Annotated in this window: 35 protein-coding genes and 2 pseudogenes (1 of these 37 only partly in view); 12 read left to right on the plus strand and 25 right to left on the minus strand. The window is 33.3% G+C overall.

Annotated features, from left to right (window positions below):
• The 19 genes from KA894_RS11000 to KA894_RS11105 form a co-directional block, all read right to left on the minus strand.
• Positions 1–809: the 5' portion of a sodium:solute symporter family protein gene (locus KA894_RS11000; protein ID WP_119488168.1), read on the minus strand. Its footprint begins 610 nt before the window's first position; 809 of the gene's 1,419 nt are visible here — the first part of the coding sequence; its start codon is at positions 807–809; the stop codon falls past the left edge of the window.
• A gap of 407 nt (positions 810–1,216) precedes the next feature.
• Positions 1,217–1,606: a tautomerase family protein gene (locus KA894_RS11005; protein ID WP_119488232.1), complete on the minus strand. Its 390-nt coding sequence runs from the start codon at positions 1,604–1,606 to the stop codon at positions 1,217–1,219.
• 128 nt (positions 1,607–1,734) lie between these two features.
• Positions 1,735–3,234 (minus strand): sodium:solute symporter family transporter, encoded by a 1,500-nt coding sequence (locus KA894_RS11010; protein ID WP_119488231.1) that lies wholly within the window; start codon positions 3,232–3,234, stop codon positions 1,735–1,737.
• A gap of 17 nt (positions 3,235–3,251) precedes the next feature.
• Positions 3,252–4,628, minus strand: a complete 1,377-nt coding sequence (locus KA894_RS11015) for an LLM class flavin-dependent oxidoreductase (protein ID WP_119488230.1) — start codon at positions 4,626–4,628, stop codon at positions 3,252–3,254.
• A gap of 508 nt (positions 4,629–5,136) precedes the next feature.
• Positions 5,137–6,624 (minus strand): aldehyde dehydrogenase family protein, encoded by a 1,488-nt coding sequence (locus KA894_RS11020; RefSeq protein ID WP_096808077.1) that lies wholly within the window; start codon positions 6,622–6,624, stop codon positions 5,137–5,139.
• 117 nt (positions 6,625–6,741) lie between these two features.
• The gene (locus KA894_RS11025) at positions 6,742–8,388 is read right to left on the minus strand and encodes an alpha-keto acid decarboxylase family protein (protein ID WP_210133968.1); all 1,647 of its coding nucleotides are present in this window, start codon (positions 8,386–8,388) and stop codon (positions 6,742–6,744) included.
• A gap of 153 nt (positions 8,389–8,541) precedes the next feature.
• Entirely contained in the window at positions 8,542–8,997 is a 456-nt protein-coding gene (locus KA894_RS11030) for a MarR family winged helix-turn-helix transcriptional regulator (RefSeq protein ID WP_096808075.1), read from the minus strand.
• Positions 8,998–9,611: 614 nt separating this feature from the next.
• Complete coding sequence (locus KA894_RS11035; RefSeq protein WP_119488190.1) at positions 9,612–10,793, minus strand: NAD(P)-dependent malic enzyme; 1,182 nt, start codon at positions 10,791–10,793, stop codon at positions 9,612–9,614.
• Between the two features lie 29 nt (positions 10,794–10,822).
• Positions 10,823–12,175, minus strand: a complete 1,353-nt coding sequence (locus KA894_RS11040) for a 2-hydroxycarboxylate transporter family protein (RefSeq protein WP_210133970.1) — start codon at positions 12,173–12,175, stop codon at positions 10,823–10,825.
• A gap of 140 nt (positions 12,176–12,315) precedes the next feature.
• A complete protein-coding gene (locus tag KA894_RS11045) occupies positions 12,316–13,029 on the minus strand; it encodes a response regulator (protein WP_096808072.1) in 714 nt (237 codons plus the stop codon).
• Complete coding sequence (dcuS, locus tag KA894_RS11050; protein WP_119488188.1) at positions 13,023–14,630, minus strand: DcuS/MalK family sensor histidine kinase; 1,608 nt, start codon at positions 14,628–14,630, stop codon at positions 13,023–13,025. Before dcuS ends, KA894_RS11045 begins: the two co-directional genes overlap by 7 nt.
• A gap of 488 nt (positions 14,631–15,118) precedes the next feature.
• Positions 15,119–18,814, minus strand: a complete 3,696-nt coding sequence (locus KA894_RS14755) for a Rib/alpha-like domain-containing protein (protein WP_245337212.1) — start codon at positions 18,812–18,814, stop codon at positions 15,119–15,121.
• A 212-nt stretch (positions 18,815–19,026) separates the two neighbouring features.
• Entirely contained in the window at positions 19,027–19,257 is a 231-nt protein-coding gene (locus tag KA894_RS11075) for an HTH domain-containing protein (protein ID WP_096808069.1), read from the minus strand.
• Between the two features lie 438 nt (positions 19,258–19,695).
• On the minus strand, positions 19,696–21,126 hold the full coding sequence (gene aldA / locus KA894_RS11080) for an aldehyde dehydrogenase (protein ID WP_210133972.1): 1,431 nt from the start codon (positions 21,124–21,126) through the stop codon (positions 19,696–19,698).
• Between the two features lie 3 nt (positions 21,127–21,129).
• On the minus strand, positions 21,130–22,467 hold the full coding sequence (locus KA894_RS11085) for an MFS transporter (protein WP_115341762.1): 1,338 nt from the start codon (positions 22,465–22,467) through the stop codon (positions 21,130–21,132).
• A gap of 17 nt (positions 22,468–22,484) precedes the next feature.
• Positions 22,485–22,799 carry an L-rhamnose mutarotase gene (gene rhaM / locus KA894_RS11090; protein WP_107644404.1) on the minus strand — a complete coding sequence of 105 codons (315 nt, stop codon included), beginning with the start codon at positions 22,797–22,799 and terminating at the stop codon, positions 22,485–22,487.
• Positions 22,799–23,629 (minus strand): rhamnulose-1-phosphate aldolase, encoded by an 831-nt coding sequence (gene rhaD / locus KA894_RS11095; protein ID WP_119488132.1) that lies wholly within the window; start codon positions 23,627–23,629, stop codon positions 22,799–22,801. The genes rhaM and rhaD overlap by 1 nt, the downstream gene beginning before the upstream one ends.
• Entirely contained in the window at positions 23,630–24,889 is a 1,260-nt protein-coding gene (gene rhaA / locus KA894_RS11100) for an L-rhamnose isomerase (RefSeq protein ID WP_103372678.1), read from the minus strand.
• Positions 24,873–26,342 (minus strand): rhamnulokinase, encoded by a 1,470-nt coding sequence (locus tag KA894_RS11105; RefSeq protein WP_119488133.1) that lies wholly within the window; start codon positions 26,340–26,342, stop codon positions 24,873–24,875. The genes rhaA and KA894_RS11105 overlap by 17 nt, the downstream gene beginning before the upstream one ends.
• Before the next feature lie 157 nt (positions 26,343–26,499).
• Between KA894_RS11105 and KA894_RS11110 the strand changes: the two genes are divergently transcribed.
• The 3 genes from KA894_RS11110 (at position 26,500) to KA894_RS11120 (ending at position 28,748) form a co-directional block, all read left to right on the plus strand.
• A complete protein-coding gene (locus KA894_RS11110) occupies positions 26,500–27,249 on the plus strand; it encodes a DeoR/GlpR family DNA-binding transcription regulator (RefSeq protein ID WP_096808063.1) in 750 nt (249 codons plus the stop codon).
• Positions 27,250–27,757: 508 nt separating this feature from the next.
• On the plus strand, positions 27,758–27,850 hold the full coding sequence (locus KA894_RS11115) for a type I toxin-antitoxin system Fst family toxin (RefSeq protein ID WP_108909077.1): 93 nt from the start codon (positions 27,758–27,760) through the stop codon (positions 27,848–27,850).
• 685 nt (positions 27,851–28,535) lie between these two features.
• Positions 28,536–28,748 (plus strand): hypothetical protein, encoded by a 213-nt coding sequence (locus tag KA894_RS11120; protein ID WP_115341757.1) that lies wholly within the window; start codon positions 28,536–28,538, stop codon positions 28,746–28,748.
• 232 nt (positions 28,749–28,980) lie between these two features.
• Here KA894_RS11120 and KA894_RS11125 read toward each other — a convergent pair whose 3' ends face one another.
• A complete protein-coding gene (locus KA894_RS11125) occupies positions 28,981–29,532 on the minus strand; it encodes a recombinase family protein (RefSeq protein WP_115341756.1) in 552 nt (183 codons plus the stop codon).
• A gap of 517 nt (positions 29,533–30,049) precedes the next feature.
• Between KA894_RS11125 and dfrG the strand changes: the two genes are divergently transcribed.
• Entirely contained in the window at positions 30,050–30,547 is a 498-nt protein-coding gene (gene dfrG, locus KA894_RS11130) for a trimethoprim-resistant dihydrofolate reductase DfrG (protein WP_000868795.1), read from the plus strand.
• A 71-nt stretch (positions 30,548–30,618) separates the two neighbouring features.
• On the opposite strand, the gene KA894_RS11135 is transcribed toward dfrG, so the two are convergent.
• From KA894_RS11135 to KA894_RS11145, 3 genes are all read right to left on the minus strand, one after another.
• Entirely contained in the window at positions 30,619–32,571 is a 1,953-nt protein-coding gene (locus KA894_RS11135) for a hypothetical protein (protein ID WP_000163792.1), read from the minus strand.
• Positions 32,572–32,577: 6 nt separating this feature from the next.
• Complete coding sequence (locus KA894_RS11140; protein ID WP_001159903.1) at positions 32,578–32,814, minus strand: hypothetical protein; 237 nt, start codon at positions 32,812–32,814, stop codon at positions 32,578–32,580.
• Between the two features lie 474 nt (positions 32,815–33,288).
• Positions 33,289–34,134, minus strand: a complete 846-nt coding sequence (locus KA894_RS11145) for a BlaZ family penicillin-hydrolyzing class A beta-lactamase PC1 (RefSeq protein ID WP_000733283.1) — start codon at positions 34,132–34,134, stop codon at positions 33,289–33,291.
• Positions 34,135–34,240: 106 nt separating this feature from the next.
• On the opposite strand from KA894_RS11145, the gene blaR1 reads away from it, so the two are divergent.
• From blaR1 to KA894_RS11180, 7 genes are all read left to right on the plus strand, one after another.
• Positions 34,241–35,998 carry a beta-lactam sensor/signal transducer BlaR1 gene (blaR1, locus tag KA894_RS11150; protein ID WP_001096374.1) on the plus strand — a complete coding sequence of 586 codons (1,758 nt, stop codon included), beginning with the start codon at positions 34,241–34,243 and terminating at the stop codon, positions 35,996–35,998.
• The gene (gene blaI / locus KA894_RS11155; RefSeq protein ID WP_001284656.1) at positions 35,988–36,368 is read left to right on the plus strand and encodes a penicillinase repressor BlaI; all 381 of its coding nucleotides are present in this window, start codon (positions 35,988–35,990) and stop codon (positions 36,366–36,368) included. Before blaR1 ends, blaI begins: the two co-directional genes overlap by 11 nt.
• Before the next feature lie 263 nt (positions 36,369–36,631).
• Entirely contained in the window at positions 36,632–37,225 is a 594-nt protein-coding gene (locus tag KA894_RS11160) for a recombinase family protein (protein ID WP_000690636.1), read from the plus strand.
• Positions 37,197–38,639, plus strand: coding sequence for a Mu transposase C-terminal domain-containing protein (locus tag KA894_RS11165; RefSeq protein WP_000790709.1), 1,443 nt, complete (start codon positions 37,197–37,199; stop codon positions 38,637–38,639). The genes KA894_RS11160 and KA894_RS11165 overlap by 29 nt, the downstream gene beginning before the upstream one ends.
• Positions 38,632–39,447, plus strand: coding sequence for an AAA family ATPase (locus tag KA894_RS11170; protein ID WP_000160701.1), 816 nt, complete (start codon positions 38,632–38,634; stop codon positions 39,445–39,447). The genes KA894_RS11165 and KA894_RS11170 overlap by 8 nt, the downstream gene beginning before the upstream one ends.
• A 407-nt stretch (positions 39,448–39,854) precedes the next feature.
• Positions 39,855–40,241, plus strand: a complete 387-nt coding sequence (locus KA894_RS11175; RefSeq protein ID WP_229719077.1) for a hypothetical protein — start codon at positions 39,855–39,857, stop codon at positions 40,239–40,241.
• 21 nt (positions 40,242–40,262) lie between these two features.
• The gene (locus tag KA894_RS11180; protein WP_107644515.1) at positions 40,263–40,460 is read left to right on the plus strand and encodes a hypothetical protein; all 198 of its coding nucleotides are present in this window, start codon (positions 40,263–40,265) and stop codon (positions 40,458–40,460) included.
• Between the two features lie 126 nt (positions 40,461–40,586).
• Here KA894_RS11180 and KA894_RS14940 read toward each other — a convergent pair.
• Together KA894_RS14940 and KA894_RS11185 are read right to left on the minus strand one after the other, a co-directional pair.
• Positions 40,587–40,708 (minus strand): annotated as a pseudogene (locus tag KA894_RS14940) (protein rep); the annotation flags it as partial.
• Positions 40,709–40,727: 19 nt separating this feature from the next.
• Positions 40,728–41,207, minus strand: a pseudogene (locus KA894_RS11185) (replication initiator protein A); the annotation flags it as partial.
• 96 nt (positions 41,208–41,303) lie between these two features.
• On the opposite strand from KA894_RS11185, the gene KA894_RS11190 reads away from it, so the two are divergent.
• Positions 41,304–41,534 carry a hypothetical protein gene (locus KA894_RS11190; protein ID WP_119488134.1) on the plus strand — a complete coding sequence of 77 codons (231 nt, stop codon included), beginning with the start codon at positions 41,304–41,306 and terminating at the stop codon, positions 41,532–41,534.
• Positions 41,535–42,146: the final 612 nt, after the last annotated feature.

Consider the following 42,146-nt stretch of genomic DNA (forward strand, 5'->3'; position numbering starts at 1 on the left):
CCATTTCTTGCCGTTTTCAAATTTTTGGCCACCCAAATACGTTGCCAAACATCTTGTCTTATAAATTGATAAAACGCTAATGTTAAAAGATAGATTAAAATTTCATTAGGCGTAATATTAAGAAAATCTAACATTTGATTTTGGTTACTATTTTGAGCGTTGGCTTGAATACTACTCCAACTTCCTGAATAATAAATCACCACAAAAAATAAAACTACAATACCAACCGTAAGTATGAGACCTTGAACAACATCTTGCCAAACGACCGCTTTTAAGCCGCCCAAATACGTTTTTATCGTTAGCAAAATCCATCCTATTATAATTCCAGTTGTCATATTTAGTCCCGTCGTTAAATTTAAAATAGAAGCAATCGCAACAAACTGCATGCCTGTCATCGCACAATAAGCAAAAAGGAAACTAAGCACCGTAGGGATACGTGCTGATTCCCCGTAGCGAAGTGCCGTATAGTCACCGATTGTTACCATATTATGTTGTTCTCCTAATAGCCTGATGCGTTTCAAGAAAAATACAGCAAGGACAATAACCGCACTTATCATAGTGATATGAATCCACTGTTGTCCCATACCTAATGTATATCCATTTTCCATATAGCCTAATAACGTAGCTCCTCCGACGCCCGTGCTAACGAATGTTAAAATCAATGGAATAATGGAGACAGTCCTGCTCGCCATATTATAGTCATCATACGTTTTAATTTTTCTTTTTATGTATAAAGACATGAGCATTAAAAAAATAAAATAAACCGTGATAATTAAACCTAAAGTAAATTGTTCATTACTATTAAACACTACAATTTCACCTCATAAATATATTACAATAGTTAAACCTATTGTTACTTTTACTTAAATTAAACTTTACTTAAATCTGTATGATTAAAGTCGCCTTTATACTATTGAACTTTTCTTTAAAAAAGTCAATATCATGTATTCTAAATTTTAAAAATACTCTAATTTTATTTATTAATAATTTAATATTCACAGATATTATATTGAGTAGAAATACCTTTACTAATGTTAATTTATGAAAATATGCATACAAAATTTTAACCGCCAACAATGTAATTTTAATTGTTGGCGGCTTGTTGTATAAGGTTCTTTTCCTAGCTTACTACACGTTGAATTAATTTTTGAAAGGCTTACATCGCACGATATAGTTAATTAACGCTTCACCTATATTGAAATTAAGTTTTCTCATATTATAAATCGCCTGTAAGGAATTGGGCTTTACCATTGAAAAAACTCCAGTCTTCATCCGTATTTTCAACGAGACTAATCATTATATCTTCTTTACGTATATTTAATGATTCATTTAATGCTTCTGCTAACTTTTTATAAAACTCAATTTTTTGATTCTTTGTTCTAGGCCTTGTAATTATAGTAAATACAATCACAAGTTCCGTCCTAGAAACACCTAAACCTGTATCTAATATTTGCATTTCATAATCCTCATGTTGGTTAACAATCTGATATCTGTCACCAATTGGCGCTTGAAATGCGTCTAACATTACATCATAAGTGATATCTAAAATACGTTTAATTTCTTCCTTTTCTCTACCTTTAATCATATCTAATTTTATTAGTGGCATATGCATTCTCCTTTAAAATAATTCGTCTATCTATTTATCTGTATATGCAATTTTCAATACAATGATTACTGCAATAAACATTCCTATAAATCCGTACAACCATATTGTTAGCATTTCATTAACAAACATTAATTATTACCTTCTTCTATAGCATATTTTTTATTATCTTTAACCTTAATTACAAATGAAGCAATTGTAATCGTTGCTATACCTATAAATGTTGCTACTGCACCTGCTGACATAGTACTTGGGATAATCCCTCCAAAATAAATAATTAAGTACGAACTTAAGCCTACAAACATAGACATTTCTGCAGCTCTAGCTGGCGCTTTATGCTTGGCATAAATAGCATGTAAAATAGGCCCTAAAGTTCCGGCAGCAATACCCGATATACCGATCCACATAATATCACTCATGTGTTTTGGAGGTTGTAATACTAATAAAAATGATAACAAACCGACAACAGGCACACTGATTTTACTAATTTGAAATGCAATTTTATTGGCTTTTGCCTCACTAACGTTAACAATTTTTCTTTTAACCAAAAATTTCAAAAAGATATCGTTCGCGAAAACTGTGGAAATAGATACAAATAAGCCATCTGTTGTTGACATAGCTGCTGCCAATATAACCACGCCAAAAAGTGCTACAATCACTGCTGGGAAAGCCCAAATAATATATTCAAGAAGCGCTAAATCTGAAGTTTCAATACTATTACCAAGTGCTACACGACTGAATACGCCCCCGAACAATACTAATAAGCAAAGACCGGTCACAATAACATACGTATTGATCATTTTTCCTAAGTCTTTTTCATTTTTAAGACCTAATATCTTATTAAATAAATGAGGCGCAGAAGCAAACGCCCATTGTATGATGATAGCACCTAAAACCATGCTAAAAGAGTTAAAATGTACAGAGTCTGGATTAAACACTTTAACTAAATTTTCATTTTGATTACCTAGATTATGAACGATACCAGAGAACGTACTTGTAATACTTCCTTTCCAAAAGATGACAACACCAGAAACAAAGACCACTACACCTGCAATTGCCATAATGATAACTTGTATAGCATCCGTATAAATATCAGCAAGCGCGCCTCCAACGTAAACGTACAATACAACGATAACTGCGATAAAAACAAGTCCACCAAAGTATGACATACCCAGTAAATATTGAAAAATCCTTGCGCCTGCAACAAACTGACTAGCGATATAGAAAATATTAAATAGTAAGATAATACCCGTACCTACACGTAAAATATCACTATTATAGAAGTCCCCCAACCAATCTGGAAGCGATAAAGATTTTTGCTTTGTATTCAATTTTCGTACTTTTTTAGCGACCATTAACACACCTGTGGGTCCACCGATAAACATGGCTAAAAATAGCCATAAGTTATTTAGTCCCCATTCATAAGACCAACCAGGATAACCTAAAAAAGTTGCTGCGCTTAAATAAGTTGCTGCAAATGATAATCCGAGTACTCTAGGGCCAATAGCGCCGCCCCCAGTTGCAAAGTCAGCGATATTTTTCATTTTACGAGCGCTCACATAACCAACAGCAACCATGACTACCATAAATAATATAAAACCTATCCATGTGTAAAGAGAAATTGCATCCATTCGCTTTTACTCCTTTTTTAATTTATATGTGCATTTTTATTATTTTTTGCTGGATGATTTTCTTTTATTGTTTTATGACCTTTGCCAAACATATGCTCACGAAGTGTGCTTCCTTCATACTCTGTTCTATATAAACCTCTCTTTTGTAATTCAGGAATAACCTCATCAACAAACTCTTCAAATGTGCCCGGAGAATAACTCTGAGCGATATTAAAGCCAGCCGCTCCACCCTCAATCGCCCATGTTTCAAATTGATTTGCTACTTGTTCTTTCGTTCCTATAAATTTAACCGTGCCATTTCCAAGTCCGTGGTTTTTCACAGCTTCTCTTAAGGTCCATTTATAGTTTGGGTCTTTAGTATAAATATTAAGATTACCTTGCATGGCTTCGGTCTCAATGTCTTCTATATACTGGTCTGGGTCATATTCAGAAAAATCAATGCCTGTGTGGCCACTTAATAATGAAGCTGAGCCTTCGTAACTGATGTGTTCTGTTAATGCTCTATATTTTTGATAGGCTTTTTCTTCAGTTTCTCCAATAATAGGAAGCACCATAGGAAAAACCAAAAGATCTTCCTTATTTCTTCCGTATTTTTCTGCTCTTGTGTGTATATCATTGACATAGTTTTTTAATGATTCTAATGAAGTATGTTTTGTAAAAACCGCTTCTGCATGTTTAGCTGCAAACGTTTTACCTTTTTCTGAAGCGCCTGCTTGAAATAATACGGGCGTTCTTTGTGGAGACGGTTCAACCAAATGAGGCCCAGGAACACTAAAAAATTCACCTCCATGGTTAATTTTATGTACCTTGTTAGCATCTGCATATATATCACTTTCTTTATCATTAACAACTGAGCCATCTTCCCAACTATCTTCCCAAAGTTTATAAACAACCTGGAGGAATTCATCTGCTCTATTGTACCTTAAGTCTTTTGGCAACCTTTCTTTAAGACCTAAATTAATGGCTTCACTTTCTAAGTAAGAAGTTACAACATTCCAACCTAATCGCCCATTTGTTAAGTGGTCTAATGTAGATAATTGTCTAGCTAAACTATAAGGTTTCGCATATGTGGTAGATATTGTTGGCGCAAATCCAATATGTTTTGTAACGGCAGCCATAGCAGAAATAATAGGTATCGGATCATGCGCAGGCAGCTGAACTGCATGTCTAATTGCAGCATCACTCGATCCATTATAAACACTATACGTTCCTAATACGTCTGCAATAAATATAGAATCAAATTTGCCTCTTTCTAATGTTTGTGCAATATCTGTCCAATAACCTAATTGATTATGATTTGCGCCTTGATCTTTTTCATGTTTCCATAATCCAGATGAATGTGGAGACGGAGAGTTTTGCACGAATCCGTTAAAATGTATCTGCTTGTTTGGCATATATTATTCCTCCTATATTGTAGTTGTTTTTATCATTTATACTCATTGTTGAGGGGATATAAAGATCAGGAATGACTTTATTCATTTTCTATAACAAATTTTTAATAAATAGAATTTTCTGAAAATATCTATGCTAGTTAATATAGCTAAAATTATATACGACGTCAATATTAAAATTATAATTTCTATAAGAATAGTCGGGTTTTATGGTATATGACTTTTATTTTAATAACAGATAATGAAAGTTAATAAACGCATCATACTTACTGAAGCGATGCCTATTACAGGAAGTGATTCCTTGGTTGATAGCAACCATATATAAACATTAAAATTCGTGAAAATAAATTTTTAATTTGAAATGATGAGCGCTCGCTTTTATAAAAATTTTTAGCTATTAAAAAGGAGGGACCGCAATACGGCCCCCCTCCTTTTAATTGTATTTATCACAATAAACCCCCATATTAAATTTATCTAGATATACATATGTGTGGTATAAGTTTTGGTCATTTTAATATAAGCCTTTAAGTTCATTGCTTGTATCAATAAATATATTTTTAACTTGTTGATAATTACTCAATGCTTCTTTATATGTTTCACGCCCGATTCCTGATTTTTTATAACCACCAAATGGTGCACCTTCAGGCACTTGGTTATACGTATTAATCCAGATTCGACCTGTTTTTACAGCTTTCGCAATATTTAATGCACGGTTAATATTTTGTGAAAACACGCCTCCTGCTAGACCGTATTCAGAATCGTTAGCGATTTTAATTGCTTCTTGGTCGTCTTTCACTTTGATAATCGTTAACACTGGTCCAAATATTTCTTCTTGTGCCAATTTATGATCATTATCATTAACTGCTATTAATGTCGGTTCTAAGAAATAACCTTTATCTAAACCATTACGCGTTATACGTTTACCGCCAGTTAAAATGTCAGCGTTAGATTTTTCTGCATAGTCAATATAAGACTGGATTTTTTCCAATTGCTCTTGGCTCGTTTGACTGCCCATTTGCGTATTTTCATCTAATGGGTCGCCAACCTTAATATTTGAAAATGCTTCTTTCAGTCTTGAAATTAATTCATCATAGATGCCTTCTTGGACGAGTAAGCGTGATCCAGCACTACATACTTCTCCTTGGTTAAATAAAATGCCTAGTTGTATACCTTCAACCGCTAAATCTAAGTTTGCGTCATCCAGAATCATGTTGGCACTCTTACCACCAAGTTCTAACGTTGCAGGAACAATACGTTTTGCCCCAGCTTCAGCTACTTGATATCCCACATTGGTTGAACCAGTAAATGATAATTTATCCACACCTTCATGGTTGAAAATGGCATTTCCTGATTCTGAACCTTTACCCGTTACGATATTAACGACGCCTTTAGGTAAAATCTCTTGGAAAATCTTACCTACCGCTAATAAGCTTAAAGGTGTAGAGGAAGACGGTTGAATCACAATTGTATTACCTGCTGCAATAGCTGGCGCAATCTTCCACGCTGCTAATAACATTGGGAAGTTCCAAGCTACAACGGCACCTACCACACCTATAGGTTCATGACGTACAATACTCATTGTATCTTTATCAATATCATTAACTGAACCTTCATGTGTCTCGATAACGCTTGCAAAGTAATTAAAATGTTTTGCAGCATACGGTATATCAATGCCTGCCGTTTCACGAATCGGTTTACCGTTATTTAACGTTTCAATCGTAGCAATTTTGTCTTTGTTTTCCATTATTTTATCGCTAATTTTTCTTAATAAATTAGCGCGTTCTGTTTTAGATGTTAAACGCCAAGATTCAAATGCTTCCTGTGCTGCTGCCACAGCTTTATCTATGTCTGCATCATTAGCTTTTGCAATACTTGATAGTGTTTCCCCTGTGGCTGGATTTACAACTTCCAACGTTTCACCACTGTCACTATTAACAAACTCGCCATTTATAAATAAACCATAAGTCTCATCAATATAATCTTTACTATTTACTGTCATTAAAATCTCTCCTTTGTTTAAATGCTTTTTGCAGTAATACTTATTTAGATTACTATGATACTAATGATGTCATATTATTATAACTTAAAAGAAAGCGCTTATTAAATTTTTAAATTCTTAATTATTTTGGTTTGCAAAAGCTTTAGCAATTTCATTGAGTTTTGCTGGTGCATCGTGTATATCCATATGAACTTCTACAAAGTGCATAATATTCGGAGTGTCATCAATATCTTTTAATGTTTTTTCTAATTCAATACTTGTTGTTACATTGTGTATTTTGACATCATCTTCTTTCATACCAAATACAAATGGTAACATTTTATAATCCCACATATTTATATCATTGTATGATGCTGTTTCGCCATGAATTTTACGCTCAACGGTGTAACCATCATTATTCACTACAAATATAACTGGTTTTAAGCCTTCACGAATCATTGTTGATAACGCTTGAACCGTTAATTGTAACGAGCCATCACCAATTAACAACAAATTTCGGCGTTGTTTATCTGCAATTTGTGTACCGAGCGTTGCAGGCATTGTGTAACCAATTGATCCCCACAACGGTTGACCAATAAATTTATTTTCTTTATACAAGGCTAAATCATACGCACCAAAGAAAGATGTACCTTGCTCTGCAAGAATGATGTCCTTGGGTTTTATAAAACTTTGCATTAATTTGAAATAAGTTGATTGTGTTAATGGATGATCAATTAATTCAATTTCTTTATGTTCGGAAACGTGATAATGTGGATAATTTACATCACTGACATAATCCATTTCTAACAACCCTTCTAAGAGGTCTGTCAGTCTCACCTCTTCTGCATGTAATGCATCCACTTTGAAATTGTGATGGTTAATCATAATCACATCATCTAAATTAAATTGATATGAGAAACCTGCCGTTGCAGAGTCTGTGAGTTTAGCGCCAATATTTAAAATAACATCACTACCATTTACATATGATTTGATTGGCCCGTCTGAAATCTCACCATCATATATGCCCATATAGTAATCATTTTGTTCGTTAAACGCACCTTTACCAAGGGATAATTGTGCGACTGGAATGTGCGTTTGATTAACAAATTGTTCAAGTGCTTCATGTAAATCAAAACTATTAATTTCATGTCCTGCAATAATTAATGGCTGTTTTGCAGTTTTCAATTTATCTTCTATTCTTTTAATATAGCTAGAAACATCTTGTTTTTCCGGCGTTACATAACAGTACGGCTTTTCTACTTCAATCTTTTGGGCTGCAACATCAATAGGTAGATGCATATGAACCGGGCGTTTTTCATTTAATGCTGCATCAATTAATCGTGGTATTTCAACTTGTGCATTTTCAGGTGTAATATATCCTTGGGCTGTTGTAATGTGTTTGTACATTTTACGATAATCGTCGAAAGTGCCTTCACCCAATGAATGGTGCACATATTTACCAGCTTTTTCGACTTCGCGAGTCGGTGCACCTGTAATTGCTATGACAGGCACACGCTCCGCATAAGCTCCTGCTATACCATTTACAGCGCTGAGTTCACCTACACCAAATGTTGTAACCATAGCGCTAATACCTTTCATTCTTGCGTAACCGTCTGCAGCATAACTCGCATTTAATTCATTTGTATTACCTACCCAATCCATGTCATCACGATGGATAATGTCATCTAAAAAGGTAAGGTTAAAATCTCCAGGTACTCCAAAAACTTTATCAACGCCTACAGCACTAATCGCGTCCATTAAATATTGTCCTACGCGTTTTTGCATTAATCATTTCCCCTTTTTCTCTTTATTTCTTACATTGCAAATATAACGCGATTAATAATAAAGGTCAATAACGTTGACTTAATTATCGTGAATTTTCCTTTTCAAATAAAAAAACATAGTGACGCCCCACTATGTTTTAAAAATTAATTTTATTTATTTTTTTACATCATCTTTTAGATATTTTACTTCCTGAAATCCTGTACGATAAGAAGCAAATGCTTCCATAATTGCATACCAATCATTACCAACTTTTTTTTGAATATCTCTAAACAAATCGTTTTGTGCTTTATTTAATTCATGAACTAATTTCGTACCTTTTTCTGTAGGATAGAGTGCTTTAACACGCTTATCCGCTTCGGTTTGTTTTTCGATAATAAATGCTTCATCCTTCAATTTTTTCAATGTTGCATGGCTACCTTGTTTAGAAATTTCCATACTTTTCAAGAGATCTTTAATTGTAATACCCGGCGCTTTTTCGATAAAAAATAAAAATCTATGGTGTTGTCTATTCAAACCATATTCTTCGATTATTTCATCTGCTGTATTTACAAAGGTTTTATATGCAAAGTAAAACAACAAATTTTCATAATCGTTATTATTTTCTTCCATAATTCACATTCCTTTTTGATTGTTATTTATCTTTTAGTTATTTAAATCATAACGTAATAACTATGATTAAATGCACACGTACGATATGCGTCGCTCAGCTAATAATAGCCAAATGTGCTGATACGCTAAGATATAGCCTATAACTGTTACTGTTTTGGTCGATAAAATGATAACTGTCTATTTAGTATATGCTTAATTTTATCATAACTTATATTAACTGATAATAACTTTAAACAATCGTACATGTACGTTCAGACATCACGCCCAATCATTATACACGGCTATGATATGCTTTTTTAAATTTGAATTTCACTTATTTAGAAGGTGATTACAACTTGGATACGGCTCCCTCATTTATAAGTGACATCTTTTATAAGTTATTTCAATATCATCCGACCAATGATACTATGCTTTTGCATATCATATGAGTGTTTTTACGATTAAATATAAAAGGTTAAGTGAACCATTATTTCTCTTAAAAAATTGTATGGAAGTTGAACAATTATAAAAGGAATGACTCATACTTAATTTCAGTAGCAGCCATCCTTTCTTTGTGCAATTGTGGTGATTTATAAAAAGCAACCAACTCTAGCGTTTTTCATATCAACTTTACGTTATATCAATACTTTCTCTCCATTTTTCGCATGATGCTTAACCGCTCCTGCTACCTCATGAGCAACATGTGGATTTAATGCATGTGGAATGACAAAATCCGGTGTTAGTTGCTCCTCCTCTATGGTGTCAGCAATTGCCTTAGCCGCCGCTATTTTCATATCTGTGGTGATTTCATTTGCATGTGCGTCTAACACACCTCTAAAAATACCAGGAAAAGCTAATAAATTATTGATTTGGTTCGGGTAATCTGAACGCCCTGTACCAACAATAGCCGCACCAGCTCCAACTGCTTCTTCTGGGTATATTTCTGGCGTTGGATTTGCTAATGCAAAAATAATCGGATCATCGTTCATCGATCTTACATGTGCTTCCGTTAAAGCTTTTGGACCTGACACACCAATAAATACATCTGCATTTTGTATAACATCATCCAATGTCCCCTTTTGGTCATCGGGGTTTGTACAACTTGCAATATTTTGTTGCGCTTTGTTCATCCATGTTTCTGCTTTGTTCAAGACGCCCTCTAGACTAACCAGCGTAATGTCTTTATACCCAGCTTCTAACAATAACTTAGCAATTGCGATACCCGCTGAACCTGCACCATTAATAATAATTTTTGCATAATCACTTTCTTTTTGAACAACTTTCAGTGCATTAATTAACGCTGCAAGTACAACGATAGCTGTGCCATGTTGATCATCATGAAACACTGGAATATCCAGCTCATCAATCAATCTTTTTTCAATTTCAAAACAACGTGGCGCAGCTATGTCTTCTAGATTAATCCCTGCAAAATTAGGCTGTAATGCTTTTATAATAGATATAATTGCTTCAGTATCTTTTGTATCTAAAGATATAGGAAATGCGTCTACATTTGCGAGTTGTTTAAATAAAATACTTTTACCTTCCATAACTGGTATAGCTGCTTTCGGACCAATGTCTCCTAATCCAAGTACAGCCGTGCCATCCGTAATTACGGCAATCATATTACCTCGTGCGGTCAATGTATTTGCTTTTGTTTCATCTTTGGTAATGGCTTTACATACTTCAGATACCCCTGGCGTATATACGACACTCAAATCTTGTTCAGTGTTAACCTCTACGCTACTTGTAATCTCTATTTTACCTGAATGTTCATGATGTAAAGTGATTGAATCTATATTTTCATTTCTCTCTGACATGTTAGTGACCCCTTATATATTATTATGATTTAACTTAAAATTTTCAATAAAAATGTTGCTATGATAACCGTTGAAACGCCACCTATCCTTGTCGCAACTTGTGCAAATGGCATGAGCGCCATACGTTTAGACGCTGATAATATGGCTACATCCCCGGTACCGCCTAGACCACTATGACAACCTGTGACAATAGCAGCATCTACCGGGTACATTTTCATCAATTCACCTACAAAATAACCTGAAATAATCATCGTTAATACAACTGAAGCACATATCACCACGTATGCTGGCGTTACAATTTTAACAACGTCTTCTAAAGGTATGTACAACATCCCAAGACCTACCATTAATGGCCACGTCAAACTTGTAGAGACAAATTTATATAAATTATGTGCGCCATTCTCCATTTTATGAGGCATGACTTTCAAACATTTAATCAACGTTGCAAATAGAATCATAATAACTGGGCCCGGTATACCAATGAATTTTTGACCAAGTGTGCCAACAATAAAGAAACTACAAGCAATCAGCAACCCTGCTCCCATAAGTGAGAAATCAATTACTTTATCTTTTTCTTTTTTATTGTCTATACTTTCCTCAGTGCTTTCAGATTTTACTAGTTTTCCATTTCCAGAAAGTTTTGTATATTTTTCTCCTACGCGCATCATAACGCCTGCAGTAACAACTGCGAATATATTACCAATTACGGCTGCTGGAATCATTTGAGAAACGAATGATTCAGCTGAGTCTCCTAATATAGATGAATACGCAATGGATAAGGGTAGAATCCCTTCACCGATACCACCACCAATAATAGGAACAACGATATAAAATAATGTGTGTTTTATATCATAACCTAACAATAAACCAACAAATAAACCTGCAGTAACTGCTAGAACTGTTCCCACTAGCAAAGGCACAAACATACGCGTAAATCCTTGAATTAATACTTTGCTATTCATACCTAAAATACTTCCAACTACTAAACAAGAAATATAGAAATATAAGAAGTTAGACGTCTTCATCAACGTCGTAACCGCTTCCATAGAAGTCGAATGAATCACATCCAAAAAGACTAAAATAGATGGGACAAGCAAGGCCAAAATAGCTGGCCCACCGATATCTTTTAAAATCGGTATTTTTTGGCCAAGGTCTCCTAGTAAAATACCTAAAATCATGATTACAGCAAATCCTCCAATCATGTCTGCAGGTAATGTATTATATATAGAAGCAACGAATATAATTGCAGCTAAAATTAAATAAAGTGGTAATGGCAATACACCTACTTTAATATTAATTAACTTTTTTGCTATACTTTTAAACTTATTATTTAGCGGCACTTCCTGATTAGTAAGCGCTTTCAAATTTGTTTTCGTGTCCATGACTACCCCCCTCATTATCGATAAACCCATTCTATTCATAAGAGGAGCAAATTTATAGTTTATGAAATTTTAATTATCTTTTTGTAATTAAAAAAACCGAATTAAGTGTATACCCCTTTTAATTCGGCAATTTTTTCACATCAATCCATATACGCTTTTAAATACTTCAAATGGTCCTGCTTTAATTTATACGAATAAATCGGACGACCGATACCATAATTTAAAGATTCCTCTAAGACTTCTATTTCCGTTAAAAATTTTAAATATTTTCTTACAGATACTCTCGAAATATCAACATGCTTTGAGATTTCGTCTGTAGAAAATTCATTGCCTTTAAAATCATTCATTTTCTTAACAATTACTTGTAATGTTTCTTTCGTGACACCTTTTGGTAATTTAAGCTCTGATTCATTCCCAGCGATTGTTTTATTAAGCAATTCACCATCAATATCAGATTGGTTGATATTCTCCGTTTTATTAAAAAATGTCTGCCCTTTTTTATAACGTAACAATGATTGCTTAAAGCGCTCAAATTCAAAGGGCTTGATTAAGTAATCAACAGCACCGTATCGAAATGCAGTTTGGATTTGCTCAACATCTGAAGCTGCTGTAATGAGTATAGCATCTATTTTATAACCTTGTTCTCTTATATATTTAAGAAATGTTAACCCATTTTCTTCAGGCATGTATATGTCTAATAATAATAAATCAACCACTTTATTTTCTATGATACTCATAGCTTCTTTAACATTTTTTGCGATATCTACTGAAGTTTGATTATTTATTTTTTCAATAAATTGCAGATTAATTTGTGCAACCATCGGATCATCTTCAACAATTAATATATTCACCATTTATGATCTTCCTTTTCTGAATAGCTTATAACGACTGAAAACGTCACGTTGCCTTCCACATTAGAAGCTATATTAATATCTCCATTGAGTTTCTCTACACTTTGTTGAACAAGGTATAGTCCATATCCTCTATGCTCGCCTTTAGAAGAATAGCCCTTTTCAAATATTTGATGAGCCAGCTCACTTTTTAAACCTAAGCCTGAATCTACGATATCTATAGTTAATGTACCGTTTGTATATTTCAAATGGACATCAATCGTTTTCTGTTTAATAGCAGATACCACTAAAGAATCTATACTATTATCTATTAAATTACCTATAATCGTAATCATTTCATGCGTGATATGCGAATGTTCCGGTTCAGGGATGGTGGTATGACTCACAATAGATAATTTAACATGCTCTTCTCGCGCTAAACTTAATTTGCCTATTAAAAAACCAGCCAATGCAGCATCTTTGATTTTCGAAGTAATATGACCATGCTCTTGGCTACCTAATTCAACAATATCATATATATATTGTTTTAAATCCTCATAATGTTCCATTTGCAACATGCCAGAAATCACATGCAATCTATTACTGAACTCATGCGATTGTGCGCGTAAAGTATCTGCATATGTCTGCACACCTACTAATTGTTCGGAAAGCTTGTTTACCTCTGTCTTGTCCCTAAATGTTGAAATCGCACCAACAATTTCTTTATTTACAATAAGTGGCACTCTATTGACCAAAATCTTTACACCATTAATATTCTGCTCCTCATCTCGTTCCGGTTCACCTAATTCAAGTACTTTCGGTAGCTGTGTAGACGCCATATAATCGTCAATCTTCATACCGATAGGGTTACCTTTCAGATTTGCTTGTTTAAATATATCCATCGCTGATTTGTTCACTAAATTAATCTTACCTTCCTTATCAACAGCCACGACACCTTCATGAACAGATTGTAACATCGTATTTCTTTCTCCAAGTATCTTAGCAATCGTCGACGGTTCTAAACCCAGTAAAATTTTCTTAATATACCTAGAAAGCATGTATGCACCAATAGCTCCGACAATCAACCCAATGATTGAACCAACGATAATCTTCTTATTGCCATCTGCAAGGGCTTCATAAACACTTTTCATTGGCACACCAACAGCCACGACGCCAACCTGTTTTCCATTCGCATAAACAGGCGTAAATGACCTCAATGATTCACCCAGCGTTCCTTTAGAAATAGAAGCACTCACTTTACCATGAAGTGCTTCTTTTTCATCGCCACCTTTGAAATGTTTACCAATTAACTTTTCATTAGGGTGCGACTTTCGGATCCCCTTCATATCCATCACAACGATAAAACGCACATCCGTTGATTGTTGTATGTCAGATACGTAAGCTTGTATACTGTTATCATTGTTTTTCTTTTTCAAAGTAGATTGCACCACTTGAGACTGTGCCACCGTCTTGCCAATAACCTCAGCCTTTTCTTCAGTCGTTTGATGTATCGTATCCCTAATTGTATTACTAATCAATACGCTAGTGATAAGCAATGAAACCAATACGACAATACATACTACAATAATGATCAACGTGCTTAACTTTAACCTTTGTTTCTTCAAAGCCCAACCGCCTTTAATTTCTAGTTCTTAAAATGTTTTACATAAGTATTTAATTATTAAAAATATATCATACTTTTGAAAATCAATTTAAGTAAATATTAAATTAAAATTTGGAAGGAATAAAAGGGAAATTAATTTAATAATGATATGGCTATTACTTTTTTCTGATACATTCAAAATATAAATATCCATTTTCTCTTTATAAATGAAATTTGTTTAGTAGTAGTAGAAGTTTGTTAAAATGTAGAGAACTATTAAATGAGATGAATACATTTTGAAAAAATAAACTGAAGTCGTAGGAGCCGTTATCTTCATGGAAAATAACGTATTATGTACGCAAAGAAACGAAAATATGAAGTTACCTCTTTTATTGAGCATTAATTTTTTCCATTTTTAATATGTCCTTGTTTTCAGTATCGGTATCATAGTAATGATATTGGGTTCTAATTAAAAAACTGGGCGTAAAGCCCAGCCTTTTAAGTGATTAATTATTTATTTTCATTGTGCTTGCTACGTCTTCTGAATAATAGTAATGAACCAAATGCTGCAAATAATGTTCCAAGCATTGTAGTATTATGAGTAGTTTCTCCAGTTTCTGGCAGTGCTTTCTCTTTAATGGCGTCTTGTTTACTGCTCTTACCTGAGTCTATATTTACACCTTTATGTTTTAATTCGCTATTTTTAACATCTGTTTGTTTACTGTTCTTCACTGCGGTATTTGTATGAGCTTCATAAGCTTTATTTCCAGACAAGTTTACGCTAGGTTCATTTTCTAGGATATTTTCATCTTTTGGCGTTTCAATTTTTTCTTTATCTGAACTATTATTAGGAGACATGTCACAGTTTTCACCTACAACGATATTCGTTGGACCAGATACGTTACCATCTTTATCTTTTTCAACAGCAATAATGATATCACCTTTATTTAGGCTTACTCCTTTAGGTACATCAACTTTCCAATTACCATTTTCATCAATTGTTCCTTCTGATGTACTACCATTTGGGAATGTGACTACAATAGTATTGCCTGGTGTACCATTTGAACCTGTGATTTCAGTATCATTATCATCTACAGGATTAACTGTTGGCGCTGGAAGTTGGATTATATCATCTACCGATACTTTGGATGGTACAGTTTCCGAAGAGCCATCTGGGTATGTTACTGTCACTTGAATTACTACTGATGTGCCAGTCATAGCATTTTTAGGTGGATTAACAGTTAATTCACCAGTATTAGCATTCACAGATACTTTCCATCCTGCAGGGACTTGATTAGTAGCTATATCATATTTAGAACCATCTGGCATTGTATTGTCACCAGTTTGCGGTACTTTAACTGTTTCACCTGGTTTAACAGTCGCATGAGCGTAACCTGGGTTGTTTATATTCGCTTGTGTATCTGCTCCAACGATTACTGGTACTTTAATGTGGTCTGTTGTGCCATCTGGATACGTCACCGTTACATCTACTTCGGTTTTACCTGGCGTCTTACCGTCCGGTAATTGTGTTGGGTCATCCACTGTAATAACCGGTTGGTCTCCTTGACTTGGATAACCGGGTACCGTTACTGAACTTGTCACATCTTCCGCTGTTGTTGGTGTACCGTAGTCTTTTTTGATACCTTCTGTAGATGGCTCATACACTTCATTCTCTGCTTGACCTCCAACAGTTACTGGTACTTTAATGTGATCTGTTGTGCCATCTGGATACGTTACCGTTACATCTACTTCGGTTTTACCTGGCGTCTTACCGTCCGGTAATTGTGTTGGGTCATCCACTGTAATAACCGGTTGGTCTCCTTGACTTGGATAACCGGGTACTGTTACTGAACTTGTCACATCTTCCGCTGTTGTTGGTGTACCGTAGTCTTTTTTGATACCTTCTGTAGAGGGTTCATACTTACGTGCATCTGTTATTTTAATGATAAATGAATCTGCTGCAACGTCATTACCACCTACAACAAGATAAGCTGTATAAATATCACCATCTGTTGCTGTATCTGGTACTATAAATGTGGACTGTTTTTCGCCTTCTTTTAAAGATGTAATATCTGTTGTTTGTTGAACAATATTACCTTTTTTATCTCTCCACTCAATGTGTGTTGGAAGGGGTGATAACTTACTACCGGTCAAATCAATATTCACTACATCGCCTGGAACTGCTGGACTATTCGTATTATTAAGGTCAATAATTTCTAAATCAATCTTTGTAGTTGGTACTAATGCAAAATTCACGTTATACCACATTGGATTTGCAACCAAATTTTGTGCAGGTGCTGTTTGTGGTGTCCATGATAAGTTACTATTTGGTGTTCTAAATTGTGGACTCGTATAAGAAGAATAAGATTTTATCATATTACCTTCGGGGTCCATGACATAACCATAGATATATTGGTCATTCAGTGTGCCATCAGGGAATCTTAATGTGTATTTACCGCCTTCATCTGTTTCACCATAAACGGTTGCTGAAATATATTCAGGATGATCTGTTAATAAATTTTTAGCAGCGTCAGCTCTCTCACTTTCTGGTAAACTTTCCACTTGGGCTTCATAAGCTTGCGCACCTTCACTGGTTAAAGAAGACATAACTACTGTATAACCAACAGCTTGTGGGTCATTGCCGTTGTCATTAGGCCCTGTAGCAGAGTTAGCGTAATCTCCTGCACCCGTTTCTAACCAAACTTTCCCTGAAATACTATTTTTAGCATTTAAATCTACTGACGGTGCACTTATTGGCCCCAATTCATCATGTATCCATTCAGAACGATCTGCATCCATATATCCATTTGTAGAGTCAATAGCCATATAAATACCTGTACGTTGCATATTCGTACCAATTAATGGAAATTGGCCTAAGTTTGAACTACTTACAGAATTTACATATGAACCTGGAAAAAATCCACCCGCTTGTCGAAGCATAGATACATTATTACCATTTGGTGTTTGGAAATCTTCAATCCATAATCTATAATATTGTCCTGCAATTGCATGATATTTATGTTCTTTACCATTTGCATCTATCCATGCTTCTCTTAAATCAAACGCGTATGAACCTGGTCCAACTTGAGATCCATCAGCTGAGCTTAATTGATTTGTTGTACTTGCAACATAAGTAGGTGAGACAGCTCCGTCGCTATCAATCCATTGTAAATAAACTTTGGTACCTTCTGGAATTGGTGTTAAACCATTTGCCATAGTAGAGGGCGTACCATGATCAACTAACCACGCTCTACCCGACAGTGTATTTGGCGCATTTGTAGCGTCTGTTTGACTTTTTATGTAACCATTTGCAATTGCATCGGCTTCAATCACTTGTGAACCAGAATAAGGCATTAATGCACTTGGTACATCATTAGCACTAATATTTAAAGCTTCTGTATTTCTTGGTGAGACTGATCTTAACGCTGTTGCAAATCGTTTATTTGCGTTTTGTTCATTTGCTAATTGGTTGATTAACGCAAATTGTAATGCTTCAATAGTCATATTTTGTGGATCTAAGTTTAATTGACCGATTATTTTCTCAGCTTCACTATCAGATACATTGGCTACTTTAGCGTAATCATTTTTTGCTGATTTCGTATCATTTATGTTCTTTATGTTAGCTGTTGCGCTTTCTTCTTTAATTGGCTCTGTTTGGGATGCTACTTCTGCCACTTTTTCTTCAACTTTTTCTACTTCTGGATTTACTTGTGGCACTATTTCTGTTGTTTCGTTTTGAGCTTGCTCTGCTTTGGGTGCCACTTCTGCTGTTTTGTCTTGAGCTTGCTCTACTTTTGAATCCGCTTCTGTTGTTTTGTCTTTAACTTGTCCTGTTTGGGGTGCTGTTTCTGCTGCTTTTTCTTCAACTTGTTCTGCTTCTGGATTTACTTGTGGCACTATTTCTGTTGTTTCGTCTTTAACTTGTCCTGTTTGGGGCGCCGATTCTTCTTGTGTGCTTTCTTCTATATTTTTCTCTTGATTAGAACTATCCCGATTTGTGCTTTGATTCATAGTCGACTCATCAGAAAGTTCATCCGACGTCATTTCTTCCATTTTTTGTGTGTCTTCTGCTGCATTCGCTTCCTCATTTGCTACACCAAATATTAATGCTGCCCCTACTAGAATCGATGCTGTTCCTACTGTGAATTTACGAATAGAATACTTATTTAACCTATTAGATAAAAAATCTAATTTTTTACCAGTCATTCCTCTATATCTCTCCTTTATAAAAATTACCAAGAAGTAAAACTTGTATAGATCGTTAGGATTTTCATATGACACATAAGCTATATTTAAAGCTTCTCCCTAGTATCGATTCATAAAAAAATCCAAAATTACTAACTATGAATATTAGTATTTTGAAAGACATTTAGATGAAAACACACACACCAAATACAACAATTATTTAGATTTAAAAATTAACCACTCTTTTCATTTTTTATAGAATATTTATAGTTATGGTAGTCAAAATAAATCTCTTTCTTTTCAAACCATTCGTCATTGTCGTAAAAATAATTCCTGATTTCTTGAATATCTCTTTTGATAGTCCTTTCGCTTACTTTAAATTCAGCAGAAAGTTCCAATTTATCCAATTTTTTATGTTGTATAAACCGTGTGTATATACTCAAAAGCCGATGCGAACGATTCAACTAAGTCACCTTCTTTCTTGGTAAAGTTATTATACAACCCGAAAGGGACGAATATTGGCCCAACTATATGTTTTTTACATATTTTTCTCTTTTTTTTAAAATTAGCGCAACTTTGAAACAAAACGATTTAATTATGCGCATTTAGAAGTAAAATAAATAAATGAACGATCCATCCACTTTTATTTATTATCTTTGAGAAATCATTAACTTATGTAAAATTGAGAAAGGTATCCTTTTACTTAGTAAGCGTAAAGTTAGTAAATAGATACATTATTCAAAGCGCAAATCAGGCCAACTAATATTTAAGGAATAAGGAAAGTGTAGGATGAGCATTGATATAGTGGATTTTAAAAGGGATAAAAAGCGAGGCATTTTAAAAAGCTCTTCATCTTTAATTACGGATGAAGAGCTTTTAATCACATATTAATTACTATATGTTTATTCTATATTCATATATACGACATGTGTGCGTAAATATTCTTCTAAGCCATGCTTGCCGTCAGCACCGCCAATGCCTGAATGTTTAACGCCTGCATGGAAACCTTGCATAGCTTCAAAATTTTCTCTATTAATATACGTTTCGCCAAATTCTAAGCGATCTACAGCTTTAAAGACTTGTTTCATATCGTTAGAGTAAATAGATGAAGTCAAACCAAACCTGCTATCATTTGCGAGCGCTATTGCTTCATCAATAGTTTCAAAACTCACGACGGGTAATACAGGTCCGAAAACTTCTTCTTGTATGATTTCCATGTCGTTATGACAATCTGTAATTACGGTTGCTGGATAAAAGTTACCTTTACCTTTAGGTAGAACGCCGCCACATACTAAGTGTCCTCCTTGTTGAATAGCTTGTTCTACGTGATGATGCACATTTTTTTGGGCTTTTTTATTAATTAGTGGTCCCATATCATAATCACTATCTAACGTGTTACCGTACGTTACTTCAGCCATTTTTGCTACTAATTTATCTACAAATTGATCTTGTATGGATGATTGCACATAGACTCTTTCTGCGCAGTTACACACCTGACCGCTATTGATAATACGTGAATCAATAATATATTGTACTGCTTTGTCAATGTCAGCATCTTCTAAGACAATGGCTGGTGCTTTACCACCTAACTCTAAATTTACTTTTGTAACATTGCGGCTCGCCGCTTCCATGACTTTTTTCCCTGCACTTTCACTACCTGTAATCGATACGAGTTCAATTGCTTCATTGCGTGCGAGTTCATCACCAACAACTTCGCCGGCACCATTGACTAAGTTGAAAACCCCTGGCGGTAAGCCTACTGTATCTAAAATCTCAGTAAAAATTAAAGCGTTAATAGGCGTCTCTTCTGATGGTTTTACGACAATTGTATTACCAGTTACTAATGCTGGCGCCATTTTGCGTGCGATTAAAAAGAATGGGAAATTCCAAGGTAAAATACCTGATGTAACGCCAAGCGGTTTTTTATACAATAAAATATGCTCGTTTTTACGATCGCTTTGAATAATCTCACCTTCAAAACGACGCGCCCACTCCGCCATATAATCTAAATAGTCAGCAGTAAAAAATACTTCTGTACTGGCTAAATCACGCGTTTTTCCGCCTTCTTTGATAATGACTTCCGTTAACTCTTCGTTACGTTCGCGTATTCCCGTGGCTATTTTCTTTAAATATTGTGCTCTTTCAATAGCAGGCACTTCGCTCCAATCAATTTGTGCTTGTTGTGCACTATAAATTGCTTCTTGAGTATGCAATTGTGTACCTACATAGGTTTGTCCAATAATATCCTCTGTCGCTGGATTTATAACATCAATTACGGGTGCTCCTGGTCGCTCTACAAATTGGCCGTTTACATAATCTTTAATTTGATACATCACTTAACCCCTCACTTCTTTTAAATTATTTGCTTGCGCTGCTTCTTTTACTTGAATGTTTGCACTGTCGCCATAACGCTCTTTTTCAATTTGTGTTAATGTCTTGCCTTGCGTTTTCGGTGTTAATACTAAGCCTATTATAGTGTGAATGGCTAAGAAACTAATCATAATTATACCGGTAACTTTAAAACCTAACGTCGCCAAAATCGTCGGTAAGACAAAGGAATAAATTGAAATACCAGTACGTACAATAAAGTACATTAATCCTTGTGCCCCTGCGCGGTACCTTGTTGGGAAGAGTTCACTCGTCCATAGTGCATAAAAGGCTTGCGCTCCAATACCTGCAGATGAACCCCAAAGTACAACGAACAATATGAGTGAAACCCAGTTCATTGGCGCAAATGTTAAAATTAACCATGCCACGATACCCATAACTGCGCCAACGCCAAATAATAGTCGTTGATTAACTTTATCTCCTAACTTCATAAAGCCAAAGTATGTCGTCACTACTGTTAAGAACCACAACATGGCTTGTAAAATGTTCGCTTGAGCGCCAGATAAACCGCCAACGCTTTCATAAATAAATGGCATAAAATAACCCATAGCGCCAGAAGTTAAGTTCCAAAACAGGTAAATACCCATTAATAATAACATCGCTTTTAAATTCACAGGGTTGGTAAATAATTCTTTAATTACTGATGTTTTTTTAATATCATGAGCCGCTTCTGCTTTCTCTTTCGCTTTTTCTGCTTCCCAAATTTCAGATTCATTCATACCTTGACGGATCCACCAAGTTACACCTGCAATAATGAATAGATGTAAAAAAATCAAACGTGAACCTAACAAGCCCATGGGTGCAACAATAACTGCTAATAAAAAAGTGATTGCAGGGCCAATGGACCAAGCCAGTTGTGCTGTACCTACACGTTTCGCACGCTCATCTTCAGGCGCTTCTTCTGCAATATACGTCCACGCAACAGGCACGCCGATACCAACTGCAATACCGACAACAATAGTACCAATCAATAGCATTGAGAAGTTAAATGATAAAATAATTGCTAGTATGCCTAACATATATAGAATTAAATCATATTTGAAAATAAATTTACGTCCCAATTTATCTGTAATTGGACCGCCTATCAATGCACCAATTGCTGCTCCCAAAGCATTTGCACTCAATGCACTCAACAAACCAATTTGCATGTTATCAATATTTAAATACGCTTGCCACAGTGATAAACTACTCGCTGCGGCAATGATGGAACCAGCTTCGATATAGTTCGCCATTGCAATCGCAATCGTTGCCACCCATCCTGTTGTTTTTTTAGGTTTTAAGTTCATTTTTCCATCCCCTTTTTTTATTCTAGGAAAAACACTTCTGTTAACTCGATTGACTTCGGACTATTATCATCATTCACATTCATAATATCTGCCATATAATCCCACCACTGACGACATATCGTTTGTTGCGCAATTTCAGCGTGTAGTGTTTCATCTTCTATTGTTAAGACCGAAAATAATTCACCGGTACGTTCATTTAAATAAATATGATAATCACTCACACCATGGTCTTTTAATAGTTGTTTCATTTCAGGCCATATCTGATCATGGCGACGTTTGTACTCTGCGTGACACCCTTCTTTCACATACATGACTGAGGCTAGCTGTGGCATTACTTCACACCTACCTCTAAATAGCCGGCTTTTGGTTCTACATTAAACTCTTGTGCAAGTGCACTAAGTTGTTCATCACTAATTTCTTGCTTCGTGCCACCTTGCGCTTGAACATACGTATAAACTTCTGCTGCTTTTTCAATTGTTTCAATCAAACCAAATGTTTCATCTAAGTCTTGTCCAGCACCAAAAACTCCGTGAAATGGCCATAATACACTTCGACAATATGTCATTTTCTCTGCCGTTAATTGTCCGATTTCTTCTGTTCCAGGGACTACCCAAGGAATAACACCGATACCATCTGGGAATACAACTAAACACTCTGTACACATCTTCCATAACGTTTTGGTCAATGCTTTTTCATCTAATTCATGTGCAAACGTCATCGCAATCGTGTGTGTCGCATGGCAGTGCATGATGACTCTATGATTTTCATCAACTGCTAGGCGTTGGGCATGATTCATTAAATGCGTGGGCAATTCACTTGTCGCATATGCACCATTCACAAACCCCCATAAAATGTCATAACTTTTACCATCAGCAGCGATTTGAATTAAACCAAGTGTGTCTTGAGGATCGTCTTTAATATTTTTAAAATATTTTCCTGTTCCTGTAACTAATAAATAGCGTTGTGCTAACGCCTCAACAGTAAACGGCAAGGCAATATTACGTGTGTTTCCCGTGAAACCATCTAAGAAAGGTGCTACTTTATCATCATCAATAATCCACGAGATATTACCTCCGTTACGTTCATCCCAGTCTTTGTTGTACATCACATTAGTAATATTGCATAATGATTTAATCATAGGCGAATCGATAAATTTTTCCATTTATATCCCTCTTTCTGCCAATACATTTTGTTCATAATCTTTAATAGCTCCATACCAATTTAAACCTGGCTCTACATCATTTCTAAGACAAAATTCATCCCAAATAGCACCAAATAAATAAGTTTTCATTTCTTCTTGTAATGCTAAACGTTGCGTAAAATCTCCAGTTAGTTCAGCTTCTTTTAATTGTGTCACCGGGTCTAATAGTGCTTTTAATAACGCTTTTTGCATATTTCTAGTACCAATAACCCATGCGGCTACACGGTTGATAGAAGCATCAAAGAAATCTAGGCCTACAGTTGTCGTATCTATTAAGTCGTTATAAATTAATTCTTTAGCTATTTCATTTAATTCATCATCTAACGTTACGACATGGTCGCTATCCCATCGCACCGGTCGTGACACATGTAAACTTAAACCTTTAGTAAATAATGACAAAGCTGATAATTTGTTAGACACAACTTCAGTTGGATGATAATGACCAGCGTCTAATAGAATTTGTTTATTGCGTGTTAAGCCATAACCCATATAAAATTCATGAGATCCTACTACATAACTTTCTGAGCCGATACCAAATAATTTACTTTCCAAAGTATCTACGTTATAGGCTTCATCAATGTCTTCGCTGAAAATTTCATCCAAACTATTCATTAAACGTTTCCGCGGTGTCAGACGATCTACAGGTGTATCTTTGTACCCATCAGGTACCCATATATTAGTAATTGACGCTTGGCCTAATTCTTGACCAAAATAAGCACCGATTTGGCGTGCACGTTTACAATGTTCAATCCAAAAATCACGAATTTCTTGTTGTGGGTGTGCTAATGTTAAGCCGTCTGCTGCTTTTTCGTGACTGAAGCACGTTGGATTAAAATCTAACCCTAAACTGTGTTGTTTCGCCCATTCTACCCAATTTCTAAAGTGCTTAGGCTCAATCTCATCTAAATCAATCGTTTCTTCTGTTTCAGCATAAATACTGTGTAAGTTAATTTTATGATTTCCTGGGATATGTTTAAGCGCTTCTTCTAAGTCACTGCGTAGTTCTGCACCATTACGTGCTTTACCAGGATAATTACCTGTTACCGAAATACCACCTGATAGTTCCTGATTAAATAAAAAGCCTTCGATATCATCCCCTTGCCAACAATGAATAGAAATTTTAATATCCTTTAGTTTATCTAATGCGGCTTCTACGTTAACTCCTATTGATTCATATTGTTGTTTTGCTAACGCAAATGCTTCTTTATAATTTGTGTGCATATTGTGTTGCCTCCTTAAATAAATTAATATCAGTGATTCTGTCTGTTGTATCTTTAGGTGTCATGATATGTTGCAGCATGTTTGACTGTGCAATTGCTTGTCTCGCTTCTGCTATATCTTTAAATTGTTCTGTCGCGATCATTGTGGCTGCTAAGTTACCAAAAACTGTAGCTTCTACAGGGCCTACAATAATATCGCAGTTCGTATAATAAGCTGTAAGTTCATTTAAATATTCATTATTAGAGCCACCGCCTACAATATTAATAACTTCAATCGTCGACCCTGTTATCTCATTCAATGCCTCTATAGAAACTGCATAAATGATAGCTAAATTTAAATACACTGTTTGTGCTAATTCTCCTATAGTTTGTGGAACGGATTGTCCAGTCTCAATGCAATAGGTTTGAATAGCTTCAACCATGTTATTTGGATTTATAAAGCGTGCATCATTAAAATCAACGAACACTTTAAAATCAGTATGTTGTTGTGCCTGTTTTACCATTTCGGGAAATGTATAATTCTTGGGCCAATCTTTACGGACTCTTTGGATAATCCACATACCTATAATATTTTTCAAAAACCTATAAGTTCCTTGAATCCCTCTTTCATTGGAATAGCCCTGATTAAAAGCATTTTCAGAGACAATAGGCTCTGATAATTCTTGACCAATTAATGACCACGTCCCACTGGATAAAAATGCCCAATCTTTCCCACTATGACCTACTGATCCTAATACTGCAGAAGCAGTATCATGCGACGCGGTCGCATAAACACACGTTTCTGGTAAATTATGCAACTTATGAATATCGGGTCTCACATCTCCAAGATATGTGCCAGGTTCAACCACTTCTGCAAACTGTTGAGGCTTGATATCGACTATTTCTAACAATTCGTTATTTAAGTTATAGCCATATAAGTCTAATAATTGTGTAGTACTTAAATTAGTAACTTCGTTAGTTAATCGCCCAGTTAAGCGAAAGTTTAAATAATCCGGAACTAATAAAATATATTCTGCTTGTTGTTTTACCGATTTACATTCTTCATATAACTGAAATAACGTATTAAATTGTAAAAATTGAATACCCGTCTTGTTATAAATATCGTGCTTAGTTATTAATTGAAATACTTTCTCCATTGTATGGTTCGTACGCGTGTCTCTATATGACACCGCTTCTTGCAAGCGCTTACTTTTATCATCTAAAAAAATATAGTCTACACCCCAGGTATCTATACTTAAATAACATGAACGGACGCCTAGCGTTTTGGCTCGTTCGAGTGATATTATAATCTCATCAAACAAATAATCAACATCCCACACTTCTTGTTGATTTTGTGTGGTAAATCCATTAGCAAAACGATTAATTTCTTGTATTTTGATATCTCCGTCTTCTACATGCGCTAGGACTGCTCTTCCACTTGACGCACCAATATCAACTGCGATGTAATTTTTCATTTCTTCACCTCTTTGGTTTACATTATAGAGCTATAGTTATCACAAATCAACAATAAACCACATATTTTGTTGTTTGTTGTTGTTTATAATGGTGATATGTGAGGTTTTAGGCTAGGTTATGCTATACTAGAGAAAAACAAATTAGGAGCAATGACAGATGAAGCCTTTTGAACGGAGAAAAAATTTACTGAATGAGTTATACGTAAACAACGTTGTTTACGTAAGTAAATTAGCAGAAACATTTAATGTCTCTGAAGAAACTATCCGCAGAGACTTAGAAAAATTAGAAAAAGAAGGCATTGCTGAACGTAATTACGGTGGAGCTAAATTATTAAAGTCTGAAGAACTACCTTATTCTGTTCGCCACACACGGAATAAAGAAGCCAAGCTTAAGATTGCTAAAAAAATCAATCACTTTATTGAAGACGATACTAGCTTATTTTCAGACTCAAGTTCAACAGTTATCGAAACGTTAAAACAATTCGCAATTACTGATAAAAAAATCCATATTATTACAAACGCAGTCAATGCCTTATATGAGTTAAACCAGTCATCACTCGAAATTAATTCGACTGGAGGTAAACTCTTAAAACACTCATCAGCATTAGTTGGGCCGCAAACAATTGAATCCATTCATAAATTTAATCCTGACTATGCTATTTTAAGTTGTAAGTCCTTAACTAAAGATGGCATGATTACTGATTCGAATGAGTATGAAGCGCACATCAAAGAGTTAATGATTAGCAAAGCCAATAAAGTTATTTTAGCGGTCGACACCTCAAAATTCGATAAGACCAGTCTTATTACATTCGCGCAATTATCTGATATTGACTACATTGTCACTGATACAGAACTCGACCACACATGGCAGAACATATTCGCTAAAGCGTCAACGATTGTGTTATAACCAATGTTTGGCTACACCCACGCCAGACTTACTAACAACATAAAACACCCACTACTTATGCTGTACACAAAAGTAGTGGGTGTCTGTCTTTATTAAAAATATTGTAGTGTTTCTTTGTTTATCGGTGATAGAGCATTTTAAATTGGTTGATGCTTTCATGATATTCATGTGCTTTTTTAGTAATACGCTAGTTTCTCCAGCTGAAAAAGTTGTTTCAAATATTGACACTTTTTCCAAGATTGCTTAGCGTTATACCTCAAGATAATTAATTTATATAATGGTATAATTATATAAAAAGGAAGAGGATTTATGAATCATTAGAATTTTTCATAAAAGTTTAAATATTAAATCGAGACATATAAAATATGGAATTTTAATAAGGAGATATGCTTTCTATTCAACATAATTTAACTTCTCGGAAGTGCATATGCTTACGTGCTTACAGATGGTATAATAATGGAGTCGCCTTAACTTCCGGCGATATTTTCGACGGAAGGAGGTGAAACCTATGGTAATTCTCTTTGTTAGTATAATTGCACCTGTGATTTCAGGATGCATTGTTGCGATCTTCTCGTTCTGGCTAAACAATCGTAACAAATAATAAGGCGACATAGCTGCACCAAAAAATCCCCTCACTATTTCCGGTAGTGAGGGGATTGGTGTACCTATGGAACTCTCTTTGTTATTTACATTATAACATCATAGTATGGAGAAACGCAAAAACAGGATTTTAACTTCTTAAAATAGGCTGATTAAGACATAGACAATTAGGTCGCTTATCTAAAATTTCTTCGGATAGTAAATCAGTGTCTATGAGCTTTTTTAACTCTTATTGTTTCAACTTCACTTTGGAAACCCATTAATAGCATTATTTAGAGGGATATTAATAAATTTTAAAAAATATACTAAGTTACTATACTTAAAAAAGTTAGAAAAAGCAAAAGGAGACATCCTTTTAGCTAGGCAAAACCATCAATATGAAAAGATTATATGATGTGTTACAGTATGAATGGATTTTACTTGAAGGAGCGATTTTTAGGTGAGTAAAAACAAACTGTACCTCCTACTTATATTACTAGTTTGTATAATAGTAGCAGCTATATGTGTGCCAATTTTAATTAAAAATGGTAGTTATTCAGTACTAGTTTCAGCGTCTATCCCTTTTATTATTTTAATTATATATTTCTTTGTAGAAAGAAAAAATGATAAGAATGATAAAGGTAAGTAGTTATTAATTAAGTAGAATAAATTTAAAATTATATTATCAGCATAAAAGGAGTGAATTTATGAGTAAAACAGTCATGTTAAATCTTTTAGTTTTTATATTATTAATCATATTTGCTTTAGCATTTGTTACTAACATTTTTGGAGAATTGACTATATATATCATTATTATTCTTCCTATGATTATGCTTGTTTTAGGAGTTTATTCATTAGTAATTAATGTCAAAAAATATAACAATAGTAATAACTACATTAACAATAATAAATTTAAATAGATAAATACAAAGCCCGAATGTTAGGCACTGAATCCTTTAAATGAGCATTTATTAAAAACACTATTTTCTAGGCTGCTAATTCCTTGAATTCTATAGGAGATAAGTAGTCTAGTTTTTGTTGACTCCTAAAGTAACTTGGTATTGAACTTTCATTAATTCTCAAGAGCTGATCTCCATGATAATGCGTCAGCTAAAAAACACCCACAAGAGTTTTCCAACTAAGTGTAGCCTGTTATAAATTTTTGAGAATCCTATAAACAGTAGAACGGCTGACTCCAGTTTGTTTAGCAATTTCTTCACCAGTAAGTTTTTGTTCATCGTATAAGAATTTAATCTCTCTTTTCTTGTGGTCAGGTAATGAAGGTCGTCCACCTTTTCTTCCTCTTGCTCTTGCAGCTTCTAGACCTTTTTTCGTACGTTCACTTAATAAATTAGCTTCGAGTTCAGCAAATGCACTCATCATGGTAAAGAACATTTTGCCCATCGCATCTTTGGTTGATACGTTCATATCTATAATATGTAAATCTATGTTATTATCATCCAACCACTGGGATAACTCAATTAGTTGCTTTGTTGTACGTCCAAGACGATCTAGTTTATAGATAACCAGGATATCTCCTTCACGTAAATAGTCTAAACATTTATCAAGTTCCGTTCTTTTCGTTTTACGACCACTCGCTTTTTCGCTAAAGATACGTTCACAACCATATTCCTCAAGTGTATCAATCTGTCCATCAAGACTTTGGTCTTGTGTTGATACACGTGCATAACCAATTTTAGCCATTTGAATACCACCTCTTTTAATCGTTTTATGGGCGGGCTTATTAACGAAATATAATTCTCGATGCAAATAAACGCGTCTGTCAGCGTCTAAAAACTCATGTTTTTTGAAATTTTTGATACATTGATTATAACACAAGTTTATAGACTTAAATATCTAAGAAAAACCTCTCATGTCACTTTGCTTGATATATGAGAATTATTTAACCTTATAAATGAGAAAAAAGCAACGCACTTTAAATAAGATTAAGTAGTTCAGTTTTGGAGTACAAAATGACAAAATGTACTTCAAAATGGACTACTTTTTTCATTTTAACTTACATACCAAATTACATACAAAATGATTTATAAAATGCAATTGAAAATGATAATTGAATGAAAATTTGTGATTTTGTGGTATTATGATAATATAACTTATAGAAAAAATTGCTTATTCAACTAACGGGCAGGATAATGAGAAAAGGTTTTTTGATAGAAATAAGAAATTAGATGGTAAATTAGTTAAAAAGGCTGTGTTATAAATGAAAGTTTCTTTGATTGCTGCGATGGATAAGAATAGAGTGATTGGCAAAGAGAATGACATTCCTTGGAGGATTCCCAAGGACTGGGAATATGTTAAAAATACTACAAAGGGACATCCGATAATATTAGGTAGGAAGAACCTTGAATCAATCGGAAGAGCCTTACCTGACAGAAGAAATATTATTCTGACGAGAGATAAGGGGTTTACCTTTAATGGTTGTGAAATTGTTCATTCAATAGAAGATGTTTTTGAGTTATGTAAAAACGAAGAAGAAATTTTTATTTTCGGAGGAGAACAGATTTATAATTTGTTTTTCCCTTATGTTGAGAAAATGTACATCACAAAAATACATCATGAATTCGAAGGAGATACTTTTTTTCCAGAAGTGAATTATGAGGAATGGAATGAGGTATTTGCCCAAAAAGGGATAAAGAATGATAAAAATCCGTATAACTACTATTTTCATGTATATGAAAGAAAAAACTTATTGAGTTAACGGGTGCGTTAATTGAAGAAGAACAGTAAAGATAAAGCACAAGAGCTTGGGATTACTCCAAGCTCTTTTTGTCATTTGAAATAAATTATATCTTTCCAATCAAATTGTTTATCTGTAATCCCTAATCTTTGAGCAGGTGTCAAAACCTTTTTATCCGCTGATTTAAAAGGGCGACAAAAGTTGTAGTAAGTTCTTAGAATTGTAATCGCAAATTGAGCATACTTCGGATTGAAGTTAGCGTAAATATAGCTCTTCTTATCACCACGAGCTGTTGTTAATGGTCTTTCAAGAGATGATATATAACGTCTTATCTGTTGAATAAAGCTATTGGTCGAATGGTCATTAACATTTAATAGCATCTTTGCGATTTCGTTTGGTTCCAGAGCAGATAAATCCGTTCTACAATCAACTGAATAAAATCCTTTATCCTTAGTGGCTAATGGATGTTTGATAGGGTTATCGGCATATTTGCGATATCTTTCTCCATCTTTACTAATAGCCTCTTCGTGGAATTGATGACTTGTTAGTAATTCAGTTAGATAATGAGATGCCAAAGTCCGTAGAAACTTTGTTTTGAATCCTCTGATATCTCCCCAATCGAGCAGTTCTGCTTTTGCTTGTCCGAATTCTTTTAAGCATTGTTTTCTGCTTTTCGTCTTGTTAACTTGGCAAATAAAATGATGTGCATCGCTCAACCTTAATTCTTTCGTGAATACTCTATAAAAGGCGTTTCTAATAGAGAAGTCATCATCACTAATCATTCGCCATTCGTCGGCATTAACCATTTGTTTAATTAACCAATAGTGAGCAGTTGTAGTATAAGGAGCATCAACATTTAAACCATCGACAAATCTACTCCTATTAGTAATTTTCCCTAATTCGTGAAGATAAGCATTCCTATTTTCGCTATCGTTAGCGGATGGTTCTTGTGGATAATAAGACCAATCTAACCTATCATTTTTACGACTAAAAGTATTGAGATGGTCTTCTTTGAATTTTCTTGTATCTTCATTTAATTCATCCATTGAAATATTCCAATCATAGGCAACATCAGAACGGAACACATATCTTGATAAGACCTCAGCAGATACAACTATATACGTTTGCATATTAAGGTCTTCAAACCCCGTATATTTCTTTGAACCTTGTCCTTTCTTACGGACGTTATTTAGGTAGTAGTGCATCTTGTCCGTATTAAGCCACATCTCGTTAAATTTCTTTGTTTGAAGGGGTTGTGTCTCATATCGTTCTAAAAACTCCAAACAACGCCTATACAGCCACTCCAGCTTATGATAGTAGGTTCCAACTCCAATTCCTAAAATATCACAAGTACGACTGACTGAAACCCTTCCAACAACCATCTTAGCGAACATTGGAAGAATGGTGTTCTTTTGTTGGTGATAAGTAGTGGTTTCTTCTCTTTTTGGTAGAACATTAGTGAACTTCTTACACGCCTTACATTGATAGCGTTGAGATTTGCCCCTACTTTTCCCCCTTTTGTAAAATTGCTTCGGCTCATTGAATGGGGTTGATTCTTCTTCCGAGCAGCCTTCTTTATGAAATTGATAATCTGGCTCAACATCTTGGATGCTATTGATTTCTATAAGGCGTTTAATTTCTTCAACAACAGACCAATTAGATAAAGGGGTTACTGTACAGTTTTGCGATACACCTCTGCCAATAGGATTGTCATTGCAGTACATACCTTTATGACCTTTATCTTTGGAACTACCAGTCATTTTATATCGACTTGGTTTCCCTTTTACATCTTTGAATTTGTGCTGTTCTTTCCCAAAATTACAACAAAACGGATTGATGCAGTAATTATATTGAATGGGATATTCAGAACCGTTCCATTTAAAAGACGTTGGCAAGAACAACATTTTGTTATACCTTGTTGCAAATCGTTTTGGAGTTAATAAATCATATTGTTTAGCCCTATCTTTTAATTCTTCGTTTGAAATCGGAATTTTAACATCTACAATTTCATCTTCCTTCGTGGCTAATCTTTTAAGCTTGGTCATTGTCTATCAACCCACTCTATCTTTGATACCCATTTTTTCAACAATCCGCTTATTACTTCGCTTGTTGGCAATCCATTCAATAAACTTCTTATCGTCTAAAATGTTCAATAAGAATTCATCCACTGCTTCGCTTTCAGTACGCTCTGCATATTCAGCGTATTGCTTAACTATCACCCTTACTTGCTCTGATATTTCCCAATCCACAGACTTAGCGTTCTTATTTTTTGGCTCAAGAAATTGCATAGGAAAATGCACCCCTTTTTGCTTAGTAAATTGTAACCATTTTAACACACCAATTTGCATTCCTACAATAATTATTTCACGTTCGCATTTTTATATACATTTTAACTTACATTTTGTGGTGTAAATTAACAACAAACGTTGATTTAACAATAAAAAACGAGTATCAAATTCAGTTGCAATTTGATACTCATTTAGGTTTACATTTTCACTTTTTGTACTCCAAAACTGAACTACTTAAAATAAGATACGTTGCTTTTTCGATTGATGAACACCTATAATTAAACTATTCATCTATTATTTATAATTTTTTGTATATACAATATTTCTAGTTTGTTAAAGAGAATTAAGAAAATAAATCTCGAAAATAATAGAGGGAAAATCAGTTTTTGATATCAAAATTATACATGTCAACGATAATACAAAATATAATACAAAATATAAGATGTTATCAGTATTTATTATGCATTTAGAATATTAAAATTCCTTCATTACACTCTTGGCGGTTTCACTTATCAACTTATCATTTGGCTTATCACTTTTATTGTCTTTATTCGTAAAAATGACTAAAACAATAGGTTCAGATTGGCCCTTAGGATAAACAAAAGCAACATCATTTCTAGAAGCATATGTTATTGCTTGACCACTTTTATCAGCAACCTTATAGTCTTTTGGAACACCGTCTTTAATTAAAGTATCTCCGCTTTTATTATTTAACATTAAATCAAGTAAGAATTTTTTGTTTTCTTTGCTTAATTTTCCATTTGCGATAAGTTTATTTAAAGTCTTACCGAAAGCAGCAGGTGTTGAAGTATCTTTTTTGCTCTTTGGTGAATAGTAATTTAATTCTATCTCATATCTAACTGGATTTGTTACTTTATCTCCTAGTTCTTTTAGACGTTGTTTAACTTTTTTGATTCCACCGATTTCTTTTATAATTTTATTGTTTGCTGTATTATCACTATATGTCATTGAAGCCTCAATAAGTGCTTTTAAAGTGATATCTTTTCCTACATATTTTTCTAAAATAGGAGAATAAGCAACTATATCATCTTTGTTAATATGTACTTTTTTATTTAACTTATTATAAGGTACTTGTTCTAACAAAATAGCACTATTTATCGCTTTTGAAGTTGAAGCATAGGCAAATCTCTTATCTGAATTAAATTTTACTTCCTTACCACTTTTAGTATCTAAAGCATAAACACCAATATGAGCATTATATTTTTTTTCTAAATCATTTAACTCTTTGGCATGTGAACTGTTTGAATTACATGCACTTAAAACTAAAGCAATTACAATTAAAAATATTAACTTTTTCAAAATAAACCCTCCGATATTACAGTTGTAATTTTTATAAATCAATAATATTACAATTGTAATATCGGTGTCAATAGTTTATTATAAATATTTGAAAGAAGGTGTTGAAATGGCTAAGTTATTAATAATGAGCATAGTAAGCTTTTGTTTTATATTTCTATTGTTATTATTTTTTAGGTACATATTAAAACGCTATTTTAATTATATGTTAAATTATAAAGTTTGGTATCTAACTCTTCTTGCAGGATTAATTCCTTTCATTCCTATTAAATTCTCTCTTTTTAAATTTAATAATGTGAATAATCAAGCGCCCACAGTTGAAAGTAAGTCACACGACTTGAACCATAACATAAATACCACCAAACCTATTCAAGAGTTCGCAACAGATATCCATAAGTTTAATTGGGATTCAATTGATAATATCTGCACAGTTATTTGGATAGTTTTAGTTATTATTTTAAGTTTTAAATTTTTGAAAGCCTTATTATATCTTAAATATTTAAAGAAACAGTCACTTTATCTAAACGAAAATGAAAAAAATAAAATAGATACGATACTTTTCAACCATCAATATAAAAAAAATATTGTGATTCGAAAAGCAGAGACTATTCAATCTCCAATAACTTTTTGGTATGGGAAATATATTATTTTGATTCCTAGTTCATATTTTAAAAGTGTAATTGACAAAAGACTAAAATATATAATATTGCATGAATATGCTCATGCTAAAAATAGAGATACTTTACATTTAATTATCTTTAATATCTTCTCTATTATTATGAGTTACAATCCATTAGTACATATTGTAAAAAGAAAGATAATTCATGACAATGAAGTAGAAGCCGATAGATTTGTCCTTAATAATATTAACAAAAATGAATTTAAAACTTATGCGGAATCTATTATGGACTCCGTATTAAATGTTCCATTTTTTAATAAAAATATATTAAGCCATTCATTTAATGGTAAAAAGTCATTACTCAAAAGAAGATTAATTAATATAAAAGAAGCCAATCTGAAAAAACAGTCCAAATTAATTCTAATTTTTATTTGTATTTTTACTTTTTTGCTCATGGTAATTCAAAGCCAGTTTTTGATGGGGCAATCCATAACTGATTATAATTATAAAAAGCCCTTACACAACGATTACCAAATTTTAGATAAAAGTAAAATTTTTGGTTCAAATAGTGGATCTTTCGTCATGTACAGCATGAAGAAAGACAAATACTATATTTATAACGAAAAAGAAAGTAGAAAAAGGTATTCTCCTAATTCAACTTATAAAATTTATTTAGCTATGTTTGGACTTGACCGACATATTATAAATGATGAAAATTCACGTATGTCATGGAATCATAAGCATTACCCTTTTGATGCTTGGAATAAGGAACAAGATTTAAATACAGCAATGCAAAATTCAGTTAATTGGTACTTCGAACGTATTAGCGATCAAATACCAAAGAACTATACTGCGACTCAACTCAAGCAATTAAATTATGGTAATAAAAATTTGGGAAGTTATAAAAGCTATTGGATGGAAGATAGTTTGAAAATATCTAATCTTGAACAAGTAATAGTTTTTAAAAATATGATGGAACAAAATAACCATTTTAGTAAAAAAGCAAAGAATCAATTATCTTCTTCATTATTGATTAAGAAAAATGAAAAGTATGAACTGTATGGGAAAACAGGTACAGGTATAGTAAACGGGAAGTATAATAATGGGTGGTTTGTAGGTTACGTAATTACAAATCATGATAAGTATTATTTTGCTACACATTTATCAGATGGAAAGCCATCTGGGAAAAATGCTGAATTAATCAGTGAAAAAATATTAAAAGAAATGGGTGTTTTAAATGGCCAATAAGCAAGTTGAAATATCTATGGCTGAATGGGATGTTATGAATATAATATGGGGTAAAAAATCAGTATCAGCTAATGAAATTGTAGTTGAAATTCAAAAATATAAAGAAGTTAGCGATAAAACGATTAGAACATTAATCACAAGACTATATAAAAAAGAGATTATAAAACGATACAAATCAGAGAATATTTATTTTTACTCATCAAATATTAAAGAAGACGATATTAAAATGAAAACTGCTAAAACCTTTCTTAATAAACTGTATGGAGGGGACATGAAAAGTTTAGTGCTGAATTTTGCGAAAAATGAAGAATTAAATAACAAAGAAATTGAAGAATTGCGAGACATTTTAAATGATATTAGTAAAAAGTAATTAGAGATATGTTTCAAACATAATACATATGTAAACTATGCTTGACTCTTATTAAATTAGTTTTGTTAATAACATTTAAAATATATTATTAAAGATGAGAGTGTACAGAAAATAACCATTTTCTGTACACTCGTTTTTTATGTCTAAATAAGTATGTATTACATAGAATTATGTGTTCAAAAACCCAACAAAAAATCTATGTTCACAAAAGACCTTGTGATTAAGTTATGGTACACTGGAGGTGTATATAGGAGGTTTGTATTTTGAAAATAGGTTATGCAAGAGTTTCAACTGGATTACAAAATTTAAATTTACAGGAAGATCGATTAAATACACATGGTTGTGAAAAGATATTTAATGACCATATGAGTGGTTCAAAAAGTAAAAGACCTGGTTTAGATAAAGCAATTGAATTTGCGAGGTCAGGAGATACCATTGTTGTTTGGAGACTAGATAGACTAGGACGTAACATGGAGGATTTAATCACATTAGTTAATGAACTTAACGAACGAGGCGTGAGTTTTCATAGTTTAGAAGAAAATATAACGATGGATAAATCAAGTTCTACAGGACAATTATTATTTCATTTATTCGCAGCATTTGCAGAATTTGAACGTAATTTAATTTTAGAACGTTCTTCAGCTGGCCGAATTGCGGCACGTGCAAGAGGAAGATATGGAGGGAGGCCTGAAAAATTAAATAAACAAGATTTGAATTTACTTAAGACGCTTTATGATAATGGCACACCCATTAAAACAATAGCAGAACAATGGCAAGTTTCACGTACAACTATTTATCGTTACCTCAATAAATTGGAGGACAAGGAAGATGAAAAACAAGGAGAAGTATCTAACTAATTTTTCTGAAGCCAAACGTAAAGAAGCTACTCAAAAGTACAATATAATAAAACCTTTTATCTTGGGAAATCAATCTTTATCAAGTATTTCTAAAAATAAGGACATTGCATTAAGTACACTTTATAGGTGGAATAAATTATATAAGGAAGAAGGGCTTACTGGTCTAATTCATAATACAAGAGTTGATAAAGGTGATCATAAATTAGAACAAAACATAATTGACGAGATTAAACGCCTTTCACTCAAGAATAAAAGAAATAGTATTGCTACAATTCATAGGAAAATCGTTAATTATTGTATAGAAAATAATTTTGATAAACCAAGCTACAAACAAGTTTATAGTATTATTAAAGCAATGCCTAAGTCTGTTATTGATTTCTCTCACCAAGGTGAAAAATACTATCAAAATAAGTACGATTTAATACAAATAAGAGAATCCTCAAGACCCAATGAAATATGGCAAGCCGACCATACTTTGCTAGATATTTATATATTAGATCAAACAGGTAATATTAATAGACCCTGGCTAACCATTATTATGGATGACTATAGTCGCGCAATTGCAGGATACTTTATAAGTTTTGAAGCTCCTAATGCTCAAAATACAGCATTAACACTACACCAAGCAATATGGAATAAGAATAATACCAATTGGCCAGTATGTGGTATACCCGAAAAATTCTACACAGATCACGGGAGTGACTTTACCTCGCATCACATGGAACAAGTCGCTATTGATTTGAAAATTAACTTGATGTTTTCAAAAGTTGGTGTCCCTCGTGGTCGCGGGAAAATAGAACGTTTTTTTCAGACAGTTAACCAAACTTTCTTAGAGCAACTTCCTGGATATATAAACAATAATGATACTCCTAGCGATTTAATAGATTTTCAAAATTTCGAAGAAAAATTACGATACTTTTTAATTGAAGATTATAATCAAAAAGAGCATAGTGTTATCCAGAGCACTCCTATCAATCGGTGGAACAGTAATCATTTTTTCCCTAATATGCCAAGCAGTTTAGAACAACTTGATTTATTATTATTAGAAATACCTAAATCTAGAAAAATTCATTCAGATGGCATTCATTTTCAAGGCTTTAGATACAGTAATACAAACCTAGCTGCTTATGTAGGTGAGTATGTATTAATTCGTTACAATCCCAATGATATGGCTGAAATACGTGTTTTTTATAGAGATGAATTTCTTTGTACAGCAATATCTCCTGATTTAGCTGATTATTCAATTGATATAAAAGATATACAACACGCACGTAGTCAGAGAAGAAAACACTTAAAACAAAATATTGCTAGTCCAAGCACCACTGATTTAATTAAGGAAGAAAAAAATTATGGTTATTCACCTCAAGAAACGACTAAAAACGTCAAAAAATTAAAGAGGTATCGTAATGACTAAACATCAGAATTTCATTGAAACGAAAGAGTATAAACGATTTGCTGAATTTTGCGATGCTTGTATCAAATATCAATATATTGGGATCTGCTATGGTCAACCTGGTGTCGGAAAAACTTTATCTTCTAGGTATTACACAAATTGGAATACTATTGAAAAGCAAGTTAATCATAGAGGGTGGGAAGATCTAGCTAGTAAAACGACTGATGATATATTATCGGTGAATAAGATATTTTATACTGCACCGGCTGAAAAACAAACAAGATTAAGTAATGATCTATATAGTATTAGTGCAAGTATTGATTTGGGTCAAAAATTACACATCGTAAATAAGTATGGTCATGATCATAGTAAACATTATAGTGATATGTTTAAATATATTGATTTAATTATAGTAGATGAGATTGATCGCCTTAAAGTGCAACATTTAGAGCAATTAAGAGCTATTTATGATGAACATAATTTAGCAATGATATTTATTGGTATGCCAGGTATAGAGAAAAAACTATCTCGTTATCCTCAACTATATTCGCGTATAGGTTTTGCACATGAATTTGATAATCTAAGTAAAGACGAGACGCATCATATATTAGAATATAAGTGGCAAGATTTAGGATTTGATTTAAAACTCGAAGACTTTACTGATTATGAGGCAATAACGACGATTATTAAAATTACAAAAGGGAATTTTAGGCTGATTCATCGTTTATTTGCGCAGATAGATAGAATTATGGATATAAATGGCTTAGATAAAATCAGTACAGAAGTTGTAGAAACAGCTAGAGATAGTTTAGTCATAGGTATTCGTTAATAGAAAAAGCAATGTACTTTAATATAGGACATTGCTTTTCTCATTTACTAGGTAAAATCATTCTCATATATCAAGTAAAGTAACACCTCTCAATTTATAGTTAAGAGGTTTTGTGTCAAAAACGATGGTTATAAATAATGAAGTTGATATGATTTCTGAAGAATAATATTCTAAAAATTATAAGAATTTTAAGAAAGTCCTTTTTATTTCCAGATATTTCTGATAGCGTTGTATCTAAGTTGCAATGAAATTGTAATATAACTGCAACATAATAGAGAGGGGTTTTATTTATCAATTTAGCAATATCTGGAAAAAGTAAAAGTTTAGTAGGGATTATTATTGCGGCTTTAATTGTATCATTATTAGGTATTTTTAATAATGCTAATGCTGCTGAAAGTAAAGATAAAGTGAAATTAAGTCAACCTAACGAAAGTACATTACATATTGAAGAACGTGATGGTGTCACAAGTACTCAAGATGATAAAGGTGTGGTAACTTTAAAGGATCAAAAAGGCAAAACTGAAAAGTTACCTACTGAAGCAAAAGATAAAGATGATAAAGACGTAGTATTAAAATATAAAGAAACAAAAGATGGTTATGACATACAAGTTTTAGATAAGTATCAAAAAGAAGGCTGGGCTAAATGTACTCTAGGAACTGCTGGCGGAACAGGAACTGGCGGTTTAGGTGGAGCAGGAGTCGGTTCAGCAGTACCTGGTATTGGTACAGTAGCTGGTGGAATAGTAGGTGGCGTTTCTGGAGCTGCTACTGGAGCTGCTGCTTCTTGCTTTTAAAAATTGATTAGGAGAATTGATATGGAAAATTCAATATTATGGTCAAGAAAATTCATACCAGTTTATTTTATTGTTGCCTTTTTAAGCTTTGCTTTATTTAAGTTTTATATACAAACAGATAATTATTCAGTATATATTCTTGTAATCTTAGTGCTTGGCTTAGGTATTGCATCTTGCATGTATAATTTTAAAAAAAATAAAAATCAACATTCTAAATAAATAGTCATAATTGGCACTTATATTAATTTATAAGTGCTTTTATATGTGAATCGGCTACACTTATTTTGTATAGAGTTAAATGCTAATAGGTTATAAAAAACCATTAATGATGTAAAATAGTTGCTCTATAACCAACTTTTTATATATTTTATTACTACCTTTAAAATCATTTACGATTTCTTGATTTTTTCGTCGTCATTAGTTAAAAAATCAGATGACTTAACCGAATATTTTGAGGTTTCTTTGATTGTTATAAAATCATATGAATTATTGATTAAAGATATTGTGTTGTTTCATATTTTGACGTCGCATATTAAGTGCGTGTATTTCTTCAAGTTGAGCTTTAATCGATTGCATTAAATAGCCTTGCATTGCTTCAAAGGTTTCATTTTTCTGTAGCAGCATCGCTTTAAAACGTTTCAACACACTTACAATTTCAAACTCAACATCTTCTAAACGGTAATAGGTATCATGTGCATTATTAAATGATTTTTTCCCTTTGAGTAATACACTTTTAATAATACGAATTTCTCTAATTTCAAATTTACTTAAATGATCTTGAAATTGTTGTGGCAATTCTTCGAGTACTTGGAACTTAAGTGCATCATTATTAAACTCGGTTTGTTGGTGATTTGTATGATCCGAATGATTAGGGTTTGTTGAATTGTTATAAATATCCTTCAAATCATTCGTATCATTATTCGCAGTATCAATATAATCAGTATTATTTAAATTAGTATCATTGTTTTAGTAACATTTTTAATTCTTATACCTCAACCAAAACTCGAAAATTCAATCGCTTATAACAACAAAAATTTTAAAACTTTAGTTCAAGAAGAAAAAGTGAAATTCAACCCTTTTTTTGAAGAAATAAAGTCTAATGGCCTTAATTATGAAGTTAAATATGTTGCAGGCAACTTCAAAGAGACAACTCTTTTAGAAGTTAATACGAAAAAATATGAATTAGTTATCGTAAACAATAGAAAACTAAAATTGCAAAGAAAAGATATATTTGGAGATGCTAAACATAAAGTAACAAAAAATATTGAGATCCCAATAATGGCTGTTAATTGATAAATCTTTAAGTTGTATTTTCACAAAGAAAGAAGGCAAATTATGAAAAAAATTATATTAGCAATTAGTATAGTAGGCGTATTAATAATTAATATGGTAGGTTTAAAAAAATACCTAGCGAGAAAAAATGTAATGTCAAATGCTGAGTTATAAAATAAGTTAACATAAGCAATGATTATCAGAAGCTATATTAAAAAGGCTCCTTATCGAATAAGGAGTCTTTTAATCGTGCCAAAATCAGCAATAGTGAAAGTATATTAATCTCTGCTGGGTATATCTATTATGTTTCATTCGGGTTTAAACATCATGCCTTCAGAAACAATTTGTACAAAACGCCAACCCTATTTTTTTATTTCTTTTTTGGGCTGTATCGCTCAATTTTTAAAAAATAATGAATTAAGCCAAAACTAAAAGGCTTGTCTCCTACTTAATATAGGAAACAAGCCTTTGAAATTATATACTAAAGCAAATTACAATTTTTAGGATTGCGTACATTCATATTTATTCAATGAAATTGGCTTTAATTGACTACCGCTAATTAGATAACTTCAAAAGGAATCCATCTCCGTAAAGAAAGCCTTTTTTATAGATTATAAGTGGCTTGAGTGTCCA

Origin of the sequence: Staphylococcus sp. GDY8P131P, from assembly GCF_017891975.1 — a bacterium.
Classification (GTDB): domain Bacteria; phylum Bacillota; class Bacilli; order Staphylococcales; family Staphylococcaceae; genus Staphylococcus; species Staphylococcus nepalensis.

Bases quoted from the DNA above. Each gene is read 5' to 3' on its own strand.
- KA894_RS11005 (WP_119488232.1), bottom strand. From the start codon at position 1,606: ATGCCACTAATAAAATTAGATATGATTAAAGGTAGAGAAAAGGAAGAA.
- KA894_RS11010 (WP_119488231.1), bottom strand. From the start codon at position 3,234: ATGGATGCAATTTCTCTTTACACATGGATAGGTTTTATATTATTTATG.
- KA894_RS11015 (WP_119488230.1), bottom strand. From the start codon at position 4,628: ATGCCAAACAAGCAGATACATTTTAACGGATTCGTGCAAAACTCTCCG.
- KA894_RS11020 (WP_096808077.1), bottom strand. From the start codon at position 6,624: ATGACAGTAAATAGTAAAGATTATATTGATGAGACTTATGGTTTATTT.
- KA894_RS11025 (WP_210133968.1), bottom strand. From the start codon at position 8,388: ATGCAAAAACGCGTAGGACAATATTTAATGGACGCGATTAGTGCTGTA.
- KA894_RS11030 (WP_096808075.1), bottom strand. From the start codon at position 8,997: ATGGAAGAAAATAATAACGATTATGAAAATTTGTTGTTTTACTTTGCA.
- KA894_RS11035 (WP_119488190.1), bottom strand. From the start codon at position 10,793: ATGTCAGAGAGAAATGAAAATATAGATTCAATCACTTTACATCATGAA.
- KA894_RS11040 (WP_210133970.1), bottom strand. From the start codon at position 12,175: ATGGACACGAAAACAAATTTGAAAGCGCTTACTAATCAGGAAGTGCCG.
- KA894_RS11045 (WP_096808072.1), bottom strand. From the start codon at position 13,029: ATGGTGAATATATTAATTGTTGAAGATGATCCGATGGTTGCACAAATT.
- KA894_RS14755 (WP_245337212.1), bottom strand. From the start codon at position 18,814: ATGACTGGTAAAAAATTAGATTTTTTATCTAATAGGTTAAATAAGTAT.
- aldA (WP_210133972.1), bottom strand. From the start codon at position 21,126: ATGTATCAAATTAAAGATTATGTAAACGGCCAATTTGTAGAGCGACCA.
- KA894_RS11085 (WP_115341762.1), bottom strand. From the start codon at position 22,467: ATGAACTTAAAACCTAAAAAAACAACAGGATGGGTGGCAACGATTGCG.
- rhaM (WP_107644404.1), bottom strand. From the start codon at position 22,799: ATGCCACAGCTAGCCTCAGTCATGTATGTGAAAGAAGGGTGTCACGCA.
- rhaD (WP_119488132.1), bottom strand. From the start codon at position 23,629: ATGGAAAAATTTATCGATTCGCCTATGATTAAATCATTATGCAATATT.
- rhaA (WP_103372678.1), bottom strand. From the start codon at position 24,889: ATGCACACAAATTATAAAGAAGCATTTGCGTTAGCAAAACAACAATAT.
- KA894_RS11105 (WP_119488133.1), bottom strand. From the start codon at position 26,342: ATGAAAAATTACATCGCAGTTGATATTGGTGCGTCAAGTGGAAGAGCA.
- KA894_RS11110 (WP_096808063.1), top strand. From the start codon at position 26,500: ATGAAGCCTTTTGAACGGAGAAAAAATTTACTGAATGAGTTATACGTA.
- KA894_RS11115 (WP_108909077.1), top strand. From the start codon at position 27,758: ATGGTAATTCTCTTTGTTAGTATAATTGCACCTGTGATTTCAGGATGC.
- KA894_RS11120 (WP_115341757.1), top strand. From the start codon at position 28,536: ATGAGTAAAACAGTCATGTTAAATCTTTTAGTTTTTATATTATTAATC.
- KA894_RS11125 (WP_115341756.1), bottom strand. From the start codon at position 29,532: ATGGCTAAAATTGGTTATGCACGTGTATCAACACAAGACCAAAGTCTT.
- dfrG (WP_000868795.1), top strand. From the start codon at position 30,050: ATGAAAGTTTCTTTGATTGCTGCGATGGATAAGAATAGAGTGATTGGC.
- KA894_RS11135 (WP_000163792.1), bottom strand. From the start codon at position 32,571: ATGACCAAGCTTAAAAGATTAGCCACGAAGGAAGATGAAATTGTAGAT.
- KA894_RS11140 (WP_001159903.1), bottom strand. From the start codon at position 32,814: ATGCAATTTCTTGAGCCAAAAAATAAGAACGCTAAGTCTGTGGATTGG.
- blaR1 (WP_001096374.1), top strand. From the start codon at position 34,241: ATGGCTAAGTTATTAATAATGAGCATAGTAAGCTTTTGTTTTATATTT.
- blaI (WP_001284656.1), top strand. From the start codon at position 35,988: ATGGCCAATAAGCAAGTTGAAATATCTATGGCTGAATGGGATGTTATG.
- KA894_RS11165 (WP_000790709.1), top strand. From the start codon at position 37,197: ATGAAAAACAAGGAGAAGTATCTAACTAATTTTTCTGAAGCCAAACGT.
- KA894_RS11170 (WP_000160701.1), top strand. From the start codon at position 38,632: ATGACTAAACATCAGAATTTCATTGAAACGAAAGAGTATAAACGATTT.
- KA894_RS11180 (WP_107644515.1), top strand. From the start codon at position 40,263: ATGGAAAATTCAATATTATGGTCAAGAAAATTCATACCAGTTTATTTT.